The organism is Desulfonauticus autotrophicus, from assembly GCF_055381725.1.
The window spans coordinates 1,190,638-1,245,380 of record NZ_AP042395.1 but is presented as its reverse complement, the minus strand read 5'-3'; the positions used below and the strand labels follow the sequence as shown (position 1 = coordinate 1,245,380).

The window sequence follows — 54,743 nt, the reverse complement described above, 5'->3', positions numbered from 1 at the left end:
ATAAGGGTAATTTTGAAGCTGTAATTTTAGCCTGGACCATTCCTCTGGATCCAGACCTTTTTGATGTCTGGCATTCTTCAAAGGCTGTAGCAGGTGGGTTAAATTTTATGGGATATAAAAGTAAAGAAGTGGATAAACTCTTAGAACTTGGTCGAGAGACTCTGGACTTGAGTCAAAGAAAAAAAATTTATGATAGGGTCCAGGAGATTTTGCATAAAGAACAGCCCTATTGTTTTTTGTATGTGCCTTATGCCCTACCCATTGTGCACAAGCGCATTAAAGGGATAGAGCCTGCTCCAGCAGGTATTGGTTATAATTTTATCCGCTGGTGGATTCCTAAACAATATCAAAAGGTTAACTTTAGTTTTTAAAATGGCTTTGCGTTTACAAGACCTGCCCGCCCCAGCTGCTCATCTGGTTTTAAAAGTAGAGCGTTTTTTGCGTCAGGAACTTAAAGTTTCCACTCAAAATAAATCTCTCCTCTTGTCCTTGTCTGGCGGTCCTGATTCTACAGCTTTAGCCCTCATTTTAACCCTTCTAAAAAAAAGACTAAAACTTAAGGAAATTGCTGGTTTTTATTTGGACCATGGTTTACGCAAAGAAAGTAAAGAGGAAAAAAGGTTTTTAGAAGATTTAAGCCAGAGACAAGGATTTTCCCTTTATTTTTTTCCACCAGGGTAGATCTTATTGCCCAAAAAACAGGAAAAGGCCTGGAAGAAATAGGTAGAAATCTTCGCTATAAACTTTTAACCTATTTAACTAAAAAATATGGTTTTGAACTGGTTGCTCTAGGACACCATTTAAATGATCTGGCTGAAGATGTGCTTATGCGTTTTATTCGAGGTACTGGTTGGCCTGCGTTGGGAGGTATGGAAGCAAAAATTGAGCAGGATTTTTTTACCTTATTGCGTCCTTTAATTTTTCTTACTAAAGAGGAAATACTTAAGTTTTTAGAACTGGTAGGACAGGGATATTGTGTGGATAAAAGCAATGAGGATTTAAGTTTTTTAAGAAATAGGGTTCGGCATAATATCTTGCCTCTATTTTTAAAGGAAAATCCCTTGTTTTTAAAAAATGTCTTTAAAATCTGGAAAATCAGTCAACTGGAAAGAAGGGATTTGAAACAAATTTTAAATAAAATAGAAATAAAAAAAGATGATTGTTGTATAGAAGTAAAAAGAAAGGATCTGGAAGGGTTAGCAAGTCTGGATAGATTGAATTTATTGGCCTTTTACCTGGATAAGATAGGGAAGGGACAGGTTCTTTTTGATAATCTGTACAGGTTAGAACTTTTTTTAGAACAAGATAGTAGTTCTGCTAAAACCTTTGAATTTCCTGGCAAAAAAAAGGTAAAAGTATTAAAAGACAAAATAGTGATTATAAAAGAAAATGAATAATAAAATAAATTTTGACTTAGATCTTTTGCATCTTTTAGATCAGATACCTCACGGTATAATCATTTTTGATTTAGAGAAAAGAGTTATTTTTTTAAATACTTATCTGGAAGTGTTTCTAGGTACAGAACGAGATAAACTTTTGGGCAAAAAATGTTACCAAGTTTTGAGAAGTAATTGTTGCCTGGATAGATGTTTAATGAAAACAATAGATAAGAATGAATATCAAGAAGCAAATTTAATTAACTACTATCGGGAATTAAAAAAGATAAGGCAAAAAATAGCTCCTCTGGTAGATAAAGACGGTAACATTGTCGCTTATTTAGAAAGCATAGAAGAACTTAAAGAAGAAGAGAAACTTAGCCAGGGAGAATTTAGCAATATTTTAGGAAATTGTCCCAAGATGAAGGAACTTTTTGCCCTTGTTCCCATAGTAGCCAAGACTGATTCTGCAATTTTGATTACTGGAGAGACAGGAACAGGTAAGGACCTACTAGCAGAAGCGATTCATCAACACTCTTTTCGCAAGGATGGTCCTTTTATAAAGGTGAATTGCGGAGCTTTACCTGAAAATCTTTTGGAATCTGAACTTTTTGGTTATAAAAAGGGAGCCTTTACAGGTGCAACCACAGATAAACCTGGCTGGTTTAAACTTGCTCATAAGGGCACAATTTTTTTAACTGAGATAGGCGACTTGCCCTTATCTTTACAGGTAAAGCTTTTATCTTTTTTAGATGATCAAGTGATATATCCTTTGGGCAGCACCAGGGGGATAGAGGTGGATGTAAGAGTTATTGCTGCCACGCATAGAGATTTGAGACAGATGATTAAAGAAAAAAAATTTAGAGAAGATCTTTTTTTTAGACTTAATGTGGTCAGGCTGGATTTGCCTCCTCTTAGAGAGAGAGGAGAAGACATAAAAGAACTACTTTATTATTTTCTGAATTTTTATAACAAAAAACTACAAAAAAAGATAAAAGAATTTTCTTTGGATGCGTTAAGATTTTTGCTTTCTTATCGATATCCTGGAAATGTAAGAGAGCTTAGAAATATTGTAGAGTATAGCGTGGCTGTGTGTATGCAAGAAAAAATTGGTTTGGAAGATTTGCCTGCCTATCTCAAAGAACATACTGCAGTTACCCCTCAGATAGAAAAAAAGAAGTATTTTCCCCGGAAAAAGAAGACAATTTTCAAGACTTAGAGAAAAATATGATTCTAGAAGCCTTGAAACAATGTAGAGGCAAAAAAAGTGAAGCTGCCAAATATCTGGGTTGGTCTAGAAGTAAACTCTGGCGTAAAATGAAATTTTATAGGATTTAATTAAAATGACCAAAGTCCTAATTCCCATTTTAGGAAAAGAGGTTGCTCCTCGCTTTGATTTAGCTTTGGAAGTGTTTATTGTAGAGTTTGATTCCAAGTGGAAAGTTGTTTCCAGTAAGAATGTTATTTTGCCTGAATCTTCTGGAGAAGAAATGTGCTCTTTAATTCTAAAGGAAAATGTGGATATTGTTCTTACTAACGGTATTGAAGATGAGTATTATAATTATTTAAAGTGGAAGAAAGTAAAAGTTATAGATAATGTTATGGATAATATAGAAAATGCCTTGGCCTTTTTGATAAGAGAGGAGAGAAGGTATGAGTAGAAAAACAATTTTTATTTTACTTTTGGTTTTAGTTTCTGGATTTATTTTTCTTTTTACTTTCAAATTTAAAAAAGAGCCTGTAAAACAGGTAGAAGGTGTAAAATCCAAGGTTTCTTCTAAAATAGATAAAAATACTACTTATGGTTATGAATTTTCTTCTCTAAAGCCTGAAGTTAGTGAGAATAATACAGAGGAAGTTGTGGAAGAGGAGAAAAAGAGGAACAGGTAACTGATTTACCCCCAACATTTCCTCAAGTATCTTTTTTCAGGTTGAACTGGTAGATAGAGTAATTGATTTTTTCCTGAAAAATTATGATTCTCAAAGGGATAACTTTACTTTTAGTTTAAAAAAGATGAATCTTTATTTTGGAGTAGATCTGGAAGGATTTACAGCAGAAGGAGAAGATGTTCAGCAAAAAAGACTTTTTATTTTTAAACAGTTATTTTCTGCTTCTTTTCTCAAGAGATTTTCCCTTTACTTAAATCCTTTGTACTTTACCGATTGAATGATAAATTGGATAGTTATGTTAAAGAAAATAACTGGCCAGAAGCCAAAAGAAAATTGTTCTTAACTCGTTTACAGGAAAAAATTTTAGCTATTGCTAGAGAGTTAAACTTAATGGGTTCTAAGACAGAATTGGTAACAGGAATAAAGGATTATCTGGAAATTCAAAAAAGTCTTTACCAAATCTATGCTAAATACTGGCAACTGGAAGAAAAAGATAAAGAAGAAAAAGCTAGATTGGGTGACTTAATTAAAAAGACTATTTTTGCCAGAGAACACTTACAAAAAAAGATTTTAGCCCAGCTTAAAGATGTTGGACTTAGTGCAGAAGATAAGTTATACCTTGGTTTATGGACTTATCGGCGTATGGAAAAAGATGGTTTTACTTCGGTAGAGATATTAAGGCTGGCTTCTATGTTAGAAGATTTGGCCAAGAGCTTGCTTAAAGCTTAAAAAGGTTTTTGGAAGGTTAAAAAAGACCGTTAATCGAAGAAAAGTTTGTTTTGTTTACTTTCTTGGTTAACAAAGAGAAAATTGTAAAAATGGAGGAAGATTGTCATGACCTATCCTGGTTGGAAGGATCTAGAACTAGGAGCAGCCATTACTACTCCAGGTAATGCTGCTGAACTTAAGACAGGTGATTGGCGGACTGAAAAGCCCGTATTAGATGAGGAAAAGTGTATAAAATGTGGTTTGTGTGCGGTTTATTGCCCTGAGTTTTGTGTGGAAGAGGGAGAAGATGGTTTTTTTAGAGCCAATCTTTATTACTGTAAAGGGTGTGGTATTTGCGTGCAAGAATGTCCTAAAGGGGCTTTAAGTTTGGTATTGGAGGAAAAATAATGGCTAAAAGAATAGGTACAGAAGTTTCTTTGGCTATAGCTGAGGCAGTAAAGTTGGCCAAGGTAGATGTTATTTCTGCCTATCCCATAACGCCTCAGACTCATATTGTGGAAGAATTATCCCAGATAGTAGCCAATGGGGAGCTAGAAGCAGCATTTATCCCTGTAGAGTCAGAACATACAGCCATGAGTGCAGCTGTAGGCTCTTCTGCTACAGGGGCCAGGGTATATACAGCCACTTCTTCTCAGGGGCTTGCCCTGATGCATGAGATTTTATTCATTGCTGCCAGCATGCGTCTTCCCATTGTTATGACCATTGCCAACAGGGCCTTATCTGGCCCCATTTCCATCTGGAATGACCATAGTGATATTATGGCTGAACGAGATGTGGGCTGGATTCAACTTTTTGCAGAAAATGGCCAGGAAGCCTTTGATTTGACTATTATGGCCTTTAAAATTGGAGAGGATAGAAGAGTACTTTTGCCTGTGGGCGTAAATATAGATGGTTTTATTTTAAGTCACATGATTGAACCTGTGATTATAGAAGACCAGGAAAAGATAGACGCCTTTTTGCCTGAATATATTCCTCAGTTAAAACTGGATGTGGAAAAGCCGGTTACCATGGGTCCTGTAGGAGTGCCTGAAATATATGCTGAGGCTAAAAAACAGCAGGAACAGGTCCTTTTTGATTCTAAAAAGGTAATAAAAGAGGTGTTTACAGCCTGGGAAAAGAGTTTTGGCCGCAGTTATAAGGTGGTGGAGCAAAATGGAGCTGAGGATGCTGAGGTGGTATTTGTGACCATGGGATCTTTAGGAGAGACTGTAAGCACAGCTATTGAAGAGTTAAATGCTCAAGGAGAAAAGGTAAGGCAGGTGAGAATTAGACTCTGGCGTCCTTTTCCTGAAGAGGAACTCTTAGAAGCCTTGCAAGGTGCTAAAAAGGTTATTGTTATTGATAGGGCCTTGTCCTTTGGTAGTCCCAACGGCCCAGTGGCTACTGAAATTAAGGCCTCTCTTTATGGCAGAGACTTTGAGCCAGAGGTATATAATTTTATTTGTGGTCTTGGGGGCAGAGATGTAACTCGCAAAGATTTTCAGGAAATGTATAAATTAGCCACTAAAGGTCAATATAAAGATGAATATTTAATTTGGGGAGTTAGAGAAAATGACTAGACAGATAGAATATGAAAAAATTACAGCTAAAAATTTACCCAGGGAATCTTTGATAGCTTCAGGACATAGAGCCTGTCAGGGCTGTGGCGAAATTTTGGCCATGGGCATGGTGATGAAGGCAGCAGGCCCTGAAACTATTGTGGCCAATGCCACTGGTTGTATGGAAATCGTTACTTCCCCATTTCCTCAAACTGCCTGGAAAACTCCCTGGATACATGTTGCCTTTGAAAATGCAGCTGCAGTTGCCTCTGGCATAGAAGCAGCTTTAAAGGTTTTGGAAAAAAGGGTAAACTGAAAAAAAGACCCAAGGTCATTGCCTTTGCTGGGGATGGTGGAACTGCAGATATTGGCTTGCAAGCACTATCTGGTGCTCTGGAAAGGGGACATGATTTTCTCTATGTTTGTTTGGATAATGAGGCCTATATGAATACAGGCATTCAGCGTTCTAGCTCCACTCCTTTTGGAGCAGCAACTACCACCTCTCCTGCTGGTAAAAAGAGCAAGGGCCAGCACACCTGGAAGAAAAATGTGGCCATGATTGCTGCTGCTCATGATATCCCTTATGTGGCTACTGCTAGCCCGGGTTTTCATCTGGATTTGATGAACAAAGTGAGAAAGGCCCTGGCTGTAGAAGGACCTGCCTATATTCAGATTTATTCACCCTGCCCTACCGGGTGGAGGAGTAAACCCAGTGATAGTATTACCTTGGCCAAGTTGGCCGTGCAAACGGGAGTATTCCCCTTATTTGAAGTCGAATATGGCAAGTTTACTTTGAATCAAAAGGCCAAAAAACTAAAACCTGTAGAGGAATATTTAAAGCTCCAGAGAAGGTTCAGGCACTTAACTCCAGAGGATGTGGAAATTATCCAGAAGAAAGTTGAAGAAAACTTTACAAGGTTAAAAAAGCTTTGTGAGCTAGAATAAAAGATAAGTTTTAAAACTGGTAAAAGGACGGCTCTTTACTTGAGTCGTCCTTTTTTTTATCTAAAAAGGATGCACAATTATTTAGCTATTCTTACTTTTTTAAGTTTGGGTTTTCTTTTAAAGAGGATAAAAAGCATTCCTGAAAATACAGGAACAGTATTGAATTTAATTGTTATTTACATTTCTTTGCCAGCTTTAATCTTGTTAAAAGTTCCAACTCTTAAATTTTCCTGGGATTTACTTGTCCCCACCTTTTTACCCTGGATTTTGCTTTTGGTTTCTGTACTTTTGATTGGTTTATGTTCCTACTGGTTTAAGTGGAATAGAAATATTACAGGTGCTTTACTTTTAGTAGTGCCTCTGGGTAATACCTCTTTTCTAGGTATTCCCATGGTGCAAAGTTTTTTTGGCGAGCAGGGAATTCCCTATGCCTTGATTTATGACCAATTGGGTTCCTTTCTGGCCCTGGTGCTCTATGGTTCTTTAATCCTGGTTTTTTATGGAGAAAAAGAAAATAAGCCCACCCTGGGGGCGATTTTGCAGAGAATAATTTCCTTTCCACCTTTCTTAGCCCTTTTGCTGGCTTTGCTGGTTAAGAACTGGCTGCTATCTTCTGAACAGGCAAAGGTTATTTTAGAAACCCTGGCTGCCACCCTGGTGCCCCTGGTAATGATAGCTGTGGGTTTTCAATTCACTTTGCGTTTGAAGTCAGAAGAATTTAGCAAACTATTATTGGGTTTGGGAATAAAAATGCTTATAATTCCTTTAGTTGCCTGGGCAGGGTGTAAATTGCTGGCCTTAGAGGGACTGGCTGTGCAGGTTTCTATTTTTGAGGCTGCCATGCCTCCTATGGTTTCAGCAGGTGCTTTAGCCATAATTGCAGGTTTGGCCCCAGAACTGGTCTCTGCCTTGATTGCTGTAGGCATTTTTCTAAGCTTTATTACTTTACCTTTGTTTTACCAGTTGTTAATGTAAAATAAGTATCTTAAAAGTAAAGTTTAACAATGAATAAAAGAGTAAAATATTATCCTCCCTTAGAAGAAAAGATAAACATAATATCACATGGTTTAGGTACTTTTCTAGGGCTAATTGCTTTGGGTATTTTAATTTATCTATCCAATAACTATGATGATAATGTCTATTTATTTAGTGCGCTTGCTTTTGGACTTAGTTTTATCAATCTCTATGCTGTATCTACTATTTATCATAGTATAAAAAAGGAGAGTTTAAGAGTTAAGCTAAGAGCAATTGATCACGCTTCCATTTATGTTTTTATTGCTGGTACTTATACCCCTTTTGCTTTGATTATATTGCCAGATAAGGTGGGCTGGACTGTATTTTTTCTTTCCTGGGCTTTAGCCCTGCTGGGAATTGTCCTAAAGATATTTTTTACTGGCAGGTATATCTTTTTGTCCTTACTTACTTATCTGGGGATGGGCTGGATGATAATTTTTTTTCTAGACCCTTTAGTTAAAAACTTTTCCTTACCAGGGCTTATCTGGTTATTGGCTGGAGGGGTTGCCTATACTTTGGGAGCAATTGTTTATGCCCTAAAGAAAGTAAAGTTTAACCATGCCATTTTTCATCTGTTTGTCTTAATAGGCAGTGTTTGTCATTTTATATCTATTGCTTTTTATGCCTTTTAAAGAAGGTTAAAAACTATCTTAAAAAAGGCTTAATGAGGTCTAAAACTTTTTCTAAAGGTCTTCCAAAGTAAAAATTTAAAATACTATCTTTTAATTCCAACTTGTTTTTCAGATATTCTCTAATATTAAAATCAAAGTATAGAGCATCTTCTACTTTTTTGATATTTTTTTCTTTTAAATATTTTTTTATTTTGTGAAGATTACATATCCTTTCGTGTTCTTGAATGATTTCTCCCAGGGCAGATTTTCTTTTGATAATATCCAATCTGTGCAGAAGATTTTTATACTGGATGTTTAGTAAGTTTTGAGGCTGACTGCAAAAGAAATTTTTGCATTCAATGGGTCTGTTTTGGTAAATGGAACAAGAGTTTTGTTCCAAAAATATACATTTTGAGTTTTCAGTTCTTATTTTAATAAGCTCTTCTTTTAAAACAAGGTATTGTTGGCTGCTATGCTCAAAAACCACTTCACCCTGGCGCAGGGTAAGAAGTTTATCCCTGGCAATGATTTTTTGAATAACCAGTTCCTTATCTTCCTGGTGTAAGGTGGGTGGGCTGGTCTCACAGCATTTGGCACAGCGTTTACAGGCAGACATGGATAATAAAAAAGCTTACCCCAGAAGGGTAAGCTTTCCTTTCCTTTTTTGGATGGTGCGCCCGGGAGGATTCGAACCCCCGGCCAAGAGCTTAGAAGGCTCCTGCTCTGTCCAGCTGAGCTACGGGCGCCCAAACAGAGGAAGCTTTTTATACTTTTTGTTGGAGTTAGTCAATTTTTTTGTGAGTCAAATTTTGATTAATTTGTCTTTATGTCGGTTAAGTCTAGAAGTTTTTTGGGAGATTTTGAAGTGTTTTTCATAGGATTAGTGGTTGATAGAGACAATGTAATCTTTTTTTTATTGTTATGTAATATATTGGTAACATAGTACACTAATATACTTCCTAACAAAACAAAGGAGGTTTTATGGTTATTGAAATTGAAAAGGCAACAATAGGTTATAAGGAAAAAAAAGTACTTAATTCTATAAAGTTATGTATAAAAAAAGGAGAGTTTGTAGGTATAATAGGGTGTTCTGGGGCTGGAAAAACTACTCTTCTTAAAACGTTATCTGGAAAAACAGATATTTTTGAGGGAGAAGTAAGAGTTTTAGGTTATGATTTAAATAATATTAATAAGAAAGATCTTTCCAGATTAAGAAGTAAAATAGGTTTTATTTTTCAGGGGTTTAATCTTGTGGAAAGAATGAGTGCTATAGAAAATGTATTAACAGGAATGCTTTCTAAAATATCATTATGCAGATCTGTGATAAAGCTTTATAAAGATGAGAACTTAGAAAAAGCTTATAATTGTTTAAAAATAGTTGGGTTAGAAAAAGAAGCACTGGTGAGATGTGATAAGTTATCTGGTGGCCAGAGACAGAGAGTAGCAATTGCTAGAGCGTTGTCTCAAGAGCCAGAAATAATTCTGGCAGATGAACCAGTAGCTGCCCTGGATGTATATAGTTCAAAACAGGTGATGGATATATTATGTAAAGTTAATAATGAATTGCAGGTTACAGTAGTAGCTAACCTTCATCAGCTAGATATAGCTAAGCAATATGCAAAAAAGATTATTGGAATAAAACATGGTCAAATAGTTTTTAATAATAGAGCAGATTTTCTACTGGAGAAACATGTTAAAAATATTTTTTCAGATGCTAATAGCTATATTTATACTTCTGAAGTGTATGATAAGTATTTAATTGCATAATTTTTATTTTTATTTAGGAGGTTAAATTATGAAAAAAGCTTTGTTTGTTCTATTTAGTTTGTTTTTTTTGTTGGTAAGTAATTTGTCTTTTGCTAAAGATGAAAGACAAGAATGGCCTAAGAAAATTGTTTTTGCTGTAATTCCTGTAGCTTCTAGTAGGGAAATGACAGAAAGTTTTAGACCTTTGATTGATTTTTTAGAAAATGAGTTGGGGATTGGTGTAGATTTTAAAACGGCTGATGATTATTCTGCTGTTATCACAGGCATGATGTTTAAAAAGGTAGATGTAGCTTACTTTGGTCCAAAATCTTATTGTGAAGCTGCTAAGAGGGCTAATGCAGAAGCTATAGCTGTAGAGTTAAATAAAGATACAGGAGTTGCTGGGTATTATGGTTTGATTATTACCAAAAAAGGTTCTGGATTAAAGAGTATAGAAGATTTAAAAGGCCATAGTTGGGCGTTTACAGATCCTCAGTCTACAAGTGGTACTTTAGTTCCTTCAGTGTTTTTTGCTCGCATAGGGATAGATCCTAATAAATACTTTAGTAGAGTATTATATTCAGGAAGTCATGAAGCTTCTATTTTAGCTGTAAAAAATGGCAAAGTAGATGCTGCTTCTACTAATGATTTAGATTTTGCTAGAGGTTTGGGTAAGCACTGGTCAGAGTCAGACTTTAATATTATATGGAAATCTAAGATGATTCCAGGATCTCCAATTGCAGTAAGAAAAGATTTACCATCTTCTTTAAAAATGGCTTTAAAAGGAGCTTTCATTTCTTTTAAGGATAAGAAAGGTTTAAATAAATTGAAAATAAAGGGTTATGGTCCTGCGGATGATAGTCTATATAATAGTGTAAGAGAGTTAATAGAGTTTAAAGAAAAATTAAAAAGGAAATAATTAACTTTAAAGTCCTCTATCTTAGTTATAGAGGACTTTAAAAAACAAAAATTGGATGTCTATATGGATGCTTTACAAATAAAAAAAGAAATTTCTCCTTTAAAGCTAAAGAATGTTGTAATATTTGTTATTTTTTTCCTGGTGCTTGCCTGGTCTTGGCATTCTACAGAAATGGGGTTTTTAAAACTTATAGAGGGATTAGAATCTATTTGGATATATATTAAGGGAAATCCCAACATAAAAAATAGTAGTTTTTTTGATTTAAATTTAAGTCCTTATTATTTAAAAATATACTTTAAAGCTATTGTAGAAACTATCCAGATGGCTTTATTGGCTTTAATTATTTCTATAATAATAGCATTTCCTCTTTCTTTTTTATCTTCTAGGAATTTATTAAATATTATGATTCCAGGTAAAAAGGTAAAAAATATTATTGTAAGGAAATGCATATATTATTTTGCTTTTATTTTAGCTAATATTTTTAGGTCTATCAATGAACTTGTGTGGGCCTTAATTTTTGTTACTGCTGTTGGTTTGGAACCTATGTCTGGAATTTTAGCTTTAGGTATTCATACCGCAGGTGTTTTAGCCAAGCTGTTAGCTGAAGGAAATGAGAATATAGATCCAGCTCCTATAGAAGCTTTAATTTCTACAGGAGCTAGTTTTTTAAAAGTAATAAGATTTGCTGTTTTACCTCAGACTCTTCCTCATTTTGTTTCGATGGTTCTATATCGATTTGAGTCTGATGTTAGATCCGCTTTTGTCCTTGGTTTCGTGGGTGCTGGTGGAATAGGTTTTTATTTGTTTGATGCCATGCGTTCTTTTGATAATGGAAGTGTTTCAACTATTTTGATTATGATAGTAATTACAGTATATATTATTGATAAAATAAGTGCTTATATTAGATATAAGGTGGTATAAATATGAAAAGAGAAGATTTAAACTTTTTTTTACAGTATTGTGATAGGGGTGAGATAAAAAAAGTAATAAAAAATATAAGAGAGAAAGAAAATGTAGAAGTTGTTGTCCCACCAGACCAGGTATTGTTAAACATACCTGTAAAAGATCAGGTTTCTGATATTATTTTTTATGCAGGAGAGGTTTTATTTACTCAATCTTATGTGAAGGTTAATAAAGTTGAAGGATGGTCAATGGTAAAAGATATAGATAATAAGCTCTCTGAGTATATTGCTATTCTGGACTCTTGTTTTGCACAGGGTATATATGTTGAAGAAATAAAAAAATTATTAAAAAATGGAATAGATAATTATAATCTAGTAATAAATAAAGACAGGCAGATAGCTACAAGTACAAAGGTAGACTTTGAAATTATGGTTTAAATATGGAGTGTAAAAATGGATATTGAAAAGATAAATAGAAACAATTTTAGAAGTTTTATGAATGCCTTAGCCTTTCCTGGAAGGTGTTTTGTTATAGAGCCCATTAATAAATCTTATCTTTTATCAGCAATTTCTGTATTTGTGTTCTCAGAGGCAAGTTACTATGTAGATTTAGAAGATAAAAATATCTTAGGTTATGTTGATATTTTAACTAATGGTAAAAAAAGCTCTATTCAAGAAGCTGATTATATTTTTCTAAGTAAAATTGAAAACTTTTATGCTATTCAAGAAGCTAAAATAGGTGATTTTTTAAATCCAGAAAAAAGTGCTGTTGTTTTTTTAGAGACTGGCTATAGTAATAACATAAGATATTGCCTATCTGGTCCTGGAGTTAATGGAAAATTAGATGTCTATTTACTTATAGATTATGAAATTATCAAACTATTTTTAAATAAAAATAAAAATTTTCCCTTGGGTATTGATATGTTTATTTTAACCTTAGACGGTAAGGTGTTTGGGTTACCAAGAACAATCAACATAGAGGTAGAATAATGGCTTACGTAGCTGCTAAAGGTGGAGAAGAAGCTATAAAACATTCTAGGATAGAATATTTTAAGTTCATTAAAGAAAATAAGAATATTTATCTAATAGATAGGGTGTTAAGTGAAGGTGGGCTCTATTCTGAAAAATTAGTAGATAAGGCTATTATATTAGCAGGAGGAGATTCTTTTTGTTCTTCATTTTATTTAAGAGCACAAAAAACTACTTATAAGAGAATTGGAGATTCTTTTCCTATATCTATTTTAGATTTTAGAGTGATTAGAAGAATTTCTTCTACTTTTAAGGATATACCTGGTGGACAAATATTAGGCCCAACTAGCGATTATGTGTTAAAAATTTTAAATAATGATATTTTTAATTTAAAAGAAAATATAGAAGAACCTTTAAAGTATGAAAGGTTAATAGATAATGAAAAATTAGCTAGTGCTGTAGATTTAATAAAAAATAAAGGATTAATTTTGCCTCTGCAAGTAGAAGAAGAAAAGCCTTTTGATATTACCAGAATCCCTCCTTCCCCGCCTTATCCTCGTTCTGCTGCTTTACAAATAATGTCAAGAGGAGAAACTGGAGGGATGCTCTTATTAGCTTATACCTCTATGAGAGGCTATGGAGATGTTCATCCTACTATAGGTGATTTGAGAATTGGTTATGTTGGTATTTATTTTAAACATCCACTTACTGGTAAAAAGGTAAAATTAGGAGAAATAAGAGCTACTTCCTGTGAAGTTGTTGGAACTTCAAAAAAAGATGATGAATTTTTTTTCACAGTTGGATATGGTTTTTGTTTTGGCTTTAATGAGACAAAGGCTATTGCTATGGCTGTTTTAGATATTGCCATGAGTTATCCATCTTACACTTTAGATAGTAAGAGTATTGTTCAGAATAAAGAGTTAGTATTGATGCATATAGATAGTATTGAGTCCCTTGGATTTTGCAATCATTATAAATTACCTCATTATGTTACTTTTCTTTCTGATCTTAAAGTTGTGGAAAGGAGTAAAAAAGATGAGTAAATATATTAACTATTCTTATTTGGATGAAGACACTAAGAAGGAAATAAGAAGAGCTATAATTAAGGCCATTTCAATACCTGGATATATTGTACCCTTTGCTTCACGAGAAATGCCAATTTCTAGAGGATGGGGGACAGGAGGATTACAAATAACTTTAACTATAATTAAAGAAGAGGATATATTAAAAGTAATTGATCAAGGAAGTGACGATTCTGTTAATGCAGTAATTCTTAGAGAATTTATTAGTTCCTGTTCTTTTTGTAAGACAACAAAAGATACAACTAAAGCCAGTATAATTCAGACTAGACATAGGATTCCAGAAACTCCTACTACAGAAGAGCAAATCTTAGTTTTTCAGGTGCCATATCCAGATGTTTTGGTTACTGTAGAGCCTGATAGCTATATACAAAAAAAATTACATGCTTTTCATGACTATTCTAAGCTATGGATTCTTCTTTTTGATGATATTTTTGCAGTAGGTGATAGTAGATTTACACATAGATATCCTGTTAGAGTTAATGATGGATATGTTATGGATCCATCTCCTATTCCTAGATTTGATATTCCTAAGTTAAATAATAATAAATCTTTGTTATTATTTGGAGCAGGTAGAGAAAAAAGATATATGCAATACCTCCTTATACAAAAGTTGAACCACTTAAATTTGAAGATATAGAATTTAAAATAGAGTTATATGAAGAAATAAGATGTGAAAAGTGTGGGGCCAAAGGGGTATTTTTTGATATATTTGAGGATAGTTGTGGTGAAAAACATTATTATTGTAATGATACAGATTTCTGTGAGAGGAATAGATATGCTTATAGAAGTAAAAGAAGTAAGTAAGATATTTGGTAATTCCTGTGGAAGATGTAAAAAATTTACAGGAGTAAATTATAATACCTCTAAATGTCCATATTGTAACAGTATTGTTGCTGTAAATAAAGTTAATTTTTCTTTAAGAGATGGTCAATCTTTAGGGATTGTAGGAGAAAGTGGTAGTGGAAAATCTACCTTACTAAATATTTTATACCTTTTAGAAAATCCAGATGAGGGAAGCATGTTTTTATATGAAGATAATATGTCTTCTCCTAAAAATGCTTTTTGTTTTAATTTATTAGAGCAAAGTAGATATCGAAATTCTTTTGCTTCTATAATTTTTCAAAAAGTAGAAAGAGGGTTAAATTTTCATTTTTCAGCAGGAGCTAATGTAGCTGAAAGAATTATTGGATTTGGTAATAGAAGATTTAACGATATAAAAAAACAAGTTTTAGAATTACTTTCCCAAACTGAAATAGATATCTCTAGGAGTAAAGATTTGCCTATGAAATTTTCAGGAGGACAGCAACAAAGAATTCAGATAGCCAAAGCCTTGGCTAATTCTCCCAGACTTTTGTTATTAGATGAGCCAACTACAGGACTGGATGTCTCTATACAAGCAAAAATTATTGATTTGATTAAAGAACTTAGAGATAAATTTAAATTTTCAATGATTTTAGTATCTCATGATTTAAATGTAATTAAACATTTAACAGAGATAACAGCTGTAATGAAAAATGGAGAGATAGTTGAAAAGGGATTGACAGATCAAATTTTAGAAGACCCTCAGCATCCTTATACCCAATTGCTTATAAGTAGTATGTTATAGGAGAGAATATGTTGAAATTAAGAGTTTATAACTTAGAAAAAAAGTTTAAATTACATACTCAGAGAGGTAAGACAATAAAAGTATTGAATTCGATATCTTTTAATCTAAAGCAAGGAGAATTCCTGACAATTATTGGACCGAGTGGAGTTGGAAAATCGACCATCCTTAAGTGTATCTATAGAACCTATAAACCAACTTCTGGAGAAATTATTCTTACTAAAGATAATGGAGAAAACATTAATCTACATTCTATAGAAGATGATGAAATTTTAGAGATTAGAAAAAAAGAGCTAGGATATGTAAGTCAGTTTTTAAGAGTCTTGCCAAGGGTATCTACTTTAAAATTAGTAGCAAAACCTTTATTAGAACTAGGTGTAGCTGAAAAAGAAGCTCGAGAAAGAGCACAAGAGTTATTATTGCTTTTAGGGATAAAAGAAAGTCTTCATGACTTATCTCCTTTAACTTTTTCTGGTGGCGAACAACAAAGAGTAAATATTGCTAGAGCAATCATTGCTCCTAAAAGGTTACTCCTTCTAGATGAGCCAACAGCCTCTTTGGATGAAAGGAGAAAAAAGATAGTTATCGATATTTTAAAGAAATTAAGAGAAAAAGATAAGGTAACTATTATTGGTATATTTCATGAGTTTGATTTAATAAAAGATGTTAGTGATAGATTTTTTAAAATAGGGAGTTTCTATAATGAATAGAAAATGTTTTAAGATAAAATCAAAAAGAATTTTAATAAAAGATAGAATTGTTTCAGGCACTATTTGTATTAAAAATAATATTATTGATAGTATATGTGAAAAATACAACCAGGATGTAGATTATGATCTTAAGGATATGCTTATCACTCCTGGGTTTATAGATATGCATTCTGATGCTATAGAAAAAGAGATAGAACCCAGAACAGGGGTATTTTTCCCTTTAGAAGAATCTATTATTGATTTGGATAGAAAAATTAAGATTTTGGGGATAACTACTGTATTTCATGCAATTGCCTTTGAGACAGAGATTCCTGAAAAAATAAGAAGTCATGAGTTTTCTAAAAATATTATAAAAAAAATAAAGGAGTTGCATTATGGTTTGGATGTAAATAATTTAATTCATCTAAGATATGATGTCTCCACTTATGAATCTATAGAAATAGTTAAAAGTTTAATAGAGGATGGAGATGTAGATCTTATCTCCATTATGGATCATTCTCCAGGACAAGGACAATTTAAATCTATAGAAGCTTGGAATCACTATTTTTCATCTAGATATAAACTGGAATTAGACGAACTTGAACTATTAAAAAATAAAAAAATGAATAAGAGTGTAGAACATATTTTAAAGGTTATTGATCTGGCAAAAAGGCATAACTTGAAGGTTGCTTCTCACGATGATGATACTTTAGAGAAGTTGGATTTTATTTATAAAGCAGGAATAACTATTTCGGAATTTCCTGTATCTTTAGAAGTAGCTAGAGAAGCTAAGAAAAGAAATATTGCTATAGGTATGGGGGCGCCAAATGTAGTAAGAAATAAAAGTCAATCTGGCAATATTGCGGCTAGAGAACTTATTGATATGGGACTTTGTGATTATCTTTGTTCAGATTATCATCCTTCTTCCTTGCTTAAAGCAGTTTATTTATTGCATAAAGATATGAATATGGATTTAGAACAAGCCTTTTCTTTCATTACTTATAATCCTTCCAGAATTCTTGGACTAAATGATAGAGGGGTAATTGCTCAAGGTAAGAAAGCGGATTTAGTAGCTATTAAAGATAATGATTATCCACCAGAAGTTGTTATGACTATTTGTAATGGAAAAATTGTTTATTCTAAGGATATATAATGAATACAAAGATATTTTTAGTTACTGGCCCTAGTGGTGCGGGTAAAGATACGTTGATTAAATTAGCAAAGGAATATTTAAAGGATAATAAAGAAGTTATTTTTTTGAAAAGATATATTACTAGGAAGCCTGATAAAAATGAGGAAAATTATTATTTATCTAGAGAAGCTTTTTTTATTTTAGAGAAAAGTGGATTCTTTTTTACCACCTGGAAAGCTTATAATAATTTGTATGGGATAAGTTTTAACGAAATTTGTTTAAAAAATAAAAAAGTTATTATTTCTATATCTAGAAAAAAAGTAAGTTGCTTTGAAAGGAAATTTAATTATGTACATACATTATATATAACTGAGAGTGTAGAAAAGATAGAAGAAAGACTTAATATGAGAAAGAGAGAACCTGATGATATGATTAAAAAGAGATTGTCCAGGTATAATATTATGCCTGATACTAATAATATTACATTTATATATAATACAAATTTAGATAATTCTTTAAAAAAAATTTTAGATATATTAAAAAGATAATATATTAGAAAGAATTATGGTTAAATATATAGTATTTAACTAAGAATATTTAAATATAAATAGGAAGAATTTTTCCTGGATTTGTTATAATTTCTTTAAATTTAGGCAAGCTTTTTTGTTATATTTGAATTTATTTGCTGAAATAGCTTGCCTAAATTTCAGCGAGTCTAAAGATAGTGTCTTATTTCTCCCCATTTCCAACATAGACAGCCCAGTGAATTTTCATTATCTAGGCACAGGTTGACTAAAGACGAGAGGTTCATTGATAGGTCTCCTGACTCTAAGCATGCTAACTTCTTTGTATTAAATGAAAAAATAATGAACCCCCAAAATATACCTTACAGGAAACTGTTTTTTCTTTTTTAAGATTAGGCCTTACCGCCTTTGGTGGTCCAGCTATGGTAGCTTATATCAAAGAGCTTGCAGTAAATAAAAATAAGTGGCTAACAGGCCAATGTTTTCAAAATGGTGTTGCTATTTGTCAGTCTATACCTGGAGCTACTGCCATGCAAATGGCTGCTTATGTTGGATTGAGAACTAGAGGAGTTTTAGGCGCACTCTGTACCTATATAGGCTTTGGGTTACCTGCCTTTTTATTGATGCTTGTTTTTAGCACTTTATATCAACGCTTTGCAAATGTAAATTTTGTGATGTCCCTTTTTAATGGCCTTCAACTTATTGTCATTGCCATTGTAGCTAATGCAACCTTAAGTTTTGCCAAAAATATTTTAAAGACTTGGGCTGATATAGTGTTTACTATATTGGCTGCTACATTTTTACTATTTAATGGCAATCCTATTTTAGCTATTTTAGGATGTGCTGTCCTGGGAGTTTTTATATACTCAAAGAATAATTATGAAAAAATTAATGCTCAGGAGGTTTCGTTAAAGTCTAAAAAAAATTCAGCTGGCTCTTTTGCTCTTTTGTTTATTTTTTTGCTGGGACTACTTTTACTTTTCTTGTTTGATAAAAAATTATTTAAGCTAGCTTATCTTATGGCCAGAATTGATTTGTTTGCTTTTGGAGGAGGATATGCTTCTTTACCCTTAATGTTTCATGAAGTTGTTAAACATATGCATTGGCTAAGCAGCAAGGTTTTTATGGATGGAATTGCTTTAGGCCAGGTTACTCCAGGCCCTATAGTTATAACTTCCACTTTTGTTGGATATTTGTGTTTTGGTATTATTGGTGCTCTTGTTGCTACTATTAGTATGTTTAGTCCTTCCATTATAGTTTTAACTTTTACTGTTCCCTATTTTGATAAAATTCAACATAATGTTTATTTTAAAAGGGCTCTTAATGGAGTTTTGGTATCTTTTGTTGGTTTACTACTTGCAGTTACTGTTAAATTTTCTTTTGCTGTAGATTGGAGCTTGTATAAACTACTTATAACGATATTGGCCTTTATTGCCTTGTATCGCAAGGTGGATATTCTTTGGGTAGTAATGGCAGGAGCTATTATTTCTATTTTTACTTTATAGATGTTAATACCCATTTGTATAATGGGTTTTATTCTAGGGAGGTAATATGAAAACCGCTATTTTAGGCTTTGCTGGCAGTGGAAAAACAGATCTTTTTGGGGCTTTGGCTGGCCCAGGCAGTGAAAATTTAAACCGAGCCATGGTAAAGGTGCCTGAGCCTCGTTTGGACCCTTTGGCTGCTCTTTTTAATCCCAAAAAGATTACTTATACAGAAATAGAATATGTGGATATTCCCGGTGGTGGAGGCAAGGGAGAGGGCCTGGGCAATAGATTGCTAAATGAAATCAGGGCCTTTGACTGTTTGCTGGCTGTACTGGATGGCTTTTCTGGAGTAAATGAGCCCAAAAATCAGTGGCAGGCTATTGAGACGGATTTTTTGATTGCAGACCTGGCTGTGGTGGAAAAAAGCTGGAAAAGATGGCCATAGACAAGAAAAAAGCCAAGGGTTTAGTAGACCCCAAGGAAGAAGCCTTGCTGGAACAGGTAAAAGCAACTTTGGAAGCTGAAACACCTTTGCGAGAAGTGGAAGAACTGGCTTTAGCTCCTGAACTTCGAGGTTATTGTTTTTTAAGTGCCAAGCCCATTTTGTATGCCTGGAATGTATCTGAAAACAAGTTAAGTTCTTATTCTTTACCAGAAGGCAAACCCAGACAGGAGCACATCCTGGTTTCTGCCAAATTAGAAAAAGAAATGGCTGAATTAAGTGACCCAGAAGAACTGCAGATGTTTATGGAAGATTTGGGAATTAAGGAATCTGCTTTGGCTAGGGTGATTAGAAAAACCTATGAGCTTTTAAATTTAATTACCTTTTTAACGGCTGGTGAAAAGGAAGTAAGGGCTTGGCCCTTGCGTAAGGGGAGTAAAGCACCTGAAGCTGCTGGAGTTATTCATTCAGACTTACAAAAGGGATTTATTCGTGCTGAAGTTTTGTCCTGGGCAGATTTTGAAAAGTATGGGGATTTTAAATTGGCCAAAGAAAAGGGAGCCTTACGTCTGGAAGGCAAGGATTATATAGTTGAGGATGGAGATATCATAACCTTTCGCTTTAATGTCTAAATGAGTAATTTGGTGTTAGAAAATCTCAGTGTAATTCTGGTGCGGCCCAAATTTTCGGAAAACATAGGCTCTGTAGCAAGGGCCTGTGCCAATATGGGCTGCCCCAATTTATATCTGGTAAATCCCCTTAATTTTGACCTGGAAAAGGCCTTGCCTTTAGCTACTCCCAAAGGGAAAAGAATCTTAGAGGGCATTGCCCTTTATTCTTCTCTGGAAGAAGCGCTTAAAAACTTTAATTTAAGTGTGGCCACCACTGCTAGAATTGGGGGATGGCGCAAAAATATCTTGCTTCCAGAAGAAGCTGCTCAAGAGATTAAGGAGATGGTATATTTAAAGGGTAGGGTAGCTTTGGTCTTTGGTTCAGAGGACAAGGGCCTTACCAATGAAGAAATATCCCTTTGTTCCAGGCTGGTTTCCATACCTACTATGCCAGAAGCCTGGTCCTTAAACCTGGCCCAGGCAGTTATGATTTTGCTTTATGAGTGTTTTAAGCAATTATCTTCCCGCAAAATAAGACCCATTCACGACAAAAATCTCAAACTGGCCTCGCAAAAGGATTTGCAGGTACTTTTTGACAATCTAAAGGAAACTTTATTGGCCATTGATTTTTTGCATGCAGATAATAATCCAGACTACTTTATGCTGCCGGTAAAAAGGTTTTTTAACCGGGTGAAATTAAGGAAAAATGAATATAACCTGTTTATGGGGATTTGCAGGCAGATTAAGTGGTTAAAAAGTAAGGTAAAAGAATAGCTTTATGCTTGTTGTTAGATGTTCAGGTTGTAAGAAAAAGCTTTTTAAATATTACAAAATAGGTCCTGGTGAAGTCCTTAGGTGTCATAAAGCTAGAATAAAGAAAGTATATGGATTTGTGCAAAGAGAGGGTAAGATTTACTGCTCTTGTGGGCAGGTAATAGGTCTGGATAAGGGAACATTTTACAAAATGGTGGCTAAAGGGTTTACCTATTCTGGGACCAAGGATTAGTCTTTACGAAAATGGCATCCTTGGCTGGTTTTGTTTTTTAAGGCTGCCCGGGTAATAATATAGGCACTCTGGCAGGCGTGATAGAGCTTTACCAGGTCCGCACTTAATTCTGTTTCTCTATAAAAGTCGTGTAATCTTTTGTTTAAGAGTTGTAGTTCTTCAAAGGCTCGCTTTAATCTGGCTTTACTTCGAATAATTCCCACATAGTTCCACATGGTATGTTTGATAGTGCTCCAGTCCTGTTTTAAGAGGGCAGGGTCAGTTGGTTCTGGGGTCTGGGGATATTCCCAATCTGGAATAGAAGCTAAAAGCGCTTTGCGCAGTTTGGTTTTACCCTGTAAGGCCTTTTGAATGGACCTGGCACTTCTATAACCCCAGAGGAGTGCTTCCAGTAAGGAGGTGCTGGCCAGTCTATTGGCTCCGTGTAAGCCAGTACAACTACACTCTCCAGCAGCATAGAGGCGTTTTAAAGTGGTTTGGCCTTGATGGTTGACCAGAATTCCACCGCAAAAATAATGAGCTGCTGGCACTACAGGGATAAGTTCCTTCTGGATCTGGATGCCTTCTTGTACACATTGTTGATAAATGGTGGGAAAGCGTTCAGGAAAATTTTTTACCCTGGAAATATTTAAGAACACATGTTCCTGATTGTGTTTTAACATTTCTTCCCAGATTGCCCTGGTTACGATGTCTCGGGGCGCTAAATCCTTTTGGGGGTGATATTCCTGCATAAAGGGATTGCCCTGGTGATTGACCAGAAAGGCACCTTCTCCCCTTACTGCCTCAGAAATTAAGAATTTTCTAGGAGCCAGGTGAAAAGAGAAGTGGGATGAAATTGAATGTATTCCAGGTTTAACAAGCGGCAACCAGCCCGATAGGCCATGGACAGGCCAGAACCTATACTGCTTAGGGAATTGGTGGAGTGTAAGAAAATCTGTCCTAATCCCCCTGTAGCCAGAAGGGTATATTCAGCCAAAAAGGGAAGAACCACTTTATTTTTTTTATCCAGGACATAAGCACCTAAGCACTGGTTTTCCAGGTGATACTTAAATTCCAGGCGAGTAGAGTGGTGATGACTGGTAAGCAGATCAATGGCCAGGTGTTGAGGATATATTTTTACGCTTTCTAGCTTGCTTACTTCCTGGATTAGTTTGTCCATTATGGCTTTACCAGTAAAGTCCTTGCAGAAAAGAATGCGAGGTAAAGAATGAGCTCCTTCTTTGGTCAGTAGGAGTTTTTTACCTTCCCTGGCAAAGGGTATATCTAGTTGTTTTAAAAGGATATCTTCAACCAGTTGAGGTCCTTGAAGTGCTGTTAATTTAACAGCTTTTTTATAGTTTAATTTACATCCTGCTTGAAAAATATCCTGTTCTAAGCTTTGGGGGTCGCCTTGAGGATTTTTATAAACGATTCCACCCTGAGCTAGGTAAGAGTTGCCTTCGCCTAGGTCTTCTTCAGTAAGAAGATTTACTGTAAAACCAGCCTTACCCAGGATAAGGGCAGCAGTAAGACCTGCCAGGCCACTGCCTATAATTAAGACCTCGCTTTTAGGGCTCATTAAGAGCAAACCTCAAACATGGTTGTCAGGGCCTTTTTAGCCCAGGTGCTCAATTTTTCTGAGACAGTAATTTCTTTAGCAGCAGGAAAATGTTCTAAGGTCTCTAGGACCTGTTCCAGCCTGGTTCTGGCCATGTTAGAACAACATACTGGGTAGAGGGACAAAACTTCTTTTTGCCCTTGATAAGTTTTTTGCAGCCTTTTTACCAGGTTTTCTTCTGTGCCCACATAGATTTTTGAGCCAGCAGGAGCGTTTTTTACATACTTAATGATAAAAGAAGTGGAGCCATTGGCATCGCTTAAACTTACGACTTCAGGAGAGCATTCAGGGTGAACAACAATCCGGGCCTGGGAATCCTTTTGGCGAATCTGGATAAGATGTTTGGGTTTGTACTTAAAGTGTACTGCGCACACTCCAGGCCAGAGTAAAAGTTTTTTAGAAACTATGCTTTTTAACTCTTCCAGGTTGGTTAGAGAGATGGTAGCCATATCCTTAGCGCTTAGTCCCAGAGATTTTCCTGTGTTTTGACCCAGGTTTTTATCAGGTAAAAACAATACCAAATCGCCTTGCTTCAAAGCCCAGCTAAGCATTTGCCTGGCATTGGCAGAAGTACAGGTGCTACCTCCCAGGCTCCCGCAGAGGGCTTTTATTTCTGCTGTGGAATTTACATAAGTAAGAGGAATTACCTTTTTCCCCAGGGAAGTGAGTTCTTCCACTACCTTTTGAACTAAAAAGGTGGGAGCAGTATTGGCCATGACGCAGCCAGCCTGAGGCTCAGGCATAAAGACCTTTTGTCCTTTTGCAGCCAGAATAGCTGCTGTTTCTCCCATAAAGTGGACTCCGCAAAAGATTAAATATTTGGCAGTTAAGTGGGGAATTTTTTGGGCCAGTTCTAGAGAATCTCCTGTGAGGTCTGCAATCTCTACTATTTCCTGGGCCTGATAGTGATGGGCCAGTATGGCTACTTGCGTGCCAAGCTTTTCCTTGAGTTGTAAAATTTTATTTTTCATTTTTTCCCTCTATCTTTAAACTGAGATCCAAAGCTGGGGCAGAATGGGTTAATTTGCCTACAGAAATATAGGTGGGTTTTAACCGGGCATACGCCTCTATGTTGTTAAGGTCTATATTGCCACTTATTTCTGTCTCAATATGAGAAGGAATAAGGGCCAGACACTCTTTAGCTTGCTTCAGGGACATGTTGTCCAGCATAATTCTGTCCACCTGGGTTTTAATGGCTGCTTTTACTTCTTCTAAGGTCCCACATTCTACCTCAATGGGTGGGCAGGGATTAAGTTGGGTTCTCAAAGTTTTTACTGCTTCTTGCAGGTGAGGAAAGGCTGCCAGATGATTGTCTTTAAGCATAATCATCTCGGATAAGTTCAGGCGGTGATTTTTCCCTCCCCCTACTTGTACAGCATATTTTTCTAAATAACGCATCCCGGGTAAAGTTTTTCTGGTGTCCAAAAGGGTTACGCCATAAGGTTTAGTCTTTTCCACATATTTGCTGGTTAAGGTGGCTATGCCTGAAAGATGGCTTAAAAAATTTAAAAAAATCCTTTCTGCTCTTAATAGGTCTCTGGTTTTTCCCTGGATTTTGGCAATGACTTGTCTGGGCTTAACTCTGGCTCCTTCGTGAACCAAAAGAGTAATTTTTAAGGAAAGTTTGAATTTTTCTTGAATTAAGTTTAAAAGGGGTAGTCCAGCAATAAGGCCATGGGCTTTGGCTATCAACTTGGCTGAAGAGGTGTGATCTGAAGGAAAAATTAGGCTACTTGGGTCTTCACCATCTTCTTGCCAAGCCAGGTCAATAAGATTAAGTAGCAGAGGCTTTTTTTGAGGTGGGAAGTAAGTGGAGAAGTTATCCATGGTTGGAAGTCTGGGTAAAGAAACTTTGAAGACTCGTCAATAGGGAAAGAATCCCTTTATCTGGAGTTTTTTATTTTTGGCCTAATAAAAGGAGGCCCTGATGAAAGATGAAAAAATGCATTACAAAAAAGTAGAATGGCCTAAAGCTAAAATTGATAACCTGCACCCTGCAGATGCTGCAGATAAGTTAGAAGAACTTTCTCTGGAAGAGCAGCAGGCCTTTATTCGTTCTCAACCTCTGGAAGTGAGTGCTGAATCTATTACTGAAATGGAAAAGCATGAAAGGGTGGCTCTAATGTCCACCTTGCCTCCTGCCTTTGCTGCTGACCTGTTGGAGGAAATGGCTCCTGACGATGCTACGGATATTTTAAGTGAATTACCTAAGGATATTCGGGATAAAATTTTAAAGTATATAGAAAAAGAAGATGCAGTTCGCATTAAACATCTTTTAAAATTTGACCCTGATAGTGCTGGTGGCGTGATGAATACTGAGATTTTGGTCCTGGATCAAAATCTCAGTGTTGAACAGGCCATTAAATTGATTAGAGAAAATGCAGAAGAGATAGAAATTCCCTATTATGCTTATATCGTGGATGAATTTAGACACTTAAAAGGAGTATTGTCTTTAAGAGACTTGTTTTTGGCTCCAGGCAATAAGACTTTAAAATCTTTGTTAAAGGACCAGCACCTTATTTTTGTTACCTATGACCAGGACAAGGAAGAGGTGGCCAAACTTCTTAGTCGTTATGACCTTTTGGCCATTCCAGTAGTAGACCATGAGATGCGGCTTTTGGGTATTGTAACTGCAGACGATGTTATTGATATTATTCAAGAAGAAGCCAGTGAAGACATGCAGACCATGGTGGGTGCTGGTTCAGATGAAACCCTTTATACCCCCTGGTTTTACTCAGTAAAAAAAAGACTGCCCTGGTTGATTATCAATGTGTTTAACTCTGCCATTTCTGCCTATGTGGTGCATCTTTTTGAAGGTTCCATTACTCAAATGGCGATTTTGGCAGTGTTGATGCCCATAGTGGCCAATCAAGCCGGAAATACAGGCCAACAATCCCTGGCAGTAATGATTAGACAGTTAGCTCTGGAAACCTTTGACCCCAAAAGATTTTGGAAGGCAGTGGCCAGGGAAGCCAAAATTGCCCTGGTTAATGGGATTTTGATTGCCCTTATGGTCTATACAGGTATTTATCTGTGGACCCAAAATAGGGAGTTGGGTTTGGTTATGGCTTTAGCCTTGTTGCTGGATATGGTTTTAGGGGCAGTAGCTGGAGCTTCCATTCCTTTGATCTTAAGGGCCCTGGGACGAGACCCGGCCCAGGCGTCTTCTATCTTTTTGACTACCCTGACGGACAGTGGAGGCTTTTTTACCTTTTTAGGTCTTGCTTCTTTGTTTTTGTTGAATTAAAAGATAGAATAAATTAAGGAGGTTAACATGGATTGGAAAAAATGTCCTTTGACCGATAGGTACTATGAAATAGTTAAAAAGGTATTTGGTAGTTGGCTAAACTCTCAAAAAATTACTCCCGGCCAGCTTACTTTTAGTGGCTTTGTCCTGGCCCTGCTTGTCCCTTTGGGGTTTTATGTACATGCTTTCTGGGGAGTGGTTTTAATTGGCCTTTCTGGACTGGCTGATACTTTAGATGGCCTTGTAGCCAGAGAGCAAAATAAGGTAAGTCCCAAGGGGGCTTTTTGGGATTCTTCTCTGGATAGAATAAGCGACCTTTTTTATTTACTGGGTTTTTATGTCTTAAGTACGCAGAGTGTTTGGTATAAGGAAGCTGGAGTAATGCTTTTTCTGGCTGTGGGCTTTTCCTTTTTGATTAGTTATCTTAAGGCTAGAGCCCAGTCTCTGGGAAAGATTTGTGAGTCCGGGCTTATGGATAGAGTCTCCAGAACAGTTTTTCTATTGGTATGGGGACTGCTTTTGGCCCTATTTGGTTTTAGGGAAGGCCTTTTCTTTATAGGTCTGGTTGTATATGTATTTTTAACTTTGTTTACGGTGATACAACGCTTTATAGAAGTTAATAAGCAGTTTTAACTCTAAGCCCCTAAAGGGGCTTTTTTTATGTCTAAAAAAGTTTTTATTTATCCTTTTACAGAGCAAGAAGCAATTACTTTAAGTAAGTTTTTGGCCAGATTTTTTAGTAGGCGTCAGGCCAAGGATTTAATTCGTTCAGGTAAAGTACTGGTCCAATCTCAAAAGATAAAAAAGACTTCTTGGCTGTTACAACCAGGAGATAGGGTAGAGGTAAGAGAAGAGGATATTTCTCTAAAATTTTCAATTAGAATTTTAAAACAAAAAGATTCTTTTTGGGCCTTAGATAAACCCTCCTTTTTACATTCTATCAGGGGAAAAGAAAAAAGTAGTTTAGAAGATTGGTTAAAATACAAAGGCTTACCCTTAATTCTTTTAAATAGATTGGATTATTTAACTTCAGGCATTGTTTTAGCTACAGATAAGGTTGAAAGAGAAATTGAATACAAGAAGTGGCAAAATCAGGGTCAGGTGGAAAAGTTTTACTTAGTAAGGGTTAAGGGAAAGATAGAAAAGCCCTTAGTGGCCAAAAGGGGTTTAGAAGTAAGTAAGAGAAAAAAGTAAAGGTATTGGAAGAGGAAGAAAAAGACCCTTTAAGATATTCCTGGGTTTATCCTCTTAGTTGGGATTTAAACTCTTCTTTGTTGGTGGTGAAAATTTTAAAGGGTAAAAGGCATCAGATTAGAGCCCACCTGGCTGGTTTGGGTTTTCCTATCCTGGGAGACCCTCTTTATGGCCAGGAAAAGGCTGATTGTTTATTTTTACACCACTTTTATTTGCGCTTTCCTGGCTGGGAGGTCCTATCCTGGCCCAGATGGTTAAAAGAACCTGAACTTGCCCTGGTAAAATCCAGGTTGACCACCTTATAATCAGGTTTTTGGTTGATATTTTAGGGAGTTAAAGAAAGTTTGTTCAAAATAAAAAAAGGCGCTAATTAGCGCCTTTTTTAGGGAAACCAGGCACCCAAGGACAACTACTACCGCTGCTCCCTCTCGGGCCTGACGGGGTTTGTAGCGTCCTTGCCGCCTGGCTCCCCTTTATTCTCTTTTTTTTGCTGGCGGAGAGGGAGGGATTCGAACCCTCGGTACCGGTTTTGCCGGTACACACGATTTCCAATCGTGCTCCTTCGGCCATCTCGGACACCTCTCCGGGCCAGAAGAAAACCTCTTTAGCTAAAAATGTTTAATTAGGCAAGAGTTAAACCACCCTATTTTTCACTTTTCCCTGTAAAAAGGAACGCAAATTATCCACGGCAATGTCTAATAGCCTTTGTCTGGCTTCTTTAGTAGCCCAGGCAATATGAGGGGTTAGGTGTAAGTTGGGGCAGGTAAAAAAGGGATGATTGGCAGGAGGTGGCTCCTGGCTCAAGACATCTACGCCTGCTCCAGCGATTTGCCCTTCTTTTAAGGCCTTAACCAGAGCCTGCTCATCTACCAGTTGTCCCCGGCTACAGTTGATCAGGTAAGCACTTGGTTTCATAGCCTTTAAAAAGTCTTCGTTGACCAGGTTTTCTGTTTCTTTGGTCAAGGGACAGTTTAGGGAAATGACATCGCTTTGGGTAATTAATTCTTCTAAAGAAACCAGTTTTACATATTCAGGCACTTCTTTGGGTATGCTTCTGGTTTTTACCAGAATATTCATCCCAAAGGCCTGGCCAATTCTAGCCACTTCTCTTCCAATTTGCCCAAAACCAATTATTCCCAGGGTCTTGCCACTTAGTTCTACCAGAGGGTACTTCCAATAACAAAAATCTAGAGCCCTGGACCACTCTCCCTCAATTACACTTAAGTGATGGGCATAAACCCGGTTGGTTAATTCCAGGATGTGGGCAAAGACCATCTGGGCAACAGTTTTGGGCCCATAGCCAGGTACATTGGTGACCACAATCCCTTTTTCCTGGCAGTAATCCACATCTACCACATTATAACCTGTGGCCAGTACGCCAATGTATTTTACCTGAGGCAGGTGTTGAAGGTTTTCTCGGTCCAGAATGGTTTTGTTGGTGATTAAAATGGGGGCATCTTTGGCCCTTTCTACCACCTGGTCTTTGGGGGTTCGGTCATAGATGACTACTTCTCCCAGAGTTTTTAACTCTTCCCAGCTTAAATCACCTGGGTTTAAGGTATAGCCATCAAGGACTACTATCTTCATCTTGTTGCTCCTTTTGTTTGTCCAACTGACAAGATTTGGCTGGGCCTCAAGTGGGAATTCCCAGCTTAGAGCCAAATTTGATTAACAAAATCCAGATAATGAGAAAAATTATTAAAAGGATTAAATCTCCACTCATCTTATAGTCCTAAAATGTTATACCCAGCATCCACAAAAATTACCTCACCTGTAACTCCAGAAGATAGGTCTGAAGCCAGGTACAGAGCGGTTTTGGCCACATCTTCTTGAGTTATGTTGCGTCCCAGGGGAGCTTTTTCTTCAATGGTTTTAAGAATGGTTTTAAAACCACTAATGCCAGAAGCAGCCAGGGTTTTTATGGGGCCAGCGCTAATGGCATTAATACGAATATTTTTGGCACCCAAATCAACTGCCAGGTAGCGCACACTGGCCTCTAAAGCAGCCTTGGCCACTCCCATTACATTGTAATTGGGTACTGCCTTTTCTGAACCATAATAGGTCATGGTAAGAACAGAGCCACCAGGATTAAGCAACTCTTCAAAATCCTGGCAGAGTTTTACCAGAGAGTAGGCTGAGATATCCAGGGCAATTTGAAAGCCTTTTCTGGAAGTTTCAATAAAGCGACCCTGTAAGTCTTCCCTTTGAGCAAAGGCTACTGAGTGAACCAGGATGTCAAAATTGCCCCATTTTTCAACCACTATTTCTTTGGCTGCCAGGATGTCTTCGTCTTTGCTAACATCGCAGGGAAAAATAAAATCTCCTCCCAGTTGTTCACTAATAGGCTCTACTCTTTTTTCAGGGCTTCTCCCAGATAACTAAAGGCTAGTTTTGCTCCCTGTTCTTTAAAAATTTTGCTTATCCCGTAAGCAATGGAGCGTTCATTGGCCACACCAAAAATTAGGGCTTTTTTATCTTTTAACAACATAGTGAAAACTCCTTTTTAACTTAGAATAAACTTTTACCGGTTAATAATTCATAGGCCTTGAGATATTTTTCTTTGGTCTTTTCAATTACTTCTTCAGGCAAGTTGGGCGCAGGTGGAGTCTTGTCCCAACCACTTTGAGTAAGCCAGTCTCTTAAATACTGCTTATCAAAACTGGGCTGGTCTTTTCCAGGGGTATAACTTTCAGCAGGCCAGAATCTGGAGGAATCTGGGGTCAGCACTTCATCAATGAGCAGGAGCTTTTTATCCTTTAGACCAAACTCAAATTTGGTATCAGCAATAATAATTCCTCTGCTGCGGGCGTACTCCTGGGCCTGAGTGTAAATTTTTAAGGAAATATCTTCTACCAATTTAAAGAGTCCTTCGCCTATTTTGGCCTTGGCCTGAGCAATGGTTATATTTTCATCATGCTCTCCCAATTCTGCCTTGGTAGAAGGAGTAAAAAGAGGATTAGGTAATTTATCTGACTTTTTTAAATTGTCTGGCAATACATGACCACAGACTTTACCTGTGTTTTGATAGTCTTTCCAGCCTGAGCCAGTAATATAGCCCCGAACAATACACTCAATGGGCAAGGGTTTGGCTTTTTTTACAATTACGCTTCTTCCTTCCAGCTCTTCTCCATATTTTTGTAGCTTGGCTGGAAATCTGGATACTTCTGTTTCCACCAGGTGATTGTCTACCAGAGAAGAAAACTTTTCCATCCAGAAGATGGTAATCTGGTTCAGGACAACGCCTTTGTAAGGTATGGGATTGGGCATAACCACATCAAAGGCACTCATGCGGTCTGTAGTAATGATGAGCAAGTGTTCTTCATCCAACTCGTAGATATCCCTGACCTTACCTTTGGAATAAAGGGGATATTCCTGGATATTGGTACTGGAAATTACTTTCATTTTAACTACTCCTTAATTTTGTAATCTAATTTCAACGCTTCTGGCATGGGCTTCCAGACCTTCCAGTCTGGCCAGACGGGCTATTTTTTTACCCTGCCTCTGGATATAATGCTTAGGAGTATAAATTAAGCTTGTTTTTTTGTAAAATGTTTCCACGCTCAGGGCCTGGGCAAATCTGGCTGTGGACATGGTAGGCAGGACATGGTTGGGACCGGCAAAATAGTCTCCTACAGGTTCTGGAGTATATTCCCCCAGAAAAACAGCTCCGGCATTTTTGATTTGTCCCAAATAATCCCAGGGATTGTCCACAATAAACTCAAAGTGTTCAGGGGCAATGAGATTTACCAGCTTAAGGCCCTGTTCAATAGAAGGCACTTCAATAAGGGCTCCCCAGTTTTGCAAGGACTTAGCTGCAATGTCTTTTCTGGACAGGTTGTCCAGTTGCCTTTGCAACTCTATCTCCACAGCTTCCAGTAAGATGGGAGAAGGAGAAATCAGGATGCTGGCAGCCAGAGGGTCGTGCTCTGCTTGAGAGAGAAGGTCTGCTGCCAGGTAAGCAGGAGAGGCCTTTTTATCTGCCAGGATGGTTATTTCACTGGGACCTGCAATCATGTCAATTCCCACTTGTCCCTGGAGGATTTTTTTGGCTGTAGTCACAAAAATATTTCCTGGCCCCACGATAATATCTACTGCTGGGATGGTTTCAGTACCCAGGGCTAAAGCTGCAATGGCCCAGGCTGAACCCACAGCATAGATGTCTTTTAACCCTAAAATCTTGGCTGTGGCCAAGAGATAGGGGTTTAAACTGCCATTTTTTCTGGGCGGGGAGACCAGATGTATTTCTTTTACTCCTGCCACCAGGGCTGGAATGGCATTCATTAACAGAGAAGAAATAAGAGGTGTTTCTCCTCCTTTTCCTCCAGGAATGTAAAGTCCTGCCTTGTTTACAGGATTTACTATTTGTCCCAGGATAGTTCCGTCTTCCTGAGGAGTAAACCAGGAGTTTTGTTTTTGTTTGAGATGAAAGTCCCAGATATTTTCTTTAGCTTCCTGGATAATGTCTAAATCTTCAGCAGGGATTTCCTTTAGAGCTTTGTTTAGGTCTTCTTCTCTTACCTTTAAGTTGGTTAGAGAAAAGTCAGGGCAATCAAACTGTCTGGTATATTCCAGAAGTGCTTGGTCTTTGTTTTCTTTTACTTGAGCAATGATTTTTCTTACTTTATCTTCTATTTCTAAGTTGGATTCATTGCGTTTACTCAACCACTTTTTTAGTTGAGGAAATTCAAATTCCTGTTTTAAAGAAAATTTGTTGATTAACATCTAAACTTCTCCTTTGACCAGGGTATAAAAACAAAGTAGCTTTTAGGCTCTGGCTTCGTCAAGTGAAACTAGCTAAAGTTGAGGGGAGGGTGTGTTTTGAGTGAGAAAATTTTAGTAATCTATACTGGAGGAACCATCGGCATGGTTCCAGGGGAAAAAGGCTATGAGCCTAAAAAGGGATATTTAAAAACCCTTTTGGCAGAAAGGATTCCTGAATTAAAAGCCAGAGAACTACCTTCCTTTGATGTCTTGGAATACTCTCCTTTGCTGGATTCTTCTAATATGACTCCCTGGGATTGGTTTAAAATAGCTAAGGACATCTATGAACATTATTCTTCTTACCAGGGATTTGTGGTTTTGCATGGCACTGATACCATGGCCTATACAGCCTCAGCCGTGGCTTTTTTGCTACAAGGCTTAGGAAAACCTGTGATTTTTACGGGCTCTCAAATTCCTCTCATTGAAACCAGAAATGATGCCAGGGAGAACCTCATTGCCTCTTTTTTATTGGCCAGAGAAAAGGATTTAAAAGAGGTAGTTATCTGTTTTGGCAATAAGCTTCTAAGAGGAGTAAGGGCCAGTAAGGTAGATGCAGATAGTTTTGCTGCCTTTGCTTCTCCCAATTTTCCTCCTCTGGGTGAGGTGGGGATTGAGCTTAAAATCAATAAAGAGCTTCTTTTACCACCTTTAAGAGAAGAGTGTAAATTGCGGGTAAAGCAGATAACTATTCCCAATTTACTCATTTTTCCTCTTTTCCCAGGATTTTCTGGAGAAACCCTGGAACAGTTGATTGCAACTCAAGATGTGCAGATGGTTGTTTTAGAAACCTTTGGTAGTGGCAATGCACCTGAGGATAATAAAGCCTTTTTAAGGGCCCTGGAAAAAGGCAGGGAAAAGGGATTCTTTTTTTTAACCGTACCCAGTGCTTAAAGGGTAAGGTACGTCCTCAAGCCTATGCCACAGGGCAAGTTTTGACTCATTTGGGAGTTTTACCTGCCTGGGATATGACCAGAGAAGCTCTGGTCAGCAAGCTTATTTGTGCCTATAGTGAAAAGGGGTTAAGCTTTGTCCCCAGGGCCTTAAATTCCAATTGGTGTGGAGAGGTAACTTTTTAACTGCCTGTAGTATTTCCTGGCAGATTGGCTATTTTTTCTACTTCCTGTTTGTAGGCCAAAATGCCCTGAACCAATCCCTGGGCCAGGGTTGATAAATAGGAGTAGCTGGTCATTTTTTTACGGTCATAAGGATTGGTTAGATAACCAATTTCCACTAAGATAGCTGGCATTTTTGCCCCCATCAACACGTAAAAGGGCGCCTCTCTAACTCCATGGTCCAAAGGGAAGGGTATACTTTTTTGGCCTTTTGAATACACCTCTTGCGTACCAGGTTGGCCAGGTCCCTGGATTCACTAATTTTAGAATTTAACATGAGTTCAGTTAAGATAAGTTGTAAATCACTAATACTTTTTTCAGACACGGCATTTTCCCTGGCAGCTACCCGTAAGGCATCTTTGGATTTGGTCAGGTTTAAATAATAAATTTCCAGTCCCTTTACTTTGGAGCTTCTATGCGCATTACAATGAATGGAAATGAATAAGTCAGCTTTTTTAGAATTGGCCATAGCTGTTCTTTCTTCTAGGGGAATAAAAGTATCTGTAGTTCGGGTATAAATAACTCTAAATCCTTTTTCCTTTAAAAGTTTTCCCAGGATTTTGACCATTCTTAAATTTATATCTTTTTCCTTAATTCCATGGCTTATGGCTCCAGGGTCCTTTCCTCCATGTCCTGCGTCCAGCATAATAGTTTTTACTTTTAAGCCCAGTTGTTCAATGAGATTTTGACTGGCAATTTCTTTTCTTTTTTTAGGGTCTAGGTTTATTTTAGTTTTGGCAGAAGCAGGTTCTTTTTTTCTTCAGAAAAGACATCAATAACTATTCTGTAAGGATTGTTTAAGGAAAATAAACGATAATCTTTGATATTTTCTATATCTAAAACCACTCTGGTTTTTTGAGTGGAATGCTTGGCTGCTCTTACTTTTTTCAAGATACCATCAGCAATAACCTGTTCAGTAGGTACTGAGGAAGATAAGTTGGTATTTTCCAGGTCAATAAAAAGGCGATAGGGAGTGTGTAGTTTGGGGTCTGGATTTAATAATTTGTAGAAATATTTAGTTTCATCTTCTAAGTCTAAGACGATTCTAGTATAATCATCACTGGACCAATGTCTTATGCTGGTTAACTGGATTGTCTTGGGTTTTGTCTTTTTTGTACTTACTTTAGATATGGCCAGTTTTTGAGTAGAATTGTTTTTTTTATTCTGGGCGATTTTTTTGTGGTCTAGTTTCTCCAGTATTTGTTGGGCTTCCTTTTGTTTGTCTCCTTGAGGATAGGAATAAACAACTTTTAAGAGCTCTACATAGGCATGTGGCTCATCTTTTAGATGATATAGGTATATTTTGGCAATTTTTAATTGGGCATCATCACTCCAGCTGTGATGGGGAAAATGAAGGGTAACCCTGCGGAAGTAATCAATGGCTTCTAGAAAATCTTTTTTTAAGTGAGAGCGTTTCCCCAGCTCTTCATAGCTTCTGCCTACGTAGTAGAGTGCTTTGGTGCCTAGAGAACTTTTGGGAGTGGCTTTGTATATTTTTAGAAAATTATTGCTTAAAGTCAGCCAGGTGCTTCTATATTTGGCTTTTTTAGGATTTTTTAAGAGATAGTGGAAATAATTTACTTGCTTTTGGTATTGGGCAGAAAGGGATAGCCCTCCTGCAGGAGAAGAAAGTAGTAAAAAAGAACAAAAAAAATAAAAGGTGAGTAGTTTTTTCATTCTACAGTAACGCTTTTGGCCAGATTGCGAGGTTGATCTACATCCTTACCAAGGTACACAGCCATTTCATAAGCAAATAGTTGTAGAGCTGGCAAGGCCAAAAAGGAATTAAAGGGCGCTTCTAAAAAAGGCACAGTCCAAAGGTCTGTTGCTTCTACTTTAACCTCTGGAGTGGTTAGAGCAATTATTTTCCACCCCTGGCCTGGACCTCTTTTAAGTTGGACACCACTTTGCTTAAGAGTTCATCTTCTAAAGCCAAAGCAAAAGTGGGAAAATCTGGGTCAATAAGGGCAATGGGGCCGTGCTTCATTTCACCTGCAGCATAGCCTTCAGCGTGAATGTAGGAGATTTCTTTTAGTTTTAAAGCACCTTCCAGAGCCAGGGGGTATCCCAGTCCCCGGCCTAAGTAAAAGAAACTTCTGGCCCAGGCGTATTTTTGAGCCAGTTCTTCAGCAGTGTTTTTAAGTACTGGAAGTTGTTCTTCTAAAATTTCTGGCAAATTGCTAAGAACTGTTATGGCCTTTTCCAGAAAAGTAGAAGTTAGTAATTGTTTCTTGTTTCCCCAGAAAAGAGTGAGTAATAAAAGGGTCAACATCTGGCTTAACATGGCTTTGGTAGAGGCTACGCTTATTTCTGGTCCGGCTTGAGTATAAAGGGTAATATCTGCTTCTCTGGCAATACTGGAGCCCACCACATTGCACAGTCCCAGGACCTTGAGTTTTTTTCTTTAGCCAGTCTTAGAGCAGCTAGAGTGTCTGCTGTTTCTCCGCTTTGACTGATGACCATTACCAGGTCTTGGGGGCTTAAGGGAACTTTACGGTAGCGAAACTCTGAAGCAATATCCACTTCCACAGGAATTTGGGCCAGTTCTTCCAGGAGATATTTTCCCCATAAGCCCGCATGAAAAGAGGTGCCACAGGCAATAATATGGATTTTATGAGGCAGGGGAAAGTTTTCTAATTCTGGCAGAATAACACTTTTTTTGCTTTTGTTGATTCTCCCGGTTAAACAATCCCTGATTACCTGGGGCTGATCAAATATTTCCTTGAGCATAAAGTGTTTGAAACCACCTTTTTGCGCAGCCTGAATATCCCACTTAATAGTAGTAACTTTTTTATTTAAAGGGGTTAGGTCTAAATCATAGACTTGATAAGAAGAAGTGGTGATTTCAGCTATTTCTTCGTTTTCCAGAAAAATTACTTCCCTGGTGTAGGGCAAGAAGGCAGGGATATCAGAAGCTACAAAATTTTCTCCCTGTCCCAGCCCCAGGATAAGAGGACTGGAATGTCTTCCTACCCACATTTTATCGGGTTGAGAGCATTCAATAAGGGCAAAGGCATAAGAGCCTTCTACCTCTTTTAGGCTTTTAGAGATTGCCTGGAGAATAGAATCTCCCTTTCTTACATAATGGGCAATTAGTTGCACCAATACCTCTGTATCTGTTTCAGAGGAAAAGGTAATGCCTTTTTTCTCTAATTTTTCTTTAAGTTCCCCATAGTTTTCAATAATTCCATTGTGAACCAGGGCAAAACGGCCATCTATACTCAAGTGGGGATGGGCATTTTTTTCTATGGGTAAACCATGGGTAGCCCATCTGGTATGCCCAATACCCGAGGTAGCCAGGAAGAATTCGCTTTGATTTAATTTGTTTTCTAAGTTGCTTAACTTGCCCTCACTTTTTATGACCTGTAATTTATTGTTTAAGCAAAAGGCCAGGCCAGCTGAATCATAGCCTCTGTATTCCAAACGGCGTAGACTTTCTATGAGTAAAGGTACACTTGGTCTATGTCCTACATAGCCAATAATTCCACACATTAAAGTTCTCCTTTAATTTCTGTCAAAAACTTAGGCCATTTTTTTAGAAACTCCTGCAAGGCCTTACCCCGATGGCTTTTTTGATTTTTTTCTTCCAAGTCCATTTCTGCGGCGTGTTTGCCTGTTTCCAGGTCAATAAAAATGGGGTCATAACCAAAGCCTTTAGTTCCCCTGGGCTCAAAGGCAATGCGTCCTTCCCATTTGCCTTCTACCCAAAAATACTTACCTTGAGGTGCGTACGCTACCAATACGCAGACAAAAAAAGCCTGGCGTTTTTCTAAGGGTACTCCCTTTAACTTCTCTAAAAGTTTTGCATTGTTTTTTGCATCAGTGGCATCTTCTCCGCTATACCTGGCCGAATAAACTCCAGGCTCTCCTCCCAGGTAGGGCACTACTAGACCAGAGTCATCAGCTAAGGTAATAAGCCCGGTTTTTTCACTGGCAGTTTTAGCTTTAAGCAAGGCATTTTCCAGAAAAGTTGTGCCTGTCTCTGGGATATCTCCTAAATTGAACTGGTCTAAACCAACTACTTCAAAATCTCCAGTGGTAGAGAGAAGACTCTGGATTTCCCTTATTTTTCCTTTGTTGGATGTGGCTAAGAGTATTTTCATTGAGATTTCCTTTCAGATTTTTTGAGAATAATCTTTTAGGCTAATTTTTTTTAATAGTCTAGGCTTAAAACAAGGGGGTGCAGGAAGGAAAGGGAAATATTGGAGTTGTTTTTGACTTGGGGGTAGTTAGAGGTTTGGGGTTAAAACCTAATTCTCACTACCCCCTAAAGTTAATTAATTGTTGCATTGCCAATAAGCTCCATACACATTTTTGCCCTTAAATTGAATATAGTCCTGTTCATATTCTGGATTTTCTAAACAAAATCCTTGAGCCTGCCAGAGCTCAATCAAAGGTAAAAAGTTGGACCAGGCAAGCTGACTTGTCCCTAAAAGGAAAAATAACAACCAATATAAAGAAATTGGGAGTTTCATATTTTATTCTCCTATTGAGCAGATATTTTTAAAAATTTTTATTTTTTATATGGTAGCAAATTTTTATGATGAAAACAAGTTTGTAATGGAAAAATAGGATATATTTTTAAGATGTTTTTGTATTAGAAAAAATAAAAGATAATTAGAGGTTAAAGAGAATAAGTTTCAAAGATAAAGTCAGTCAAAGAGACATAAAAAACTTTATTTACCAGGTGAAATTTTTGTTTTCTTAAAAAGGAAATGGCTTCTGCGCTTTGTAAGGTAGCTATCAGGCTTACCATAGGTGCTGGGGACCCCAGGGTGTTTTCTGCACCTTCTTCTTGACTACCCTGGTAAAAGGCTAGAGGAGCTTTGCTTTGTGGTAGAACAGTACTTAAAAAACCTTCAAAGCCAGCAATGGCTCCTGTAACAATGGGAATGTTTTTTTGCTGGCATTTTTGGATTAAAACTGGTTTAAAGCCTATACCTCCCAGACAATCTATTACCAGGTCTACCTGGGATATTTGAGTTTCTAAATCCTGCTCAGTTAAAAAGTAGTCTAGGGGGGTTAACTGAAGAAAGGGAAAAATAGTTTGCAGCCTTTTTTTAGCTTCTAAGGCCTTGTTTTGGCCCAGGTTTTTAAGGGTGGAAAACAATTGGCGGTTTAAATTGGTCTCTTCAAAAGTATCACCATCTGCAAAGACAAGTTTTCCCACTCCACTTCTAGCCAAGAGTTCTAAGACATAGCCTCCAAGCCCACCACAACCTACGACCAATACCTTGCTTTGCAGGAGTTTTTTTTGTTCTTCTATACTTAGGGCCTTAAAATTCTTTTTTAAGCCCAAGGGTAAAAGGTTTTGGTGAAGAAGAGAAGAGAGGGATGATTTTTCTAATAAAGAAGCAAGATTTTCCCAGGCTAAAAAATTAACTTTACTCAAAAATTATCCTCCTCCTACAGCTGGGAAAATGCCAATTCTATCCCCATCTTGTAAAGGTGTGTCTAGAGAAGCATGCCCTCCGTTTACAAACACCACTTTTACTTCTTCTAAGGGAATATTTAACCTTTTTATCACCTCTTGTACGGTCATCCCAGGGGTAAATTCCAGCTTGCCCTGGTCCGGGGTGTATTCATGTAAGGTGGCAAAGCATTTTACTTCTAACATGGTTTAGCTTTTTAAAAGGGCTGGGAAAAGATTCCCAACCCCTTTTTTATTTTGTGAGATTATAATACCTTAGCTTGTTGTAATTCTTCAATGCTAAAATCCCAGACAGTATTATGAGGAGGCAAAGGTTCATTGATAAAGAAGTCAGGTAACTGGTCTTGAGCTTTGGTAAAGCCTGCATCCTGGTTAAAAGAGTACTCATCCTTAAGTACGCTTATACCGAGGTTGACAATATCATCTACAGTGATGTTTTGACCTACTTTGGCAGAAATTAGCTTGGCTATAGTCTCCAGGGCATCTTCTGTATCCAAAACAGCAAAGGCCACAAACAGGCAGAAGCCCGTAGAATCTATGGCTGCAGTGGCGATTTGTAGGTTTTTGGAGACTTCTACATTTCCTTCTTTACCCAGAGGATTAATATCTCCACCTACTTTTAAGATGTTTTGGCATACTGCATAACCTGCAGTATGGTCTGCGCCCATGGGACTGGTAGCATAGGTTACGCCCACACCTTTTACTGCCCTTGGGTCATAGGCTGGCAGGGATTGTCTTTTTACCACCGGTACTCTTTCTACTCCTAAGGCCTCACCTGTGAAAGTTGCTCCATTGGCAATAATCTTGCCCAGGTAGTCTTTGGAGTCATAGACTTTTTCAAAAGGTCTATGGCAGCCTGGCCATCACCCCAGGGGATTAGGCCTGCTTCCATGGCTACAGCAATGGTGTTGCCCATTTCAATGGTATCCAGGCCCAAATCATCACAGAGCCTGTCCAACTGGGCTAGATGGTCTAGGTTATCTATCAAAGTGTTGGGGCCTAAAGCCCAGACTGTTTCATATTCAAAACCAGAAGTTATGTATTCTCCCTTTTCATCCACATAAGATTGAGAGCACTGGATAATACAGCCTGGATGGCAACCTTCTTTGGCTACGCCTCCTCTTTTGTTAATGATTTCCACCATTTTTTCGCCACTTACCTCTTGAGCTTTGTCAAAACGGCCAAAGCGGAAGTTTTTGGTGGGCAGGGCCCCTGCTTCGTTGATAATATTGATTAAAATGGAGGTGCCAAAGGAAGGAAGCCCCTGGCCTGTAACTGCATGATTGGTTAAAATTTCAGCCCAGCGTTTGGCTGCTGCCTTAAAGGTCTCTTTGTCTACTATTTCTGTTCCAGGAGCGCCTTCGTCATTTACCACAATGGCCTTGATGCCTTTAGAGCCCATTACTGCGCCTAAACCACCTCTACCAGCTGCTCTGGCAGGTCTTCCCTTGGGGTCAGTAAATTGAATGGATGCTCCCAAGCGTAAGTCCTCTCCTGCAGGGCCAATAACTAAAATCCCCACTTTTTTGCCGTACTTGGCAAAGAGTTTCTCTGCAGTGGCATAGGTGCCAAGGCCTGCTAACTCAGGCATGTCTTCTATTTTTACTCCATCTTTGTCTAGGTAGATAATGCGAGTGGACTTTTCTTCTGGTTTGTCTTCTAAAACAATGCCTCTTATGCCCAGTTTGGCCATTTTTTGAGAAAAGGTTCCACCAGCATTGGCTTCTTTTATGCCACCAGTTAGAGGAGATTTACCGCCCACAGAAATTCTTCCTGAATTGGCTAGAGGAGTTCCACTTAAAAGACCTGTGGCTACAATGAGTTTATTATCTTTTCCCAGAGGATGACAGGTAGGAGGAACCTCTTTGCGAATTAACTTAGAGGTTAAGGCTCTACCACCCAGAAGGTTTAGCTCTCCTCCCAGTTCTTCAAAAGAGACTTCCTTAGTTTTGGTATTAATACGCAATAGTTTAGCCATGGTTTGCCTCCTTGGTTGGCTTTAGGTTTATTTTTTAAGCACTTATTTAAAAGCAAAAATGCATTAAAGTCAATTGCTTTTAAGATAAAAGGCCTTCAAATCTGGCAAAATTTATCATCGTTGGAAGGTAGAAACTTTTCGGTTTTAGTGGTTGCCAAGGGGAGTTTTTTTTTATTAAATAAACAAAAGAGGCGGAGAAGAAATATGGAAATAAAACTTTTGTTGGTTGTTCCAGATCAAGAAATTTCAGAAACTATTAGAGATTTTTTGGCCAAAGAGAAAAGAGTTAAAATTTTAGGAGAAGCAAAGACTGCTTTTGAGGCCTTGGAGCTTCTGGAAAACATACCCTATGATCTCTTTTTGGCTACTACTGATTTAAGTGGTGGAGTAGATGGATTTGAACTGGCGCAAATTTTAAATCAACGCAAGAAAAGACCCAAGATTGCTTTTATTGCCCAAGATGAGACTTTGGCCTTTAAGGCCTTTGAAGTGGGAGCAATAGATTATTTGGTGTGGCCCTTTATTCGAGAGAGACTAATCAAGACTATTGAAAGGGTAGAGTATTTACTGGAGCCCCCAGAACATATTGTCCAGGCTCAAAAAGCAGAAGAGCAGGATACTGTACATTTGGACTTAAAAGAAGAAGAACAGGAGGATATTCTGCAGGCTTTGAGAAAGGCCTGGAGCTTTAAAGAAAGGAAGATTAAGGACCTGGAAAAGTTGCCCATCAATCAGGATGGCAAGCTTATCTTGGTACCTTATCATCAAATTGTATTTGTGGAAGCTTATGAAGATTATAGTTATGTCCATACTCCAGGAGAAAGGTATCTTACCTCCTATAGATTGAAAAATTTAGAAAAGAAACTCACTCCTTATGGCTTTTTTAGAATTCATCGTAAGTATTTGGTAAATCTGGAAATGGTTACAGAGATAGCTTCTTTACCTGGAAGCAATTTTATGTTGCGCACCACAGGTAAGAAAAAAATAGAGTTGCCCATTAGCAGGCGCAGAATAGGGGAGTTAAAAGAGATTTTGGGTCTTTAAGCCTTTTACCATTTAACTATGTGTTTAAACCTTTAATCGATAAAAGTCTTTTTTTTTATTTTACTTTATTTATATTTGCCTTGTTCCTAAAAATTTAAGAACAAGGTTAACGAGAGACCTTTGATGGGGTCTTGGAAAAAGGAGGAAATAATATGGAAAGTAAAGGTGCTCTAGACGCTTTATTAAAAGAAGAGCGAGTATTTAGACCTTTGCCTCAATTGGTAATTGAAGCCAATGTGAATCCCCAAGAATATGAAGAAGCCATTAAAAAGGCTGAAGATAATTATCTAGAATACTGGGAAGAAGCTGCCAAAGAATTAAATTGGTTTAAAAAATGGGATAAAGTGTTAGATGACTCAGAGGCTCCTTTTTATAAGTGGTTTGTGGGAGCCAAGTGTAATATCGTTTATAATGCCCTGGATAGACATATTGAGACAGTAAATAAAAATAAATTGGCTCTTATCTGGGAAGGAGAGCCTGGAGATACAAAAAAGCTTACTTATTATGAGCTTTATAGGGCTGTAAATCGTTTTGCCAATGGATTAAAGGCTCTGGGTATTAAAAAAGGTGATAGGGTGGTACTCTACATGCCACCTTTACCAGAGACCGTAATTGCACTTTTGGCAGTGGCCAAGATTGGTGCTATTCACAGTATGGTTTTTGCGGGGTTTTCTGCCAAGGCTCTTAGGGATAGAATCCAGGATGCAAAAGCAAAGTTGGTCATTACTGCAGATGGATTTTATCGCAATGGGCGGGTAATAAATTTAAAAACAGTAGTGGATGAAGCCCTTACCCAGGGTTGTGATTGTGTGGAAACAGTAGTGGTAGTACACAGAGCCAATGTGGATGTGGAAATGGTAGATGCCAGGGATATTTGGTATGAAGACTTGGTAAGGCAGGAAAGTCCAGAGTGCCCCACTGAAGTAATGGATTCAGAGGATATGCTCTTTTTACTCTATAGTTCTGGTACCACGGGTAAACCTAAAGGTATTGTACATACCCATGGTGGATATATGGTGGGGGTATATCGTTCTTTGATGTGGGTTTTTGATATTAAACCTACAGATATTTTCTGGTGTACTGCTGATGTGGGCTGGATTACTGGGCATAGCTATGTGGTATACGGACCTCTTATGGCTGGTACTACCACAGTAATGTATGAAGGACATCCTCTTTACCCTCAGGCAGATAGACTCTGGGATATGGTTTCCCGTTATGGTGTTACTATTTTTTATACCGCACCTACTTTAATCAGGATGTTGATGCGTTTTGGTTCTCAATATCCCAAGAAACACGATTTATCTACCTTAAGGATTTTAGGCTCTGTGGGTGAGCCCATAAATCCAGAAGCCTGGGTCTGGTTTTATAAAAATGTGGGTAGGGAAGTGTGTCCTATTATGGATACTTGGTGGCAGACAGAAACAGGTTCTTTTATGATTAGTCCTTTACCTATTACCCTGCTAAAACCAGGTTCAGCGACCAAACCTTTACCAGGGATTTTTGCTGATGTGGTAGATGAAGAAGGTAATTCCTTGCCTCCAGGAAAGGGTGGGCTTTTGGTTATTAAAAAACCCTGGCCTTCTATGTTGAGAACTCTTTATAAAGATCCTGAGAGATACAAAAAAACTTACTGGGAAAAGTTTCCTGGTTGGTATTTAGCTGGTGATGTAGCCAGAAAAGATGAAGATGGTTATTTTTGGATTCAGGGTAGAGCTGATGATGTTTTAAATATTGCTGGACATAGAGTGGGTACAGCTGAACTGGAAAGCGCTCTGGTATCGCATAGAGCAGTAGCTGAGGCAGCAGTTATAGGTATTCCTGATCCCATTAAGGGAGAGGTGGCCAAGGCTTTTGTAATTTTGAGTGCTGATGTGGAAGTAGAAAATACTGACGAACTAATTAAAGAATTAAAAGGCCATGTTCGAAGAGAATTAGGACCTGTAGCTGTGATTAAAAGTATTGAAATTAGAGACAAATTACCCAAGACCAGAAGTGGTAAGATTATGCGCAGAGTTTTAAAAGCTCAAGAACTGGGAGAAGATGTAGGTGATACTTCCACTTTAGAAGAATAAAGTTTTCCCTTTTAGGAAGGGGGAGGGGTGAAGACTTGGTTTAAGGGAGTAATCTTAAGTTGAGAGATTACTCCCTTTTCTTTTCTTGCTAAAATGAAAAACAAACTATATGGCTAGCCCATAAAAAAAAGAGGAGAGGTGGTTTTATGAAGAAAAGTTTGTTTTTTCTGGTTGTTGGGATGGCTCTTTTGGCCTTGGGGTTATCCTCAGCTTGGGCCAAAGATCTTAAGGTGGGTTTTATTTATGTTTCTCCCATTGGAGATGCGGGATGGTCTTATGCCCATGACCTGGGAAGACAGGCACTGGAGAAGATGGAAGGGGTTACTACTTCTTATGTGGAAGCAGTACCAGAAGGCAGTGATGCCGAGAGGGTTATTTTAAATATGGCCAGAAAAGGCTATGATATAATCTTTGGCACTAGTTATGGTTATATGGACTCCATGTATAAGATAGCTCAAAAGTTTCCTCAAACGCTTTTTATGCACTGTTCTGGGTTTAAACGGGCTAAAAATATGGGTACTTATTTTGGCAGAATGTATCAGGCCAGATATTTAAGCGGTATTGTGGCTGGAATGATGACTAAATCCAATATCCTGGGTTATGTAGCAGCCTTTCCTATTCCTGAAGTTATAAGAGGTATTAACGCTTTTACTCTGGGAGCCAGGAGCGTTAATCCCAAGGTCCAGGTTAGAGTGGTCTGGACTAAAACCTGGTATGACCCTGCTACAGAAAAGAAGCTGCCAAAAGTTTACTGGATGTAGGGGCTGATGTTTTGACTCAGCATCAGGATTCTCCAGCAACCCAGGAAGCAGCTCAGGAAGCTGGAGTGTATTCTATAGGTTATAATTCTGATATGGCCCAATTCGCTCCCAAGGCTCATTTAGTAGCAGCAGTGTGGAATTGGACTCCCATTTATAAGGAAATCGTTGAAGAAGTAAAAGCAGGTAAGTTTAAGAGCAGGGATATCTGGTATGGACTGGAAAAAGGAGTTGTAGGGTTATCTCCTTTTGGGCCTATGGTGCCTGAAAAGATAAAGGAAAAGGTATTGAAGATAAAAGAGGAAATTAAGAAAGGTAAATTTAAGGTTTTTACAGGTCCTATTAAAGATCAACAGGGCAAGATTAGAATTCCTGCTGGAAAGGTAGCTAGTGACCAAGAGCTTTTGGGCATGGATTGGTTTGTAGAGGGAGTAATAGGCAATACCAAGTAAAATTGAGATAAATATAGTATAAAAAAGGGAGCTTAAGCTCCCTTTTTTTATTTGTGGACTAAGTTTAATTGTGCATTGGCTTTACTTATTTCTATAATGGCCTGATTGAGATTTTTTAGTTTGCTAATTTTTACTTCAGGGGCATCCAGGTCTATTTTTTTACCCGTTAACTTAAAAACCACTTCTTCTATTTCTTCTTTAGAAAGGTTTTGGTCATGGGTTTCATAGCTTAAAAGGGGATAGGAGTTATCCAAGGCACTTTTCTTGGTATTTTTATTGGTATTTGGTAGATAAATGGTACCTGAAGAAAAGTCTACAGCAAAGGCGATAAGGCCTGGAATCAGGAAAAATAATAGACCTATAGCATCCAGAATAGCAATGGAAGTATCAATTTTTCCTCCAGTTTGTCCCCTGCGTTCAGGATAGATAAAATATCCACAGGACATGGTTTGGAAGAGAAAGATAGCACTTACTCCTAGGATTAAGAAATTTTTAATCTTCACTATTCACCTCCTTAAAAATTTGAATAAATATTACATAAGTATTTTTTAATAGTAAAGATTTATATTCCTTTATAAATTTTTTTAGTAGTTAAGCAAAGATTTCTTTAAGAAAAATTCATTGAGTCCAATTAGTTTTAAATAAAAGGATAAAATTTTAAGTGAAAAATTTTTTCTTGATTTTTTTTTAAAAAAAGGTAAAGAGTCTTCTCCTACGGCGAGGTAGCTCAGCTGGTTAGAGCATGCGGCTCATATCCGCAGAGTCGGGGGTTCAAGTCCCTCCCTCGCTACCAGAGGATAAAAAGAGCCCTAAAAAGGGGCTCTTTTTGTTTTTGGGCTTGCCTACAGAACAAAGAATGTTTATTTAGAGATTAGTTCTTTTAGATATAAATTTCGCCTGGGGGCGAAATGGTTTCGACGGGGAGATTTGTAGGTCAAGGTTGCAGGCCGAGGTGCTGCGAGGTCCTCGTAAAACACGCAGCGAAATAATAAATGCCAACGATAATTACGAATACGCTCTCGCTGCTTAATTAAAGCGAGCGTCTTTATCTTCTCTTGCCTGAGGGGAGGATAAAGGCGGAATAGGCATCAGGCTAGCCTTTGGTTTTTGTCTGGAGGGCCAAAGGTGAAAATAAATCCAGACCGGTCTTTAGGTGCCTGACCAGGGGCTAACCTAAAGACGAGATGTTAAAACCTGGTCTAAGCCTGTAGAAGCCTTGTCCGAAGCTTCTCGGACGTGGGTTCGACTCCCACCGCCTCCACCATTTGAAAAAGACAACCCGTCTCTCCGGGGTTATTCTCCGGGACGACGGGTTTTCTATTTCCCCTTGTTTTCAAAGGGTTTGCGCCAGTTTCACATCTTTTACGACCCGTTCTCCACCCGCCTGAATCTCCCTCTTTTCTTAGCCTTAATTCTCTGTTTGCCCCCCAGATTCTCTGTTTTCTCCGGACGAAGTCCGAAGCTCGTCCGGTTGGGCAATCCCTTTTATATCAAGGACCTAAGCCGACCGGCCGTTTTCGCAAGTTTGGAAACACGTCCTGTGGTATGAAAAAACACCCGAATTTTCGAACCAAAAGTCCCTCGCAGGATTTGAGAAATGGGATTAATGCGGATTTCCCGGCGGGGAATATCAATAATCGTCGGCGCTCTCGGGCAGGATACGGAACCGGCAGCGGTAGCATTTTTCTCCCTTGACCCATTCGATGGGGTCCTCGTCAAGGCGGAAAAATTCCCGCAGGCATCTCGACAGTTCCTGCTTTCGTTTTTCAAGAAATGATACGGGGTCTCTTTGCGGCTGTTTTTATCAATCTCCCCGCGGTTTTCAGCAAAGTCCAGGAGGAGCGTCCACTGCTTTGTCGCTTCTCCATTCCGTTTGTTGGCCATGCCCATCTGGGTGTAATTGTATCGCCCAGACTCTTCGCCAGCCCAGACTGTGACTGTGAATCCATCCCGGAACTGAATCTTGATATCGGACCAACGGGTTCCAGCCGGCGTTGGGAAATGCACCATGCCACCGGAACCAGGCTCCGGGACTTTTTCGTGGAGCGGTGCGAACAGCTCGTCGGGAGTCCGACGTACCTGGAGGCAGCCCTGCTCGTCGAACGGCATCTCTTCATCCAGTGCCAGGAAGATGGCGTTGCGCTGCGCCAGGATCTGTTCAACTGGAGGGGACACCCGTCGCCGCGTCGGAGCCAAGAGTACGAAGGGATCGCCATGGAGCAGACAAATGTTCTTTACGACCTCAAGCAACTCGTCCGGATTTTCCTGTTGAGTCAGGAATACGGGAAAGACCAGCCCGGCCGTGGGCACAAAGTCACCCAGACGCCACGTTCGCCGGCATGCGTCGACCTTGCTTTCGCGATGCTCGATCCCCAACGCCGAACAGATGTCTTTGTGCAGGGAAGCTCTGTTCACCGAATAGATGAGAATGTCCTGCCGCTTGAGGGGGTATGGTTTTTCCTCCTGCTCAGGGCACACGGCCACGATGTCGTTGCGAGAGTGCGTTACGACTTTGCGCGGGCACCCCAGGCCACATTCCGTCGGGCAATCCACAGCCGTTGCGTGATCGCGGGTCAGTTTGAGGTAGCGTCCGTGAAACCCCTGAAATCCCGGCCACCCGTCAAGGTGCTGATTCCACTCGACCAGAGGAGCGGCTTGGCCGGGTAAGTCTTCCAGGTATTTCCAGATCGCGTATTCACTCATCGCCGTTCTCTGCATCCGCGATGATGAACCCGCGCCTGGTCATCCAGGTTTCAAGGATGTCAGCATCGTCATCACGCTTGAACCCGGCCCTGTTGCCGGAGCTTATGGTGACCGTTCGAGCGGTCTTGGAGTCGGTGAATTTGATCAGGAAGCTGGCCTTGATAATAGGACCGCTGTTGGGGAATGACCGTTCACGCTCGCGCAAGGATGCGAAGATATCCTCGGCTTTGCGGATCTCCACTTCCTTCTGAGAACCGCCACGGAAGATCTGGAACTCTTTGAGCCTCACCCACTCCAGCCCGTCAATGTCGTCGCACAGGAGGGAATCCTCGCCGACCTCCCGCAGCGGCTCGAGGGTGAACTTGCTCTTGCCGTTGAAGAACTCGCTGTCACCAAAGAAATGTTGGCCGAACTTGGTGCGGTAGAGTTCCTTCTCGCCCTTGGATCGGGCGTTCATGCGGATTTCCCCGGTCTCAGGGTTGTAAACGAGGACATCGTATTTCTCGGGGCGATAGTAGACACTCGACGATTCCCCGTCCTTGATGATGCTCTCGCGGGTGAAGGGTTCTCCGTGGCGAACCAGGAACCAGACAAAGTCGGGCTTCACATACACAAACACCTTTGACGCCCGGCCCCGCCGCTTCTTGGAGAACCACTCGTCAAGTTCGGCCTCCAGGGCGTGGATTGTCTCTTCTGAAGGATCTTCGAACTCGGGGATGGAACCGTTTGTGGCCCTGAAATACTCGAACGAACGGGGACGGAAGAGAAACTGTTCGGCATGAAGACGTTCAATGAGATCGCGGTCCTTCATCCACACCTGAATGGCCAGATCGGCGCGGGCGGCGTCCTTGTCGATGACAACGTCGATCTCGGTCCCGTCAATCGCGTCCTGGATGGAGTCGAAGCCTTCCGGGGTTGACATCTCGTTCACGTAATACAGCGCTTCGGCCAAGTCCTCCGGCGTGGAAGTGCTCGGGTTGAGCAGGACCTCGCTCAGAGCGTTGTAATCCAGCTCGTCCTCGGTGTTCAACGATGGCAACTCCACGCCGCGAGCCGAAAAATAGTCGGCATGCGGTTCAAGAAATGCAATGAGGTGCTCCCGGTCGATCCTCCGGAGCATTTCCGGCTTCGAAAAGCGGCGTAGATTAAAAGTTGCCATTTTTTCCTCCTACTTTCCGTTCGTCAGTTTCCTTTCATGGGCTACTCTCATGTTCGTTTCCAACCCACAACCTTACCCAATATCCGGAGGTCATCCTCCGGACGAAGCGTAATCGGCGCGTGTCTCGGATTCTCCGGGACGAGCTCGATACGCTCATTCTCGATTCTCAATCGTTTCACAGTGGCCTCGTCATTCAGAAGAGCCACGACGATATCTCCGGTTTCCGCCAGCGGCTGACGTCGCACGATGATCAGGTCGCCATTGTTTATCCCCGCTCCGATCATACTGTCGCCGGAAGCGTGGAGAGCAAAATACTCTCCTGACCTGACCGTGGATGCCTCAACCAGTACTTCCCCAATGATGTTTTCTTCCGCCAGGATGGGTTGTCCCGCAGCGACCGTACCGATAACGGGCACCGCCACGAGGGCGGCCGCCATGTCTTCCGGCCGCTTGGCCACGGTCAGCCCGCGAGCCTTGCGGCCTTCACGTTTCAGATATCCCTTGCGGACCAGCTGGTTGATACGTTCATGCACGCTCGAATGGCTGATCCCGAAGGTCTCGCTCAATTCCTTCACTGTCGGCGGGTACCCCTTGGCGTCGATATGGCGGCATATCTCGTCCAGGGTCTCCCGCTGCAGTGGTGTAATCTCGTCTGTTTTGCTTCTGCCCATGGCTCCCACATTTACCAAAAACGAAAAGCCCCATCGGGCCGAATAAAACTATAATATACGACCTGATATCCGTCAGGTCAAGAAGTCTTATGGAAAAACCCTTCCGACAGTCGGGGAACGCCTTCGGTATGTAACCATCGACAGGGCCGGGCATTTCGCCCGGACTTGAGAGTTAGAAACCAGACAACTGACCGGAAGCAGAGCTTAGGCGGTTGTGGGTGCCAGTGAACCCGCATCCCAACCGTCCGGCGAGTTTCCCGGCATCCACACCGACCGACCCGGTCACGCAAGCCGGAGGTCACGATGTTGGATGCCGATTTTGCTCTTGAAACAACCGATCCCGACCCGCTTGAAGCGGATGTATTTCCCGAGTCCGAACTCCTTTCCCCGGAAAAGAGACTGGGGGCAATCGCCTCGATCCTGGCGGTTGCTGTGCTGCGTTCGAAAGTCCGCAAAGCCGCTTCCAGCTGGCGTATGGAGGATATCGAAGAATCTTCCGGAACTGCCGGAGAAGGACTTGATTAGTTGCAGGAACTTAAGCATTCATTCATGACAAACGCGTCCGGAACGCATGATAAGGAGTTGTGTATGAATGAGTTACAAAAACAAACCCGCAACGGGAAGAACGGCGGACGGACCCGGAATTCCGTCCTGCGGCAACTGGCGACGTTACAGAATATGACGCTGGAGCAACTTCGCGAGAAGTGGCTCGACCTTTATGGCAGCGACCCGCCCCGGTACAAGAAACAGTTCCTCGTCAAACGCCTCGCCTATCGTATTCAGGAGCTCTTTTACGGTGGCCTGTCCGAGAGCGCCAAGACGCGTCTACGGCAAATCGCCCAGGATGATCCCGTGGCGACGGTCGAGCGCAAGGTGCCCGAGGAGCGCAAGTCCAATGAAAACATCCTGCCGGGTACAAGGTTCGTGAGGGTCTGGAATGACCGTCGATATGAGGTCGTCGCCCGGGAAAAAGGCTTTGAATACGACGGCCGGATCTTTCGATCACTCAGCGCGGTGGCTCGGGAAATTACCGGCACCCGTTGGAACGGCAAGGTCTTTTTCGGCCTGAAGAAGACCTACGGAAAAAGAACGGAGGTGGCAAGAATGCCTGATAACGTCAACATGACCTCCACCAGGAAGAAGCCGCTGCGCTGTGCCATCTATACCCGGAAAAGTCACGAGGAAGGATTGGAACAGGAATTCAACTCGCTGGATGCCCAGCGGGAGGCTGCCGAGTCGTATATCGAAAGCCAACGAATGCTGGGCTGGCGGGCCCTGGTCGACCGCTACGACGACGGTGGATTCTCGGGCGGCAACATGGAGCGTCCGGCCTTGCTGCGTCTTTTGGCCGACGTGGACGCGGGGAAAGTGGATGTGATCGTGGTTTACAAGATCGACCGCCTTTCACGTTCGTTGCTCGACTTCATGAACATGATAGAGTTGTTCAATAAGAAGGGTGTCAATTTCGTCTCGGTTACCGAACATTTCAACACCACCGACCCGACCGGCCGGATGTTTCTCGGCATCCTGATAACCTTCGCGCAATACGAGCGGGAGGTCATCGCCGAACGAATCCGGGACAAGGTGGCAGCGGCGAAACGGCGGGGCAAATACTGCGGCGGCCCGGCCATACTCGGATACGATGTCGACCGGGAGAACAAGAAACTGCTGGTCAATCCGGATGAAGCGCCCTTGGTGCAACACATCTTCCGGCGATTCACGCAACTGGCATCGGCCAGAAAGCTGGCGCGGGAACTCAATGAGCAGGGATACAAAACCAAGTCGTGGGTCACGAAGAAAGGGAAACATCGGGAAGGGACCGAATGGAACACCGGCCACATTTACCGCTTGCTGGGCAACCGCATATACATCGGCGAGGTGGTCCACAAGGGTGAAAGCTATCCCGGAGAGCACCAGGCCATCATCGAGAAAGAGTTGTGGGAGAAGGTCCAGTCGATTCTTTCGGAGAACACCAGGGCCAAGCTCAGCAAAGCCAGGAGCAAGATAATTTCCCCCCTGCAGGGGGTGATTCGCTGTGGCCATTGTGACTGTTCGATGGGCCCCACCTACACCCAAAAGGGTGAGCGGCGCTATACCTATTACATCTGTGAGAAGGATGCCAAGCGGGCTGTCAGCCGATGTCCGCTGAAGCGGGTCCCGGCCGGAGACATCGAGAAGGCTGTGCTGGAACAGCTGGGCGCTGTATTCCGAACCCCGACGCTGGTGGCAAAAACCTACTTCGCGGCCAAGGAGATGGAAGAAGCGGAGCGGGAAAGATTAGTGAAACAGAAAGAGCAACTTGAAGAAAACCTCGCTGCGGTCCGCAAGCGGGCGCTTGAACTGATGTCACCCGGCAACAACGAGCCTGACCGGGAAGAAAAACTGGCAAAGGTCAACCAGCGCGCGGTGACCCTGACCCGACATCTGGCAAACGTGTCGGCCAGGCTGCGGGTGTTCGAGGGTAATCATGTGACCGAACGGGATGTATCGGAAGCCTTCGAGAGCATCGAAACCTTCTGGGAAGACCTGTTTCCCCTGGAACGTAATCGGCTTGTGCGACTGCTGGTCGAGAAAGTGGAAATCAGGGAAACCGGCATCGATATGGAGCTCAAAACCAACGGCTTGACCACCCTCATCACCGAGCTGACCGGACTGGCGTGTGAAGTCAGGGAACGGAGGAATGGTAAATGAGCAAGCAACCCACCATCACTGTTACCGAGACGGGCAATCTACATATCCATATTCCGATGTTGATCCGCCGGATGCGCGGCCGGAAGGTCATCATCGCTCCCAAGGCGCTTGACGGAGATGTTCCCGACAGCCCGGGAACGGTGCAGACCGCCATCGTGCAGGCGCTGGCCCGGGCGTTCTCCTGGGCGGAGGTGATCGAGAGCGGAGAGGTCAAGTCCATCAGTGAACTTGCGACGAACCTGGATGTGGACAACTCCTACGTGGCCCGCATTCTGAAGTTGACCACGCTCGCCCCCGACATCATCGAAGCGATCCTGAACGGCGAGGAGCCGGCCGGCCTGTCGCTGGCCAAGCTGACCAGAACCTTCCCGGTGGACTGGATGGAGCAGCGGGCAATGTTCGGCTTCACCACCGACTGAACGTAAAGCACATATCGCAGCCGACACAGGGGCCGACCTTCGCGGGCGGCTTTTTTTATGCCCGTTTGATGCTCGCCGTCCCTGGCTCGCACCCTTCGGCTGTCCTGCCGAATTGTCCGGTAATCGGTGAGGTCAGCGAAATTTCACTGAGGGGCGGCAAAAAAAGTTAAGAAAAATTTCTCCTCTCTGATTCCGCCAATCCACCGCTTTTTCAAGCATTTCTCCTTCCGCTCCATTCTTCAGGCCACACCAATCCGAGCCTCGAACGAAATTTCGCCAAAGAAGGGTGACAGGTTCGGCGAGACCTTCACCCCGTAAGAACATCGTCCGGGAAACCGGGCGAGTGCCCCTGGGAGGACCCTTCGCCGGACCTGCCTCCCAGGGGCTTTTTTGTGCGCCGCGAGGCGCGAAAGGAGGTTCGGAATGAACAACGTGGCAACGAAGGCGTCGCTGTCTCCCCAACGGAGACGCCTGCTTGAACTGATGCAGGGGATCAACTTCGGGCGGATCGAGGAGCTGGCCGTGCGCGACGGCGAACCGGACTTCGATCCGCCCCCGCAAGTGGTTCGTGAAATCAAGTTCGGCGGAGAGAACGGCCCGAGGCGAGAGATGACGGTCGAAGACTTCGCCTTGAAGTCCCAGGCCGTTGAGCTTTTCGCGCAGCTCGACCGCCTGGGGAACGGAACGGTGCTGAGCCTGGAAATCAAGCACGGGCTCCCCTTCCGCATGAGTTTGAAAGAGACGGTTCGGGTGTAGAGCCCCGAGCCAAGAAACAAGGTCACCAGACAACAGACTGGCCGCAGAGCGGAGGTCGTTGTGGGTGTCGCCAGAACCGGCGAACTCGCAGCTCCTCCGCAAGGCACAGGTAACGCGACCGTCCCGGCGAATGTCGGCACCCACACGAGCTCCTCCTCGGCCTCGAGGAGGCTCAAATGGGTTACGAAAATCGCTATCAGGGAATCGACGACTATGCAGTTCAGCTCATCAAGTACAAGGCAAGGCAACTGGTCGGACGGGTCGGGTTTACCGAGTCCGACCGCGAAGATCTGGAGCAGGAAATGGTGCTCGACCTGCTCCGCCGCCTGCCGAAGTTCGATCCGAAACGCGCCGGGCGCAACACGTTCATCGCTCGGATTGTCGAGCACAAGGTCGCCACGATCATCGAGGCACAGAAAGCCGGGATGCGGGATTACCGTCTCTGCTCCTGCTCTTTGAACGACCGCCTGGAGGACGAAGAAGGCAGGTCCATAGAGCGGATGGAGACCATCGACCAGGAAGACTACCTGCGACGCACCGGCAAGCTCTCCCGCCCCATGTCCGAGTTGCGGCATCTGTCCATTGATCTCCGAAGCGCCGTTCAGACGCTGCCGCCCGAACTCCGTGAACTGTGCAAGCGGCTCCAAACCGAGAGCGTCACGGAGATCTCCCGCGACACGGGCATCCCGCGGGGCACGATCTACGAGTCCATCAAGAAGCTTCGCGCCATCTTCGAGGACGCGGGCCTGAAGGACTACCTGTAATCGTCCGACGCTCTTCGCCCTGCTCCGGTAGGTATTGAACGGGTCGGATGTCCGGAGGAAGCGCAACAAGGCTTCCCGGCATCGGACCCGGGCGCGCCCCTTCTGTAAACAGCAATCGAAGGGAACGGAGGCAAAGTCATGAACCGAGAAATTTACAGATACAACTTCACCGCCGGAGTCCCGTTCAGGGACGTGGAGGAGTCGCTGCTCCTGGCGGTGCTTGCGACTGAGAGTCTGCATGGGCGCTCCCTTGTTCGGCTGGACGCATCCTTCTGCCTGGAAGAGAAGAAACGGACCTGCGTTGTCGACGCCGGCACCGAAGTGGGCCGCCACATCGCCCGCATCTTCACCGGCTTCATTACTCGTGAGTTCGGCGAGGAGGCCTTCAGGGTCGAACGTCTGGGCCAGAGTGGTGAGCAGGAAAGAAAACTCCAGGCAACGGGGGCGGCATGATGAGCGGGCCTATGCTGACCACCTACTCGATGTGGAGTCTCTTCCGCAACTGCCGGAAGGCCTGCGATTGGCGCTATCTGCATGAGCTCGTGCCGCTGGAGCGCGACCACAATCTCAGCTTCGGCTCCCTGATCCATGAATGCCTGGAGATCTGGCATCGGGACCGGGAACTGAAGCGGGTACTGGACCACATCGACCGGGCGTGTCCCAACCAGGCCCAGGACGAGCGCGAGCTGCGCGATTGGCATCTGGCCACGGCCATGATG

At 40.7% G+C, this 54,743-nt stretch carries 61 protein-coding genes, 3 tRNA genes, 2 other RNA genes and 7 pseudogenes (2 of these 73 only partly in view); 49 read left to right on the top strand and 24 right to left on the bottom strand.

Annotated elements, in window-relative coordinates:
* From ACZ42F_RS07130 to trhA, 15 genes are all read left to right on the top strand, one after another.
* A protein-coding gene (locus ACZ42F_RS07130; protein WP_464278453.1) for a peptide-binding protein crosses the window boundary here: on the top strand, positions 1-371 show its final stretch. Its footprint begins 1,219 nt before the window's first position; the window shows 371 of its 1,590 coding nt (coding positions 1,220-1,590); the start codon falls outside the window, past its left edge; it ends in the stop codon at positions 369-371.
* A 1-nt stretch (position 372) separates the two neighbouring features.
* Positions 373-681, top strand: coding sequence for a PP-loop family protein (locus tag ACZ42F_RS07125; protein ID WP_464278452.1), 309 nt, complete (start codon positions 373-375; stop codon positions 679-681).
* Positions 651-1,397 carry a tRNA lysidine(34) synthetase TilS gene (tilS, locus tag ACZ42F_RS07120; RefSeq protein ID WP_464280220.1) on the top strand — a complete coding sequence of 249 codons (747 nt, stop codon included), beginning with the start codon at positions 651-653 and terminating at the stop codon, positions 1,395-1,397. The genes ACZ42F_RS07125 and tilS overlap by 31 nt, the downstream gene beginning before the upstream one ends.
* Complete coding sequence (locus tag ACZ42F_RS07115) at positions 1,390-2,595, top strand: sigma-54 interaction domain-containing protein (protein WP_464278451.1); 1,206 nt, start codon at positions 1,390-1,392, stop codon at positions 2,593-2,595. Before tilS ends, ACZ42F_RS07115 begins: the two co-directional genes overlap by 8 nt.
* Positions 2,596-2,603: 8 nt before the next feature.
* Positions 2,604-2,714 carry a helix-turn-helix domain-containing protein gene (locus ACZ42F_RS07110; RefSeq protein ID WP_464278450.1) on the top strand — a complete coding sequence of 37 codons (111 nt, stop codon included), beginning with the start codon at positions 2,604-2,606 and terminating at the stop codon, positions 2,712-2,714.
* Positions 2,715-2,719: 5 nt separating this feature from the next.
* Entirely contained in the window at positions 2,720-3,037 is a 318-nt protein-coding gene (locus ACZ42F_RS07105) for a NifB/NifX family molybdenum-iron cluster-binding protein (protein WP_035259853.1), read from the top strand.
* Entirely contained in the window at positions 3,030-3,266 is a 237-nt protein-coding gene (locus ACZ42F_RS07100; protein WP_464278449.1) for a hypothetical protein, read from the top strand. Before ACZ42F_RS07105 ends, ACZ42F_RS07100 begins: the two co-directional genes overlap by 8 nt.
* Positions 3,267-3,390: 124 nt before the next feature.
* Entirely contained in the window at positions 3,391-3,543 is a 153-nt protein-coding gene (locus ACZ42F_RS07095; RefSeq protein WP_464278448.1) for a hypothetical protein, read from the top strand.
* Between the two features lie 8 nt (positions 3,544-3,551).
* On the top strand, positions 3,552-3,995 hold the full coding sequence (locus ACZ42F_RS07090; protein WP_464278447.1) for a hypothetical protein: 444 nt from the start codon (positions 3,552-3,554) through the stop codon (positions 3,993-3,995).
* A 105-nt stretch (positions 3,996-4,100) separates the two neighbouring features.
* Complete coding sequence (locus tag ACZ42F_RS07085; RefSeq protein ID WP_029965857.1) at positions 4,101-4,382, top strand: 4Fe-4S binding protein; 282 nt, start codon at positions 4,101-4,103, stop codon at positions 4,380-4,382.
* Positions 4,382-5,554 (top strand): transketolase C-terminal domain-containing protein, encoded by a 1,173-nt coding sequence (locus ACZ42F_RS07080; RefSeq protein WP_464278446.1) that lies wholly within the window; start codon positions 4,382-4,384, stop codon positions 5,552-5,554. The genes ACZ42F_RS07085 and ACZ42F_RS07080 overlap by 1 nt, the downstream gene beginning before the upstream one ends.
* Positions 5,547-5,849, top strand: a complete 303-nt coding sequence (locus ACZ42F_RS07075) for a hypothetical protein (protein WP_464278445.1) — start codon at positions 5,547-5,549, stop codon at positions 5,847-5,849. Before ACZ42F_RS07080 ends, ACZ42F_RS07075 begins: the two co-directional genes overlap by 8 nt.
* Before the next feature lie 56 nt (positions 5,850-5,905).
* Positions 5,906-6,478 (top strand): thiamine pyrophosphate-dependent enzyme, encoded by a 573-nt coding sequence (locus ACZ42F_RS07070; RefSeq protein ID WP_464278444.1) that lies wholly within the window; start codon positions 5,906-5,908, stop codon positions 6,476-6,478.
* Positions 6,479-6,517: 39 nt separating this feature from the next.
* Entirely contained in the window at positions 6,518-7,453 is a 936-nt protein-coding gene (locus ACZ42F_RS07065) for an AEC family transporter (protein ID WP_464278443.1), read from the top strand.
* A 29-nt stretch (positions 7,454-7,482) separates the two neighbouring features.
* Positions 7,483-8,124: a PAQR family membrane homeostasis protein TrhA gene (gene trhA, locus ACZ42F_RS07060; protein ID WP_464278442.1), complete on the top strand. Its 642-nt coding sequence runs from the start codon at positions 7,483-7,485 to the stop codon at positions 8,122-8,124.
* Positions 8,125-8,137: 13 nt separating this feature from the next.
* On the opposite strand, the gene ACZ42F_RS07055 is transcribed toward trhA, so the two are convergent.
* Complete coding sequence (locus ACZ42F_RS07055; RefSeq protein ID WP_464278441.1) at positions 8,138-8,719, bottom strand: YkgJ family cysteine cluster protein; 582 nt, start codon at positions 8,717-8,719, stop codon at positions 8,138-8,140.
* Positions 8,720-8,772: 53 nt separating this feature from the next.
* Positions 8,773-8,849: transfer RNA gene (locus tag ACZ42F_RS07050), tRNA-Arg, on the bottom strand.
* A gap of 235 nt (positions 8,850-9,084) precedes the next feature.
* Between ACZ42F_RS07050 and phnC the strand changes: the two genes are divergently transcribed.
* The 16 genes and pseudogenes from phnC to ACZ42F_RS06970 all read left to right on the top strand — a co-directional run bounded on the left by phnC (position 9,085) and on the right by ACZ42F_RS06970 (position 21,215).
* Positions 9,085-9,870, top strand: coding sequence for a phosphonate ABC transporter ATP-binding protein (phnC, locus tag ACZ42F_RS07045; protein WP_464278440.1), 786 nt, complete (start codon positions 9,085-9,087; stop codon positions 9,868-9,870).
* Between the two features lie 28 nt (positions 9,871-9,898).
* Positions 9,899-10,768 (top strand): phosphonate ABC transporter substrate-binding protein, encoded by an 870-nt coding sequence (phnD, locus tag ACZ42F_RS07040; protein WP_464278439.1) that lies wholly within the window; start codon positions 9,899-9,901, stop codon positions 10,766-10,768.
* Between the two features lie 63 nt (positions 10,769-10,831).
* Entirely contained in the window at positions 10,832-11,689 is an 858-nt protein-coding gene (phnE, locus tag ACZ42F_RS07035; protein WP_464278438.1) for a phosphonate ABC transporter, permease protein PhnE, read from the top strand.
* A gap of 2 nt (positions 11,690-11,691) precedes the next feature.
* On the top strand, positions 11,692-12,108 hold the full coding sequence (locus ACZ42F_RS07030) for a phosphonate C-P lyase system protein PhnG (RefSeq protein ID WP_029965892.1): 417 nt from the start codon (positions 11,692-11,694) through the stop codon (positions 12,106-12,108).
* A 15-nt stretch (positions 12,109-12,123) separates the two neighbouring features.
* Positions 12,124-12,660 (top strand): phosphonate C-P lyase system protein PhnH, encoded by a 537-nt coding sequence (locus ACZ42F_RS07025; protein ID WP_464278437.1) that lies wholly within the window; start codon positions 12,124-12,126, stop codon positions 12,658-12,660.
* The gene (locus ACZ42F_RS07020; RefSeq protein WP_464278436.1) at positions 12,660-13,682 is read left to right on the top strand and encodes a carbon-phosphorus lyase complex subunit PhnI; all 1,023 of its coding nucleotides are present in this window, start codon (positions 12,660-12,662) and stop codon (positions 13,680-13,682) included. Before ACZ42F_RS07025 ends, ACZ42F_RS07020 begins: the two co-directional genes overlap by 1 nt.
* Positions 13,627-14,525, top strand: a pseudogene (locus tag ACZ42F_RS07015) (alpha-D-ribose 1-methylphosphonate 5-phosphate C-P-lyase PhnJ). Before ACZ42F_RS07020 ends, ACZ42F_RS07015 begins: the two are co-directional and overlap by 56 nt.
* Positions 14,497-15,327, top strand: a complete 831-nt coding sequence (locus tag ACZ42F_RS07010) for an ATP-binding cassette domain-containing protein (protein WP_464278435.1) — start codon at positions 14,497-14,499, stop codon at positions 15,325-15,327. Before ACZ42F_RS07015 ends, ACZ42F_RS07010 begins: the two are co-directional and overlap by 29 nt.
* Positions 15,328-15,335: 8 nt before the next feature.
* Positions 15,336-16,034: a phosphonate C-P lyase system protein PhnL gene (phnL, locus tag ACZ42F_RS07005; protein ID WP_464278434.1), complete on the top strand. Its 699-nt coding sequence runs from the start codon at positions 15,336-15,338 to the stop codon at positions 16,032-16,034.
* A complete protein-coding gene (locus tag ACZ42F_RS07000; RefSeq protein ID WP_464278433.1) occupies positions 16,027-17,166 on the top strand; it encodes an alpha-D-ribose 1-methylphosphonate 5-triphosphate diphosphatase in 1,140 nt (379 codons plus the stop codon). The genes phnL and ACZ42F_RS07000 overlap by 8 nt, the downstream gene beginning before the upstream one ends.
* A complete protein-coding gene (locus tag ACZ42F_RS06995) occupies positions 17,166-17,693 on the top strand; it encodes a hypothetical protein (RefSeq protein WP_464278432.1) in 528 nt (175 codons plus the stop codon). Before ACZ42F_RS07000 ends, ACZ42F_RS06995 begins: the two co-directional genes overlap by 1 nt.
* A gap of 359 nt (positions 17,694-18,052) precedes the next feature.
* Positions 18,053-19,174, top strand: a pseudogene (chrA, locus tag ACZ42F_RS06990) (chromate efflux transporter); the annotation flags it as partial.
* A gap of 46 nt (positions 19,175-19,220) precedes the next feature.
* Positions 19,221-19,601, top strand: coding sequence for a GTPase (locus ACZ42F_RS06985; protein ID WP_464278431.1), 381 nt, complete (start codon positions 19,221-19,223; stop codon positions 19,599-19,601).
* Positions 19,592-20,230: a DUF933 domain-containing protein gene (locus ACZ42F_RS06980; RefSeq protein ID WP_464278430.1), complete on the top strand. Its 639-nt coding sequence runs from the start codon at positions 19,592-19,594 to the stop codon at positions 20,228-20,230. Before ACZ42F_RS06985 ends, ACZ42F_RS06980 begins: the two co-directional genes overlap by 10 nt.
* On the top strand, positions 20,231-20,983 hold the full coding sequence (locus tag ACZ42F_RS06975; RefSeq protein ID WP_464278429.1) for an RNA methyltransferase: 753 nt from the start codon (positions 20,231-20,233) through the stop codon (positions 20,981-20,983).
* A 4-nt stretch (positions 20,984-20,987) separates the two neighbouring features.
* Positions 20,988-21,215, top strand: coding sequence for a hypothetical protein (locus ACZ42F_RS06970; RefSeq protein WP_464278428.1), 228 nt, complete (start codon positions 20,988-20,990; stop codon positions 21,213-21,215).
* Here ACZ42F_RS06970 and nadB read toward each other — a convergent pair.
* From nadB to nadC, 3 genes and pseudogenes are all read right to left on the bottom strand, one after another.
* A pseudogene (gene nadB, locus ACZ42F_RS06965) lies at positions 21,212-22,773 on the bottom strand (L-aspartate oxidase). The gene ACZ42F_RS06970 and the pseudogene nadB overlap by 4 nt on opposite strands.
* The gene (nadA, locus tag ACZ42F_RS06960; protein ID WP_464278427.1) at positions 22,773-23,783 is read right to left on the bottom strand and encodes a quinolinate synthase NadA; all 1,011 of its coding nucleotides are present in this window, start codon (positions 23,781-23,783) and stop codon (positions 22,773-22,775) included. Before nadA ends, nadB begins: the two are co-directional and overlap by 1 nt.
* Positions 23,773-24,639 carry a carboxylating nicotinate-nucleotide diphosphorylase gene (nadC, locus tag ACZ42F_RS06955; protein ID WP_464278426.1) on the bottom strand — a complete coding sequence of 289 codons (867 nt, stop codon included), beginning with the start codon at positions 24,637-24,639 and terminating at the stop codon, positions 23,773-23,775. Before nadC ends, nadA begins: the two co-directional genes overlap by 11 nt.
* 100 nt (positions 24,640-24,739) lie before the next feature.
* Between nadC and mgtE the strand changes: the two genes are divergently transcribed.
* Genes mgtE through ACZ42F_RS06935 form a run of 4 tightly spaced genes read left to right on the top strand, consistent with a single transcriptional unit; the run spans position 24,740 to position 27,558 of the window.
* On the top strand, positions 24,740-26,059 hold the full coding sequence (mgtE, locus tag ACZ42F_RS06950) for a magnesium transporter (protein WP_464278425.1): 1,320 nt from the start codon (positions 24,740-24,742) through the stop codon (positions 26,057-26,059).
* Between the two features lie 27 nt (positions 26,060-26,086).
* Positions 26,087-26,692 carry a CDP-alcohol phosphatidyltransferase family protein gene (locus tag ACZ42F_RS06945; protein WP_464278424.1) on the top strand — a complete coding sequence of 202 codons (606 nt, stop codon included), beginning with the start codon at positions 26,087-26,089 and terminating at the stop codon, positions 26,690-26,692.
* 27 nt (positions 26,693-26,719) lie between these two features.
* Positions 26,720-27,253, top strand: a complete 534-nt coding sequence (locus tag ACZ42F_RS06940; protein WP_464278423.1) for a S4 domain-containing protein — start codon at positions 26,720-26,722, stop codon at positions 27,251-27,253.
* Positions 27,254-27,258: 5 nt separating this feature from the next.
* Positions 27,259-27,558: a hypothetical protein gene (locus ACZ42F_RS06935; protein WP_464278422.1), complete on the top strand. Its 300-nt coding sequence runs from the start codon at positions 27,259-27,261 to the stop codon at positions 27,556-27,558.
* Positions 27,559-27,632: 74 nt separating this feature from the next.
* Here ACZ42F_RS06935 and ffs read toward each other — a convergent pair.
* From ffs to hisD, 6 genes and pseudogenes are all read right to left on the bottom strand, one after another.
* An RNA gene (ffs, locus tag ACZ42F_RS06930) (signal recognition particle sRNA small type) lies at positions 27,633-27,728 on the bottom strand.
* Positions 27,729-27,744: 16 nt separating this feature from the next.
* Positions 27,745-27,838: transfer RNA gene (locus tag ACZ42F_RS06925), tRNA-Ser, on the bottom strand.
* Positions 27,839-27,886: 48 nt separating this feature from the next.
* Positions 27,887-28,840: a D-2-hydroxyacid dehydrogenase gene (locus ACZ42F_RS06920; protein ID WP_464278421.1), complete on the bottom strand. Its 954-nt coding sequence runs from the start codon at positions 28,838-28,840 to the stop codon at positions 27,887-27,889.
* 137 nt (positions 28,841-28,977) lie between these two features.
* Positions 28,978-29,741 (bottom strand): annotated as a pseudogene (locus tag ACZ42F_RS06915) (enoyl-ACP reductase FabI).
* 20 nt (positions 29,742-29,761) lie between these two features.
* Entirely contained in the window at positions 29,762-30,655 is an 894-nt protein-coding gene (locus ACZ42F_RS06910) for a phosphoribosylaminoimidazolesuccinocarboxamide synthase (protein ID WP_464278420.1), read from the bottom strand.
* Between the two features lie 12 nt (positions 30,656-30,667).
* Positions 30,668-31,975 (bottom strand): histidinol dehydrogenase, encoded by a 1,308-nt coding sequence (hisD, locus tag ACZ42F_RS06905; protein WP_464278419.1) that lies wholly within the window; start codon positions 31,973-31,975, stop codon positions 30,668-30,670.
* Positions 31,976-32,071: 96 nt separating this feature from the next.
* Here hisD and ACZ42F_RS06900 point away from each other — a divergent pair, with 96 nt between their 5' ends.
* Together ACZ42F_RS06900 and ACZ42F_RS06895 are read left to right on the top strand one after the other, a co-directional pair.
* Positions 32,072-32,905, top strand: coding sequence for an asparaginase (locus ACZ42F_RS06900; protein WP_464278418.1), 834 nt, complete (start codon positions 32,072-32,074; stop codon positions 32,903-32,905).
* Between the two features lie 41 nt (positions 32,906-32,946).
* Entirely contained in the window at positions 32,947-33,090 is a 144-nt protein-coding gene (locus ACZ42F_RS06895; RefSeq protein WP_464278417.1) for a hypothetical protein, read from the top strand.
* Here the strand turns inward: ACZ42F_RS06895 and ACZ42F_RS06890 are convergent.
* From ACZ42F_RS06890 to ACZ42F_RS06850, 9 genes and pseudogenes are all read right to left on the bottom strand, one after another.
* Positions 33,087-33,260: an N-acetylmuramoyl-L-alanine amidase family protein gene (locus ACZ42F_RS06890; protein WP_464278416.1), complete on the bottom strand. Its 174-nt coding sequence runs from the start codon at positions 33,258-33,260 to the stop codon at positions 33,087-33,089. The two genes, ACZ42F_RS06895 and ACZ42F_RS06890, sit on opposite strands and share 4 nt — an antisense overlap.
* A gap of 11 nt (positions 33,261-33,271) precedes the next feature.
* Positions 33,272-33,772 carry an N-acetylmuramoyl-L-alanine amidase family protein gene (locus tag ACZ42F_RS06885; protein WP_464278415.1) on the bottom strand — a complete coding sequence of 167 codons (501 nt, stop codon included), beginning with the start codon at positions 33,770-33,772 and terminating at the stop codon, positions 33,272-33,274.
* Between the two features lie 77 nt (positions 33,773-33,849).
* Complete coding sequence (locus tag ACZ42F_RS06880) at positions 33,850-34,803, bottom strand: AMIN domain-containing protein (RefSeq protein ID WP_464278414.1); 954 nt, start codon at positions 34,801-34,803, stop codon at positions 33,850-33,852.
* Positions 34,800-36,618, bottom strand: a pseudogene (gene glmS / locus ACZ42F_RS06875) (glutamine--fructose-6-phosphate transaminase (isomerizing)). Before glmS ends, ACZ42F_RS06880 begins: the two are co-directional and overlap by 4 nt.
* A complete protein-coding gene (locus ACZ42F_RS06870) occupies positions 36,618-37,229 on the bottom strand; it encodes an XTP/dITP diphosphatase (RefSeq protein WP_464278413.1) in 612 nt (203 codons plus the stop codon). Before ACZ42F_RS06870 ends, glmS begins: the two are co-directional and overlap by 1 nt.
* A gap of 174 nt (positions 37,230-37,403) precedes the next feature.
* Entirely contained in the window at positions 37,404-37,601 is a 198-nt protein-coding gene (locus ACZ42F_RS06865) for a hypothetical protein (protein WP_464278412.1), read from the bottom strand.
* Positions 37,602-37,750: 149 nt separating this feature from the next.
* Positions 37,751-38,518: a ThiF family adenylyltransferase gene (locus ACZ42F_RS06860; protein ID WP_464278411.1), complete on the bottom strand. Its 768-nt coding sequence runs from the start codon at positions 38,516-38,518 to the stop codon at positions 37,751-37,753.
* A gap of 3 nt (positions 38,519-38,521) precedes the next feature.
* A complete protein-coding gene (locus tag ACZ42F_RS06855; RefSeq protein ID WP_029966015.1) occupies positions 38,522-38,743 on the bottom strand; it encodes a MoaD/ThiS family protein in 222 nt (73 codons plus the stop codon).
* A gap of 59 nt (positions 38,744-38,802) precedes the next feature.
* A pseudogene (locus ACZ42F_RS06850) lies at positions 38,803-40,535 on the bottom strand (aldehyde ferredoxin oxidoreductase family protein).
* 204 nt (positions 40,536-40,739) lie between these two features.
* Here ACZ42F_RS06850 and ACZ42F_RS06845 point away from each other — a divergent pair.
* From ACZ42F_RS06845 to ACZ42F_RS06835, 3 genes and pseudogenes are all read left to right on the top strand, one after another.
* Positions 40,740-41,579: a LytR/AlgR family response regulator transcription factor gene (locus tag ACZ42F_RS06845; protein ID WP_464278410.1), complete on the top strand. Its 840-nt coding sequence runs from the start codon at positions 40,740-40,742 to the stop codon at positions 41,577-41,579.
* 152 nt (positions 41,580-41,731) lie between these two features.
* A complete protein-coding gene (acs, locus tag ACZ42F_RS06840; RefSeq protein WP_029966021.1) occupies positions 41,732-43,651 on the top strand; it encodes an acetate--CoA ligase in 1,920 nt (639 codons plus the stop codon).
* 179 nt (positions 43,652-43,830) lie between these two features.
* A pseudogene (locus ACZ42F_RS06835) lies at positions 43,831-44,861 on the top strand (BMP family ABC transporter substrate-binding protein).
* Positions 44,862-44,908: 47 nt separating this feature from the next.
* Here ACZ42F_RS06835 and ACZ42F_RS06830 read toward each other — a convergent pair.
* Positions 44,909-45,364, bottom strand: coding sequence for a hypothetical protein (locus ACZ42F_RS06830; RefSeq protein WP_464278409.1), 456 nt, complete (start codon positions 45,362-45,364; stop codon positions 44,909-44,911).
* A gap of 213 nt (positions 45,365-45,577) precedes the next feature.
* On the opposite strand from ACZ42F_RS06830, the gene ACZ42F_RS06825 reads away from it, so the two are divergent.
* Together ACZ42F_RS06825 and ssrA are read left to right on the top strand one after the other, a co-directional pair.
* Positions 45,578-45,654 (top strand) — tRNA-Met (locus ACZ42F_RS06825).
* 106 nt (positions 45,655-45,760) lie between these two features.
* Positions 45,761-46,125: a transfer-messenger RNA gene (gene ssrA, locus ACZ42F_RS06820) on the top strand.
* A gap of 221 nt (positions 46,126-46,346) precedes the next feature.
* Here ssrA and ACZ42F_RS06815 read toward each other — a convergent pair.
* The 3 genes from ACZ42F_RS06815 to lexA are packed head-to-tail and all read right to left on the bottom strand — an operon-like array spanning position 46,347 to position 49,394.
* Positions 46,347-47,564 carry a hypothetical protein gene (locus ACZ42F_RS06815; RefSeq protein ID WP_464278408.1) on the bottom strand — a complete coding sequence of 406 codons (1,218 nt, stop codon included), beginning with the start codon at positions 47,562-47,564 and terminating at the stop codon, positions 46,347-46,349.
* Positions 47,557-48,723 carry a hypothetical protein gene (locus tag ACZ42F_RS06810; RefSeq protein ID WP_279520536.1) on the bottom strand — a complete coding sequence of 389 codons (1,167 nt, stop codon included), beginning with the start codon at positions 48,721-48,723 and terminating at the stop codon, positions 47,557-47,559. Before ACZ42F_RS06810 ends, ACZ42F_RS06815 begins: the two co-directional genes overlap by 8 nt.
* Before the next feature lie 47 nt (positions 48,724-48,770).
* The gene (gene lexA / locus ACZ42F_RS06805) at positions 48,771-49,394 is read right to left on the bottom strand and encodes a transcriptional repressor LexA (RefSeq protein WP_464278407.1); all 624 of its coding nucleotides are present in this window, start codon (positions 49,392-49,394) and stop codon (positions 48,771-48,773) included.
* Between the two features lie 303 nt (positions 49,395-49,697).
* Here lexA and ACZ42F_RS06800 point away from each other — a divergent pair, with 303 nt between their 5' ends.
* From ACZ42F_RS06800 to ACZ42F_RS06770, 7 genes are all read left to right on the top strand, one after another.
* A complete protein-coding gene (locus ACZ42F_RS06800; protein ID WP_279520535.1) occupies positions 49,698-49,919 on the top strand; it encodes a hypothetical protein in 222 nt (73 codons plus the stop codon).
* 63 nt (positions 49,920-49,982) lie between these two features.
* Entirely contained in the window at positions 49,983-52,085 is a 2,103-nt protein-coding gene (locus tag ACZ42F_RS06795; protein WP_464278406.1) for a DUF2924 domain-containing protein, read from the top strand.
* A complete protein-coding gene (locus ACZ42F_RS06790; protein ID WP_464278405.1) occupies positions 52,082-52,504 on the top strand; it encodes a hypothetical protein in 423 nt (140 codons plus the stop codon). Before ACZ42F_RS06795 ends, ACZ42F_RS06790 begins: the two co-directional genes overlap by 4 nt.
* A 423-nt stretch (positions 52,505-52,927) precedes the next feature.
* Positions 52,928-53,260, top strand: a complete 333-nt coding sequence (locus ACZ42F_RS06785) for a hypothetical protein (RefSeq protein WP_279520532.1) — start codon at positions 52,928-52,930, stop codon at positions 53,258-53,260.
* Between the two features lie 176 nt (positions 53,261-53,436).
* Positions 53,437-54,024, top strand: coding sequence for a sigma-70 family RNA polymerase sigma factor (locus ACZ42F_RS06780; protein ID WP_269943720.1), 588 nt, complete (start codon positions 53,437-53,439; stop codon positions 54,022-54,024).
* A gap of 138 nt (positions 54,025-54,162) precedes the next feature.
* Positions 54,163-54,477 (top strand): hypothetical protein, encoded by a 315-nt coding sequence (locus ACZ42F_RS06775; protein ID WP_269943721.1) that lies wholly within the window; start codon positions 54,163-54,165, stop codon positions 54,475-54,477.
* 11 nt (positions 54,478-54,488) lie between these two features.
* Positions 54,489-54,743 carry the 5' end (the start) of a PD-(D/E)XK nuclease family protein gene (locus ACZ42F_RS06770; protein WP_464278404.1) on the top strand. The gene runs 864 nt beyond the window's last position, so 255 of the gene's 1,119 nt are visible here — the first part of the coding sequence; the start codon lies at positions 54,489-54,491; its stop codon lies off the right edge, out of view.

Excerpts from the sequence above, each read along its gene's own strand:
- ACZ42F_RS06880 (WP_464278414.1), bottom strand. The coding sequence starts at position 34,803 with ATGAAAAAACTACTCACCTTTTATTTTTTTTGTTCTTTTTTACTACTT.
- hisD (WP_464278419.1), bottom strand. The coding sequence starts at position 31,975 with ATGTTAATCAACAAATTTTCTTTAAAACAGGAATTTGAATTTCCTCAA.
- ACZ42F_RS06890 (WP_464278416.1), bottom strand. The coding sequence starts at position 33,260 with ATGCCAGCTATCTTAGTGGAAATTGGTTATCTAACCAATCCTTATGAC.
- ACZ42F_RS06885 (WP_464278415.1), bottom strand. The coding sequence starts at position 33,772 with ATGCTGGACGCAGGACATGGAGGAAAGGACCCTGGAGCCATAAGCCAT.
- ACZ42F_RS07080 (WP_464278446.1), top strand. The coding sequence starts at position 4,382 with ATGGCTAAAAGAATAGGTACAGAAGTTTCTTTGGCTATAGCTGAGGCA.
- ACZ42F_RS06865 (WP_464278412.1), bottom strand. The coding sequence starts at position 37,601 with ATGAAACTCCCAATTTCTTTATATTGGTTGTTATTTTTCCTTTTAGGG.
- ACZ42F_RS06980 (WP_464278430.1), top strand. The coding sequence starts at position 19,592 with ATGGCCATAGACAAGAAAAAAGCCAAGGGTTTAGTAGACCCCAAGGAA.
- phnD (WP_464278439.1), top strand. The coding sequence starts at position 9,899 with ATGAAAAAAGCTTTGTTTGTTCTATTTAGTTTGTTTTTTTTGTTGGTA.
- acs (WP_029966021.1), top strand. The coding sequence starts at position 41,732 with ATGGAAAGTAAAGGTGCTCTAGACGCTTTATTAAAAGAAGAGCGAGTA.
- ACZ42F_RS07105 (WP_035259853.1), top strand. The coding sequence starts at position 2,720 with ATGACCAAAGTCCTAATTCCCATTTTAGGAAAAGAGGTTGCTCCTCGC.
- ACZ42F_RS07010 (WP_464278435.1), top strand. The coding sequence starts at position 14,497 with ATGCTTATAGAAGTAAAAGAAGTAAGTAAGATATTTGGTAATTCCTGT.
- ACZ42F_RS07085 (WP_029965857.1), top strand. The coding sequence starts at position 4,101 with ATGACCTATCCTGGTTGGAAGGATCTAGAACTAGGAGCAGCCATTACT.
- phnE (WP_464278438.1), top strand. The coding sequence starts at position 10,832 with ATGGATGCTTTACAAATAAAAAAAGAAATTTCTCCTTTAAAGCTAAAG.
- ACZ42F_RS07055 (WP_464278441.1), bottom strand. The coding sequence starts at position 8,719 with ATGTCTGCCTGTAAACGCTGTGCCAAATGCTGTGAGACCAGCCCACCC.
- ACZ42F_RS07125 (WP_464278452.1), top strand. The coding sequence starts at position 373 with ATGGCTTTGCGTTTACAAGACCTGCCCGCCCCAGCTGCTCATCTGGTT.
- mgtE (WP_464278425.1), top strand. The coding sequence starts at position 24,740 with ATGAAAGATGAAAAAATGCATTACAAAAAAGTAGAATGGCCTAAAGCT.
- ACZ42F_RS06855 (WP_029966015.1), bottom strand. The coding sequence starts at position 38,743 with ATGTTAGAAGTAAAATGCTTTGCCACCTTACATGAATACACCCCGGAC.
- nadA (WP_464278427.1), bottom strand. The coding sequence starts at position 23,783 with ATGAAAAATAAAATTTTACAACTCAAGGAAAAGCTTGGCACGCAAGTA.
- ACZ42F_RS06775 (WP_269943721.1), top strand. The coding sequence starts at position 54,163 with ATGAACCGAGAAATTTACAGATACAACTTCACCGCCGGAGTCCCGTTC.
- ACZ42F_RS06985 (WP_464278431.1), top strand. The coding sequence starts at position 19,221 with ATGAAAACCGCTATTTTAGGCTTTGCTGGCAGTGGAAAAACAGATCTT.
- ACZ42F_RS06795 (WP_464278406.1), top strand. The coding sequence starts at position 49,983 with ATGAATGAGTTACAAAAACAAACCCGCAACGGGAAGAACGGCGGACGG.
- ACZ42F_RS07100 (WP_464278449.1), top strand. The coding sequence starts at position 3,030 with ATGAGTAGAAAAACAATTTTTATTTTACTTTTGGTTTTAGTTTCTGGA.
- ACZ42F_RS06845 (WP_464278410.1), top strand. The coding sequence starts at position 40,740 with ATGGAAATAAAACTTTTGTTGGTTGTTCCAGATCAAGAAATTTCAGAA.
- ACZ42F_RS06910 (WP_464278420.1), bottom strand. The coding sequence starts at position 30,655 with ATGAAAGTAATTTCCAGTACCAATATCCAGGAATATCCCCTTTATTCC.
- ACZ42F_RS07095 (WP_464278448.1), top strand. The coding sequence starts at position 3,391 with ATGAATCTTTATTTTGGAGTAGATCTGGAAGGATTTACAGCAGAAGGA.
- ACZ42F_RS06970 (WP_464278428.1), top strand. The coding sequence starts at position 20,988 with ATGCTTGTTGTTAGATGTTCAGGTTGTAAGAAAAAGCTTTTTAAATAT.
- lexA (WP_464278407.1), bottom strand. The coding sequence starts at position 49,394 with ATGGGCAGAAGCAAAACAGACGAGATTACACCACTGCAGCGGGAGACC.
- phnC (WP_464278440.1), top strand. The coding sequence starts at position 9,085 with ATGGTTATTGAAATTGAAAAGGCAACAATAGGTTATAAGGAAAAAAAA.
- trhA (WP_464278442.1), top strand. The coding sequence starts at position 7,483 with ATGAATAAAAGAGTAAAATATTATCCTCCCTTAGAAGAAAAGATAAAC.
- ACZ42F_RS06785 (WP_279520532.1), top strand. The coding sequence starts at position 52,928 with ATGAACAACGTGGCAACGAAGGCGTCGCTGTCTCCCCAACGGAGACGC.
- ACZ42F_RS07020 (WP_464278436.1), top strand. The coding sequence starts at position 12,660 with ATGGCTTACGTAGCTGCTAAAGGTGGAGAAGAAGCTATAAAACATTCT.
- ACZ42F_RS07025 (WP_464278437.1), top strand. The coding sequence starts at position 12,124 with ATGGATATTGAAAAGATAAATAGAAACAATTTTAGAAGTTTTATGAAT.
- ACZ42F_RS06945 (WP_464278424.1), top strand. The coding sequence starts at position 26,087 with ATGGATTGGAAAAAATGTCCTTTGACCGATAGGTACTATGAAATAGTT.
- nadC (WP_464278426.1), bottom strand. The coding sequence starts at position 24,639 with ATGGATAACTTCTCCACTTACTTCCCACCTCAAAAAAAGCCTCTGCTA.
- ACZ42F_RS07115 (WP_464278451.1), top strand. The coding sequence starts at position 1,390 with ATGAATAATAAAATAAATTTTGACTTAGATCTTTTGCATCTTTTAGAT.
- ACZ42F_RS06995 (WP_464278432.1), top strand. The coding sequence starts at position 17,166 with ATGAATACAAAGATATTTTTAGTTACTGGCCCTAGTGGTGCGGGTAAA.
- ACZ42F_RS06870 (WP_464278413.1), bottom strand. The coding sequence starts at position 37,229 with ATGAAAATACTCTTAGCCACATCCAACAAAGGAAAAATAAGGGAAATC.
- ACZ42F_RS07075 (WP_464278445.1), top strand. The coding sequence starts at position 5,547 with ATGACTAGACAGATAGAATATGAAAAAATTACAGCTAAAAATTTACCC.
- ACZ42F_RS06920 (WP_464278421.1), bottom strand. The coding sequence starts at position 28,840 with ATGAAGATAGTAGTCCTTGATGGCTATACCTTAAACCCAGGTGATTTA.
- ACZ42F_RS07110 (WP_464278450.1), top strand. The coding sequence starts at position 2,604 with ATGATTCTAGAAGCCTTGAAACAATGTAGAGGCAAAAAAAGTGAAGCT.
- ACZ42F_RS06815 (WP_464278408.1), bottom strand. The coding sequence starts at position 47,564 with ATGAGTGAATACGCGATCTGGAAATACCTGGAAGACTTACCCGGCCAA.
- ACZ42F_RS06810 (WP_279520536.1), bottom strand. The coding sequence starts at position 48,723 with ATGGCAACTTTTAATCTACGCCGCTTTTCGAAGCCGGAAATGCTCCGG.
- ACZ42F_RS06800 (WP_279520535.1), top strand. The coding sequence starts at position 49,698 with ATGTTGGATGCCGATTTTGCTCTTGAAACAACCGATCCCGACCCGCTT.
- ACZ42F_RS06940 (WP_464278423.1), top strand. The coding sequence starts at position 26,720 with ATGTCTAAAAAAGTTTTTATTTATCCTTTTACAGAGCAAGAAGCAATT.
- ACZ42F_RS07030 (WP_029965892.1), top strand. The coding sequence starts at position 11,692 with ATGAAAAGAGAAGATTTAAACTTTTTTTTACAGTATTGTGATAGGGGT.
- ACZ42F_RS06790 (WP_464278405.1), top strand. The coding sequence starts at position 52,082 with ATGAGCAAGCAACCCACCATCACTGTTACCGAGACGGGCAATCTACAT.
- ACZ42F_RS07000 (WP_464278433.1), top strand. The coding sequence starts at position 16,027 with ATGAATAGAAAATGTTTTAAGATAAAATCAAAAAGAATTTTAATAAAA.
- ACZ42F_RS06780 (WP_269943720.1), top strand. The coding sequence starts at position 53,437 with ATGGGTTACGAAAATCGCTATCAGGGAATCGACGACTATGCAGTTCAG.
- ACZ42F_RS06975 (WP_464278429.1), top strand. The coding sequence starts at position 20,231 with ATGAGTAATTTGGTGTTAGAAAATCTCAGTGTAATTCTGGTGCGGCCC.
- phnL (WP_464278434.1), top strand. The coding sequence starts at position 15,336 with ATGTTGAAATTAAGAGTTTATAACTTAGAAAAAAAGTTTAAATTACAT.